The sequence below is a fragment of the Rhizobium aureum genome (assembly GCF_030182495.1).
Taxonomy (GTDB): Bacteria; Pseudomonadota; Alphaproteobacteria; order Rhizobiales; family Rhizobiaceae; genus Rhizobium; species Rhizobium tropici_C.
Genome location: NZ_JAQJCI010000024.1, coordinates 1 through 55,326 on the forward strand (window position 1 = coordinate 1; position 55,326 = coordinate 55,326).

Consider the following 55,326-nt stretch of genomic DNA (forward strand, 5'->3'; position numbering starts at 1 on the left):
GCGATCTACAAAAGACGCAAGGAGACGGTCGAGCGTTCCTTTGCCGATGCCAAGCAGCTGCACGGCCATCGCTACGCCCGCTTCCGAAGTCTCATCAAAGTCCGATGCCAGTGCCTGATGGCCGCCGCAGCCCAGAACATCAAGAAGATCGCGATGGCGCTCACAAAGACACCCAAACCGAGCCTCGCATGAATCACAGGAGCAGGACCGATCTCCCTTCAATGCCGCAACCCAGGAAACAAACACACCAGAAATACAAAACCCCGCCAAAATTTGACGGGGTTTGTCAGCAGTCTGAGCCGGGGTTTACGCCCCGGCTTTTTCCGTTTCATAGGCTGACTGTTTACACGGCGTCCTTCGGAAAATCGGTCGAGACAGCCAGTTCGCGCCAGTCGGCCAGTTCCCTGGCGACATAGTCATTCTTGGTCTCGATCGCGCCGACAGTATCCGAGCCGAAGGGCATGCGCAGCGGCAGATTGGCCGAATGAGCAAGCGTGATCACCGACTTTGCAAGCCGTGCGGGATCGCCTGGCTGGCCGTGGTTATGGCCGGCCGCGAAATCGCGCATCGCCCCCGCCGGTTTCGACGCCGGCATACGGTTCGGCGAACGCATCTCCGCCGATATGATCGCTGTCCCCATCGGTCCTCGCCAGCGGACGGCGATCGTCGGCTCGCCCGAGCATTTTCAGCGTTTTCCCAAACCGCTCACGCCTCACGATCTGAAAGATCACCCCTGCATCCGCTACCGTTTCGCGAGCGGCACATATTATCGCTGGGAGTTCGAGCGCGGGGGCATCGAGCTGGAGATCGAGGTGCAGGGGCCGCTGACGCTCGGCGATCTCGACATCATGCTGGACGCCGCCGTCAATGGCTCCGGTCTTGCCTTCCTGTTCGAGGATCACGCGCTGCCGGCTTTAGAGGATGGCCGGCTGATCCGCGTGCTGGAGGACTGGTGCCCCTATTATCCCGGCTTTTTCCTCTATTATCCGAGCCGCCGGCAGCTGCCGACGGCTTTGCGCGCCTTTATCGATTTTGTAAAGGCCGAGACTGCTCGCCAGAGCTGAGCCGAACAGCGTCAGACCTGCGGCTTCATCGCCGGAAAATCGGGGAAATGCTTCTCGAACTTGCGCGCCCAGTCCGTCAACCCCGCATGGTCTGCTTCCCATTGTCCTTCGAAGCGGAGCTGCAGATAGCCGACGAGGGAGGCAAGTGCGAAATGACCCGCATGCAGCTTCTTGCCGATCTTCGGCGGTTCTGCATCGAGATGGGTGAGGGCGCGGCTGACCTTCGTCCACTGCCGGTCGATCCAGGGCTGATGCTGCTTCTCGGGTTCGCGAAGACGACGCTCGTAGACGATCGACAGCAGGCACTCGTTGGTGCCGTCGATCAGCGCTTCCAGAACCTCGATCTCGGTGCGCTTGCCCTTCTTCGATGGATAGAGCCCACCCTCGCGCCGGTCGAAATAATGCATGATGGCGCGGCTGTCGAAAATCGCCTCGCCGTCGCCGGTCAGCAATGTCGGGATCTTGCCGAGCGGGTTGTTGTCGATCAGCAGCGTCGGACCGGCATTCGTGTCGACATGGATCTCCTCAAGCTTGATGCCCAGATGGCGTGCCGCCATGCGCACCTTGCTGGAGAAGGGGGAGGTGGGCGAGCAAAGAAGTCTCATGAAATCACCTGCGGGATGTGTATGTGATAAATCTCAATGTTCGCCACGCAGCCAGAAGGCGCGCTGCGAGGCGAAACGGTCCTGCGCCAGAATATCCTTCAAGGCCGGCAGCAGCGCATGCAACTCATCCTTCAGCGTGAAGGGCGGGTTGACGATGATGAGGCCGGAGCCGGTAAGCCCGGTGAAGCCGCGATCGCTTTTGACGATCAGCTCGGCGCAGAGCATCTTCGGAATTTCCAGCGCCTGCAGCGCCTCGTGAAATGGCTTGATCGGCGCATCCTTCTTGATCGGATACCAGAGGCAATAGGTGCCGCCCGGAAAGCGGCGCCAGGCTTTGGCCAGGCCGTCGATCAGCCGCTCATATTCGCCTTCCTCCTCGAAAGGCGGATCGACGAGCACGATGCCCCGCTTCTCCTTCGGCGGCAGATGCGCGCCGAGCGCCAGCCAGCCGTCCAGTTCGGTGATGCGTGCATGATGATCGCCCTCGAACAGGCGGTGCAGCCGCTGAAAATCGTCCGGGTGCAGTTCCATCGCCGAAAGCCGGTCCTGCGGGCGAAACAGCATCCGGGCGAGCTTCGGCGAGCCGGGATAGAGCCTCAGGCCGCCTTCAGGGTTTAGCTCACGGATAGCGACGAGATAGGGCTCCAGCAGATCGGCGACCTGCGGCACGAGTTCCGCCTCCAGCACCCTGCCGATGCCGTCACGCCATTCGCCGGTCTTCTGGGCTTCCTCGGACGACAGATCGTAAAGCCCGATGCCGGCATGGGTATCGAGAACGCGAAAGGCCTTGTCCTTGTTCTGCATGTAGCGGACGAGGCGCGCGAGAACAGCGTGTTTCAAGACATCGGCAAAATTGCCCGCGTGGTAGATGTGCCGATAGTTCATTGTCGGTGAAGTCCGCATGAATTGTTGAGATGGGCCGGATTGTCTCTAGTGGCCGGACATCGCTTGAAATATACAAACATCATGAACATTGCGACCCCCATCCAAGCCAAATCGCGCGTCGGCCACACGGCCTGTCCGCATGACTGTCCCTCCACCTGCGCGCTGGAGGTCGATCTGACGGAAGACGGCAGGATCGGCCGGGTTCGCGGCGCCAACGATCATTCCTATACCTCGGGCGTCATCTGCGCCAAGGTCGCGCGCTATGCCGAGCGGCTTTACCATCCCGATCGCCTGATGAAGCCGCTGTGCCGCGCCGGCGCAAAGGGCGAGGGGCGCTGGCAGGAAATTTCCTGGGAAGATGCACTCGACGAGATCGCCGAAGCTTTCATCAAGGCCGAAGCCAAGGACGGCAGCGAGGCGATCTGGCCCTATTTCTATGCCGGCACGATGGGCTGGGTGCAGCGCGATTCCATCGAGCGGCTGCGCCATGCCAAGCGCTATTCCGGCTTCTTCTCCTCGATCTGCACCAATCCGGCCTGGACGGGCTTCACCATGGCGACCGGCGTGCTGCGTGGTCCCGATCCACGCGAGATGGGCCGTACCGATTGCGTCGTCATCTGGGGCACGAATGCGGTTGCTACCCAGGTCAACGTCATGACCCATGCAGTGAAATCCCGCAAGGAACGCGGCGCCAAGATCGTCGTTATCGATATTTATGACAACCCGACGATGAAGCAGGCCGACATGGCCTTGATCGTCAAGCCGGGCACGGATGCGGCCCTTGCCTGCGCCGTCATGCACATCGCCTTCCGCGACGGTTATGCCGACCGCGAGTACATGGCCAAATATGCTGACGATCCCGCTGGCCTCGAAGAGCACCTGAAATCAAAGACCCCGGCATGGGCTGCCGCTATCACCGGCCTTTCGGTCGACGAGATCGAAGCCTTCGCCAAGCTCGTGGGGACGACGAAGAAGACCTATTTCCGCCTCGGCTACGGCTTTACCCGCCAGCGCAACGGCGCGATCGCCATGCATGCGGCAGCCTCGGTCGCGACGGTGCTCGGCTCCTGGCAATATGAGGGCGGCGGCGCCTTCCATTCGAACAGCGATATCTTCCGCATGGATGCGAGCGAACTGACCGGCCGCGCCATGAAGGATCAGGATATCCGCATGATCGATCAGTCGCAGATCGGCCGCGCCCTGACAGGCGATGCCGTCGCGCTTCGCCATCGCGGTCCGGTCACGGCCATGCTGATCCAGAACACCAATCCGGTGAATATCGCGCCGGAGCAGCGGCTGGTGAAGCGCGGCTTCGCCCGCTCCGATCTCTTCGTCGCCGTGCATGAGCAGTTCATGACCGATACGGCCGAGATGGCTGATATCGTCATCCCCGCCACCATGTTCGTTGAGCATGACGACATCTATCGTGCCGGCGGCCAGAACCACATCCTTCTCGGCCCGAAGCTTGTGGAGCCGCCGCCGACAGTGCGCAGCAATCTCTTCGTGATCGAGGAGCTGGCGAAGCGTCTCGGCGTTGCGGATCGCCCCGGCTTCGGTTTTTCGGCTCGCGAGATGATCGACCGTGTTCTGTCCAGAAGCGGCCTGCCGGATTACGATTATTTTCTCGAACACAAATGGTTCGATCGCCAGCCGGATTTCGAGGAGGCCCATTTCATCAAGGGCTTCGCCCATCCCGACGGGAAATTCCGTTTCCGCCCGGACTGGGTCAATCAACCGGCGCCGAACCGCCCGCCGGCCTCGATCGGGTTGCTCGGGCCGCATGTCGAGCTGCCGGAGTTTCCGGATCAGGTCGATGTCATCGAGGTGGCCGATCCCGAGCATCCGTTCCGGCTCGCGACCTCGCCATCGCGCAACTTCCTGAATTCGAGTTTCGCGGAAACGAAGACATCGCGGCAGAAGGAAAGCCGTCCTGAGGTGATGATCAATCCGGCCGATGCCGAAGCACTCGAGATCATCCATGGAGAGTTGGTCCGCATCGGCAATGGCCGAGGCGATATTCGCCTCCACGCCCGCGTGACAGCGGAAGTGAAGCCGGGCGTGCTGATCGCCGAGGGGCTGTGGCCGAACAAGGCTCATGTCGACGGCGAGGGCATCAACGTACTCACCGGCGCCGATCCCGTCGCGCCCTATGGCGGCGCGGCTGTCCACGACAACAAGGTATGGCTTCGCAAGGACGTGGCATGAGTAAACTCGAAAAGGCGAAAGCCGAGATCGTCAGCGAGGAGACGCTGGCGGATCAATGGACGCGGCTGAGCACATTTGAGATCGACTACACGGATTCGCGCGGCGAAAATCATCGGCTGAAGCGCGAGGTCTATCATCGCACGCCGGCCGCCTGCATTCTCCTCTATGATCCCAGCCATGAAACCGTGGTACTCGTCCGGCAATATCGTCTGCCGGCCCAGCTGGTCGGCGAGCCAGCCTGGATGATCGAAGTGCCAGCCGGTTTGCTCGACGGCGATGATCCGGAAGCGGCGATCCGACGCGAGGCCATGGAGGAGACGGGCTTTCGCGTGCGCGACATCCGCTTCCTCTTCAAATCGATGACGTCGCCCGGCTCCTCGACCGAGGTCATCCATTTCTTCGCCGCCGTGATCGACACGTCCGACCGTGTCGCCGATGGCGGCGGGCTTGCGGAAGAGCATGAGGATATCGAGGTCCTGGAGGTTCGCCTGTCCGATGCGATTGTCATGATCGAGAAGGGCGATATCTCCGACGCCAAGACGATCATGCTGCTGCAATGGGCGGTTTTGAATGTCGCGAGTCTGAAATAGCTTTTGCCTTGGGGAAGCTTTGTGAAACTCTGCTCCCCATTCATCACAATGTCACGAATCAAGCTTACCGGGGCGTGCTGGCCGGAAACATTCGAATGTTTCCGAGCCTCCTTCATTGACGCTGTTTCAGGAGAAAGCCGATGTGGCTCAGCAATTTCACGCTCGTTCTTCCCAATGAGGTCGTCGAGAAGGGTGCGGTGCGCATCGAGGACGGCGTGATTGCCGAAATCCGCTCGGATCCGGTGGAAAATCCGATCTTCGACGGCGGCGGCCGCTTGCTGATGCCGGGCTTCGTCGATCTGCACTGTGACATGGTGGAGCGCGAGATCGCACCGCGTCCGAATGCGATGATGCCGATCGATTTCGGCATTCACGAGCTGGACAAGAAGCTGGCGGCGGCCGGTGTCACCACCGCCTTCGCCGCGCTCTCCTTTGCGACCGAAAGCGTCTACGGCCACGTCCGTTCGCTCGAAACCACCTCGGCAGTGATCCGCGGCATCGGCAGCCTGCGCGACGAGCTCCTGATCGACCACCGTGTCCATGCACGCTACGAAATCACCAATCTCGACGCGGCGCCGACCCTGGAGCGGCTCCTGGAAGAAGGCTCCGTCGATATGGTTTCGCTCACCGACCATACACCGGGGCAGGGGCAGTATAACGACATCGAAAGCTACATCCGCAGCATGTCAGAGCGCCGCTCCATGTCGCGGGAGGCCGCCGAGGAAGTGGTCGCACAGCGCATCGCGCAGCGCGAGGATCCTGAGATCGAGCGCAAGCTCCATGAGGTGGTCGAACTCGCGCTGAAGCACAAGCTGTCGCTGGCCTCGCATGATGACGACAGTGCCGAGAAGGTGGCGGCGATGCACGATCTCGGCGTGACGATCAGCGAATTTCCGGTGACGGGACCGGCTGCGGAGGAAGCCCGCCGCCGCGGTCTCTGGACCCTGATGGGAGCGCCGAACGCGCTTCGCGGCCAGTCGATGTCCGGCAATCTCAGCGCCCTCGATGCGGCGCGCTCGGGCCTGCTCGGCATCATCGCGGCCGATTATCACCCGGCGGCCTTCGTGCCGGCGATCTTCAAGATCGCCGACATTGTTGCTGGCGGTCTGCCGGCGGCCGTTGCAACGGCAACCTCCAATGCTGCCCGTTCGGCCGGTCTGACGGATCGCGGCGAAATCGCCGTCGGCCAGCTTGCCGATCTGGTGGCCGTCGAGCCCGGCTCGGTTCACCGCATCCGCGCCACCTTCCGCGGCGGCCGCATCGTCTATAGCGACGGCACGCTGCACCCGTTGATGGCGATTGCGGCTTGAGGAGGATTGTGAGGGTGAGACATCTGGCTCCCCCTCATCCGGTCGCTATAAACGCCGATCCCGGCAAAAAGCACTTTGCTGGGAAGACTAGACTTCCGCTTCAAAGGAAGTCGCATAACCCCAAACGCGATGACTTTGCTGAAATGGGAGCACCTGAAGCGCTTCTCCCTTCTCCCCCTGGGGAGGAGGTGCCCGAAGGGCGGATGAAGGGGCGTTTAGCCACAGAATTCCCTATTTAACCTGCGTCCCCAAGCAGTGACAAAATCTGCCGTCCATCGACAGCAGGGTTTTTGCCAAGGCTCACGGCCTTGCCGTCTTCCATCCTGACCTTGCCTTCCGCCAGCAGCCGCAGCGATTGCGGATAAAGCTGATGCTCGACCGTCAGCACGCGGGCGGCGAGACTATCGGCGGTATCGTCGCTGAGCACGGGCACGGCCGCCTGGCCGATGACCGGGCCCTCATCCATGCCTTCGGTGACGAAATGCACGGTGCAGCCGGCAATGCGCATGCCGGCCTCGATGGCGCGCTGATGCGTATGCAGGCCGGGGAAAAGCGGCAGCAGAGAGGGATGGATGTTGATAATCCGGCCCTTGTAAGCCTGGATGAAGCGGCCGGAAAGCAGCCGCATATAGCCGGCAAGGCAGATGATATCGGGCGAGAGGGCGTCAAGCTGCGAAAGGATCGCCTCTTCATGGGCTTCCTTGCCGGCAAACTCCTTGCGCACGAAAGCGAATGTTGCAACGCCTTCAGCCGCAGCCCTTGCCAGCCCGCCGGCATCCGCCTTGTCGGAAATGACGCCAACGATCTCGGCCGGGTAGTCCGCTGCCTTCGTGGCCTTCAGAAGAGCCAGCATGTTGGAGCCGCCGCCCGAAATGAAGACGACGACGCGTTTACGCGGCGTGGTCATAGAGCGAGCGTGCCCTTATAGACGGTGCCGGGAGCGCCTTCTTCGCGCGCGACCATGCGGCCGAGCGTAACGACGGCTTCGCCTTCAGCCTCAAGCACGGCCTTCACGGCATCGACATTTTCCTGAGCGACGACCACGATCATGCCGATGCCGCAGTTGAAGGTGCGCAGCATTTCCTTCGCTTCGACGCCACCCGTCTTGGCCAGCCAGGAGAACACCGGCGGCGCCTTAACCGCAGCAAGATCGATTTCGGCAGCCAGATGCTTCGGCAGCACGCGCGGAATGTTCTCCGGAAAGCCGCCGCCGGTGATGTGGGCAAGCGCCTTGAGGGCATGGGTTTCGCGGATGGCTTTCAGCAGAGGCTTCACATAGATGCGCGTCGGCGTCAGCAGCGCTTCCCCCAGCGCCTTGCCTTCGGCGAATGGCGCCGGCGCATCCCAGCCGAGGCCGGAAAGCTCGACGATCTTGCGCACCAGCGAGAAGCCGTTGGAATGAACGCCTGACGAGGCGAGGCCGAGAATGATGTCGCCCTCGGCAATATCGCCCGAAGGTAGCAGTTGGCCGCGTTCGGCGGCGCCGACGGCAAAGCCCGCCAGATCGTAATCGCCGTGGGAATACATGCCCGGCATTTCCGCCGTCTCGCCGCCGATCAGCGCACAGCCTGCATCGCGGCAGCCGGCAGCAATGCCGCCGACGATCGCCGCACCCTGGTCCGGGTCGAGCTTGCCGGTGGCGAAGTAATCGAGGAAGAAGAGCGGCTCGGCGCCCTGGACGACCAGATCGTTCACGCACATGGCCACGAGGTCGATCCCGACGGTATCATGATAATTGGCGTCGATTGCGATCTTCAGCTTGGTGCCGACGCCGTCATTGGCGGCGACCAGCACCGGATCGGTGAAGCCCGCAGCCTTGAGGTCGAACAGGCCGCCGAAGCCGCCGATTTCGCCGTCCGCACCCGGCCGGCGCGTCGAACGGACGGCGGGCTTGATCTTTTCGACCAGCAGGTTGCCGGCGTCGATATCGACGCCCGCGTCGCTATAGGTCAGACCGTTTTTTCCAGACTGGCTCATGCTTCCGCCTCCGATGGCCGCCCGTCCATTATGACAGGGCTTTGATCGGCTCGCCATTGCATGATAGGGCCCTTTATGCAAGGCGCAAGCGCCGCAAACCCTGCGATTTTCCCCGCTTCCCATCGCCCAAGGCAGATTTCCGGCCGCAGACTTGACCATAATTGCGGCGTCATCCTATGTCCTAAGCACACGGCAAACGGGCGCGAGACAACGGGGAAGACGATGGAGCAAAAGGTCAGCGGGGCGAGCCTCAAGCGCCAAGTCACGTTCTGGGTGATCGTGCTCGTCGTCTTTATCGCTTTCATCTACATCTTCAGCACGATCCTGCTGCCGTTTATCGCTGGCATGGCGGTTGCCTATTTCCTCGATCCGGTCGCCGACCGGCTGGAGCGGATCGGCCTCAGCCGCCTGATGGCGACGGTGGTGATCCTCGTCTCCTTCGTGCTGATCTTCGCACTGGCGCTCACGATCTTCATTCCGATCATCATCAACCAGTTCAACGACTTCATCCAGCACATACCGTCCTATGTGCAGCAGGTGCAGCAGCTGATCGCCAAAGCGCAGACGATGGTGCTGCCGGACTGGATCCGCAACCAGCTCGGAGCCATCAAGGACAATTTCTCCAGCATCATGTCCGACGGGCTTAGCTTCATCGGCGGGCTGTTTGCGCAGATCTGGAGCTCCGGCAAGGCGCTGGTCAACATCATCTCGCTGATGGTCGTTACACCTGTTGTCGCCTTCTACATTCTGCTCGATTGGGATCGTATGATCGCCAAGGTGGACGACTGGACACCGCGCGATCACGTCGCCACCGTCCGCCAGATCGCTCGCGAGATCGATCAGGCGATCGCCGGCTTCATCCGGGGGCAGGGGTCGCTCTGCATCATCCTCGGCGTATATTATGGTGTCGGCCTGTCGCTGGTCGGCTTGAACTTCGGCCTGCTGATTGGCCTCTTCGCCGGCATGATCAGCTTCATCCCCTATGTCGGCTCGCTGGTTGGCCTTGTTCTGGCCGTCGGGGTTGCGCTCGTTCAATTCTGGCCCGATTATCTTTGGGTCGGTCTGACGCTCGCCGTCTTCTTCACCGGCCAATTCCTCGAAGGCAACATATTGCAGCCGAAGCTCGTCGGCGAAAGCGTCGGCCTGCACCCGGTCTGGCTGATGTTCGCCCTTTTTGCCTTTGGCGCTCTTTTCGGTTTCGTCGGCCTGTTGATCGCGGTTCCGGCGGCCGCCGCATGCGGCGTTCTTGTCCGCTTCGCCCTTTCGCGGTACCTTCAGAGCGATCTCTATTACGGACGCTCGGAAGCGGGCAAGGCGCGCAGAGCCAAGACCGGCAAGACCGAGAATAGCTAGACATGACCGACGCAAAGAACGCTGATCTAAGGCGCAAGGCCGCCGAGCAGCTGCCCTTGGCCTTTACGCATGATCCCGCAAACGGGCGCGACGATCTGCTCGTCGCCGATCCCTTGAGCGCGGCGGTGAAGATCGTCGATTCCTGGCCGCACTGGCCGTCGCCGGTCGTCATTCTGGCCGGTCCCGTCGGCTCCGGCAAATCGCATCTTGCCAGCATCTGGGCCGAACGGTGCGGGGCAGTCCACATTCATCCGGTGGCCGGTTCCGATGCCGCCGTCGCAGCGGCGAATGACCCCGTCATCTTCGAAGACGTGGATCGCCTCGGTTTTGACGATACCGAGCTCTTTCATGTCATCAACAGCGTCCGCGAAAACGGTACCAGTCTCCTGATGACGAGCCGGCTCTGGCCGATGTCATGGCCGGTGACGCTGCCCGACCTGCGCTCCCGCCTGAAGGCGACGACGGTGGTCGAGATCGGCGAGCCGGACGAGGAATTGCTGTCGCAGGTGATCGTCAAGCTCTTTGCCGACCGCCAGCTTTATATCGATGACAAACTCGTCCTTTATATCGTCAACCGCATGGAGCGCTCACTCAACGCGGCGCAGATGATCGTCGACAGGCTGGACCGGCTGGCACTTGGGCGGGGCACAAGGATCACGCGCCAGTTGGCCGCTGAGGTCTTGAATGAACTGGGCAATTCCGGTCAGCCGGATTGAGCTGACACCGACTGTCACAGTTCCGTCGTCAAACTGATATACGTGGCACAGGATTGGAAAGAGGGTAGGTGGAACATGGACTCGGCACTCACGGAACATCAGGACGCCAACCAGGAAAATCCAGAGGCCGCACCTTCGGTCAGCGAATTGATGACCAGCCCGGAGCGCTTCATCAACCGCGAATTCTCCTGGCTGCAGTTCAACCGCCGCGTCCTTGAAGAGACGCTGAACACCGCTCATCCGCTGCTGGAACGTGTCCGCTTTCTCTCCATCTCCGCCGCCAACCTCGATGAATTCTTCATGGTACGCGTCGCCGGCCTCGAAGGTCAGGTCCGCCAGAAGATCCTCGTGCGCACCCCGGACGGCAAGACGCCCGCCGAGCAGCTCGACGATATCCTGCGCGAGATCGACAATTTGCAGATGGAGCAGCAGGCCTCGCTTGCCGTCCTGCAGCAATATCTCGCCAAGGAAGATATTCTGATCGTCCGCCCCGCTGCCCTTTCCGATGCCGATCGCCAGTGGCTCCATACCGAATTCGAACAGGCGATCTTCCCGGTCCTGACGCCGCTCTCCATCGACCCAGCTCATCCTTTCCCGTTCATTCCGAACCTCGGCTTCTCGATCGCGCTGCAGCTGAAAAGCATGAACGGTCGCGAGCCGATGACGGCGCTGCTGCGCCTGCCGCCGGCGCTGGACCGCTTCGTGCGCCTGCCGGATGCCAGCAACGTCATCCGCTACATCACGCTCGAAGATGTGGTGAACATCTTCATCCACCGGCTCTATCCCGGCTATGAGGTGCAGGGCTCCGGTACCTTCCGCATCATCCGAGACAGCGATATCGAAGTCGAGGAAGAGGCCGAGGATCTGGTGCGCTTCTTCGAAACCGCGCTGAAGCGGCGGCGCCGCGGCTCGGTGATCCGCATCGAGACGGACTCCGAAATGCCGCTCGAGCTTCGCCAGTTCGTGGTGGAGTCGCTGAACGTTCCGGGAAACCGCATCGCGGTTCTGCCCGGCCTTCTCGCGCTCAACACGCTGTCGGAAATCTGCAAGGCCCCACGCGACGATCTGCGTTTCGAGCCCTATAATGCCCGATTTCCTGAGCGCGTCCGCGAACATGCCGGCGATTGCTTCGCCGCGATCCGCGAAAAGGACATGGTCGTCCACCACCCCTACGAGTCCTTCGACGTGGTGGTCCAGTTTCTTCTCCAGGCTGCTAGGGATCCTGACGTTCTGGCGATAAAGCAGACGCTTTACCGCACGTCGAACGATAGCCCTATCGTCCGCGCGCTGATCGATGCAGCCGATCTCGGCAAATCGGTTACGGCGCTGGTGGAACTGAAGGCCCGCTTCGACGAAGAAGCCAACATCCGCTGGGCGCGCGATCTGGAGCGCGCCGGCGTGCAGGTCGTCTTTGGCTTCATCGAGCTCAAGACGCATTCGAAGATGTCCATGGTCGTGCGCCGCGAAGATGGCAAGCTGCGCACCTACTGCCATCTCGGCACCGGCAACTACCATCCGGTCACTGCCAAGATCTATACCGATCTTTCCTACTTCACCTGCGATCCCACGATCGCTCATGATATGGCGAATATCTTCAACTTCATCACCGGTTATGGTGAGCCGGAGGAGGGCATGAAGATTGCGGTCTCGCCCTATACGCTGCGTCCGCGCATCCTCCAGCATATCGAGGGCGAGATCGAGCACGCCAGGAACGGCCGTCCGGCGGCGATCTGGATGAAGATGAATTCGCTCGTCGATCCCGATATCATCGACGCTCTGTATCGCGCCAGCAACGCCGGCGTCGATATCGAGCTTGTCGTGCGTGGGATTTGCTGCCTGCGTCCGCAGATTCCCGGCCTTTCCGAAAGGATTCGGGTCAAGTCCATCGTCGGTCGCTTCCTGGAGCACAGCCGCATCTTCTGCTTCGGCGATGGTCATGGCCTGCCGTCGGACAAGGCGCTGGTCTATATCGGCTCGGCCGACATGATGCCGAGAAACCTCGACCGCCGCGTCGAAACCCTCGTGCCGCTCACCAACAAGACCGTGCATGAACAGGTGCTTTCGCAGATCATGCTGGGCAATATCATTGACAATCAGCAGAGCTACGAGATATTGCCGGACGGGACTTCACGGCGCATGGAAGTGCGCCAGGGAAAAGAGCCATTTAATGCGCAGCAGTATTTCATGACCAACCCCAGCCTGTCGGGTCGTGGTGAAGCCTTGAAATCCAGTGCACCGAAACTCATCGCTGGACTGCTGTCGGGCCGCAACAAATAAAATGGACCTTCATGGTTGAGTCTGAAGCCCAGGGGCGCCTTCCGGGTATTGCCCCTGTCTCCGTTGTCGATATCGGGTCGAACTCGGTCCGTCTTGTCGTCTATGAAGGCCATTCGCGGTCTCCGACCATCCTTTTCAACGAGAAAGTGCTATGCGGCCTCGGCAAGGGCATAGCGCTCACCGGCAAGATGGATGAGGAAAGCGTGGCGCGGGCACTGGCCGCGCTGCATCGTTTCAAGGCGCTCTCCGATCAGGCACGCGCATCCACCATCTATGTGCTGGCGACAGCCGCAGCGCGTGAGGCCAGCAACGGTCCGCAGTTCATTCACCAGGCCGAAGCCATTCTTCAGCGCAAGGTGCGGGTGCTTTCGGGCGAAGAAGAAGCACGCTTCTCCGCGCTCGGGATTATCAGCGGCTTTTTCCACCCCGATGGCATTGCCGGCGACCTCGGCGGCGGCTCGCTGGAGCTGATCGACATCAAGGACCGGGAGATCGGCAAGGGCATCACGCTGCCGCTCGGCGGCCTGCGTCTGTCCGAATATTCCGGCGGCTCGATCGAAAAGGCGCGCAGCTTCGCGCGCAAGCATGTCAAGACGGCGAAGCTGTTGAGCAAGGGCGAGGGCCGCACTTTCTATGCAGTCGGCGGCACATGGCGAAGCGTAGCCAAGCTGCACATGGAAATCCGCAAATATCCGCTGCACATGATGCAGGGCTATGAAGTGCAGCTCGATGAAATGATCCGCTTCCTGGATCAGATCGTCGAATCGAAGGATTCGAAGGACCCGGCTCTGCAGGCGGTTTCCAAGCATCGCCGTTCGCTGCTGCCCTTCGGCGCGGTCGCGATGCGCGAAGTGCTGACGGCCATGAAGCCATCCGTTATCTCCTTTTCCGCACAGGGCGTCCGCGAGGGGTATCTCTACTCGCTGCTGACCGAAGCGGAGCGCAACAGCGATCCGCTGCTCACCGCAGCAGGCGAGCTTGCCATCCTGCGGGCGCGTTCGCCGGAACATGCCCGCGAGCTTGCCGATTGGACCGGGCGGATGATGCCCTTTTTCGGTATCACCGAGACCGAAGAAGAGAGCCGTTATCGCCAGGCAGCGTGCCTACTTGCCGACATCAGCTGGCGAGCCCATCCTGATTATCGCGGCCTGCAGGCGCTGAATATCATCGCCCACACCTCCTTTGTCGGCATCACCCATGCCGGCCGCGCTTTCATCGCGCTTGCCAACTACTACCGTTTCGAGGGCTTGAACGACGACGGAGCGACCGAGCCGCTCGCAACGATCGCAACCCCGCTCTACATCGAGCGGGCCAAGCTGCTCGGCGGCCTGCTGCGTGTCGTCTATCTCTTCTCGGCCTCGATGCCCGGCATCGTCCGCAATCTGTCGTTTCGCCGTTCGACAAACCCGGATGTGGATCTCGAATTCGTCGTTCCAGCCGAGTATCACGATTTTGCCGGCGAGAGGCTGGATGGGCGGCTGCAGCAGCTCGGCAAGCTCACCAATCGCCGCCTGGCCTTCCGCTTCGAATAGAGTTTTGAAGCCTCTCCCCGCAAAACAGGGAGAGGCCGTTTCGCCGCGACTTATTTCGCGTTCAGGAAATCACCCACTTCAAGAAGGCTGAACTCATTGTCGTCAGCCTTGTCGACGGCGCGTCCTGCCGAGAAGGGCAGGTTGTTGTCGTTACCGATGACGATATGCGTGACATCGACGCGGTCGACGTTCTCGATGGTGACGAAGGGCATGTCGTAGAAGCCTTCGCCACCACCCTGGCGGCGCTTGTAATCGGGATCTTCGATGCGCAGCAGGTCGATATAGCCGATCTTGCGGACGGACCTGCCGACATTGGCGTCGCTGAACTCGATCTTGTAGACGCGCTTCAGCTCGGCCGGGGCCTCGAAGCAATCCGGCTTCGGCTGCTTGGGATCGGCGCAGGCCTTGTCCTTCGTGCCGGCGCCGTTGTCGCGTTCGATGACGAGGGCCGTCGTTTCGTCGAGCATGTTGAAATCGCCGATCGAAACGCCCTTGTCCGCGAAAGGATAGAGCCAGCTGCGGCCGGTCCAGCTCTTCGAGGCGACGTCGAATTCGATGACACGGATAGCCGTCTTGCCGTCGACGCTCTCCATCTGGCCGTCATCCTTGTAGATTGCGCCTTCCAGCAGACCGTAGAGCTTGGAGCCGTCCTTCGACATGGCGAGACCCTCGAAGCCGCCGGAGCGCTTCAGGTTGAAGGCCGGCATCTTCTGCGTCGGATTGCCCGGTAGTTGGATCAGCGGATTGTCGGGAGACATGACCGGCTTGCCATCGAGCGTCGTTGCGAAGACGTCGGTCAGTTGGCCGTTCGTATCGAATTTCAGCAGGTAGGGACCGAATTCGTCGCCGATCCAGAAGCCATCGGCAACCGGCTGGATCGATTCGATGTCGAAGTCGGCACCGGTCAGGTACCGCTTGTCGGCGCCTTCCATGACGATCGGGAAGGGGGCCTTCTTGTTCGGGTCGGACAGGAACAGGTTCTTGACGACCTCGACCTTGCCGTTGTCCCAGTCGAATTTCAGCTGATGCAGGAAAAGCATCGCGTCGGAAGAATTCTGCTTGGAGCCGAAGCCGTTGTCGGAGAGCGTCCAGAAGGTGCCGTCGGGCATGGTCTTGATGCCGGAGAAGCCCTGGATCGGCTGGCCGGCGAAGGGCAGCTTCAGGTCGGTGACGCGGGCGCCATCCTTGCCCGGCACGGTGCCAAGTGCGTCCGTGCGCTTGCGATCCGGCGTCGTCAATTTGCCTGAGGTTTTCAGGAAATCGGCCGCATCGGCGGGGGCGGCAGTGATGGTGTTGGCCGGCAGGATGGCCTGGCCGACGAGCTTTGCCTTGAATTGCTGCTCGTCGGCCTGGGCCGAGGCGGCAAGCAGAATGAAGAGTGCCGTGGAGGCGGAAAGAATTCGGGTCATCATGTCACCTTGTTGGCGAGGAGTGGCGAAACAATCCCGCTTAACAGGCGAGCCATGTCGGCGAATTAACGCCCAGGTGAAGTTTTGGTGACTGTGGACAACCCGTGAGATGTGAAGCTCAGGCGTGCGCCGATCTCGAAATGCAGCCTGGCTTTGCACCGCCTACAATCTGCTGCGGATCGCCTTGAGAGCCTCCCGGCTCTGCCTATGAAGGGCGATGACGCCAAGGTGCTGATCGCGGCCGCGAACGGCATGTTCGCCAAGCTCTTCCTTGATGATCTCTTCGGGAAGCTCCATCCGTCTGGCAAGATCGCTGGAAATGAGCACCTGGCGCTCCAGCGTTTTGCAGAGAGACTCCAGCCTTGCGGTCGTGTTCACCGTGTCGCCGAAATAGGCGATCTTGTGATGGTCGACGCCGATTTCCGCCGTTACGACGCTGCCGCCATGCAGAGCGGCTCGCAAACGCGGCACGCGGCCGTAGGATTTCAGCCAAGTCTCGGCGTTCTTTTCGATATCGTCGAGGATATTGAAGACGCAGCGCACGCAATTGGCATTCTTGACGCCCCGTTGAAGCGGCCAAGTGATGATGGCGGCATCGCCGATATAGTCGTCGATCGCGCCCTTGTGCCGCCGCACCGGCTCAGCCATGGCGCCGAACACCGCGCCGAGGAATGCCTGCGTTTTCAGGTCGCCATGTTCCTCGGCAAAAGCCGTCGAGCCGACGAGATCAATGAAGAGGAAGACACGCTCCTCCTGCACCGGATTGCGGTAGCGGCCGGTCAACAGGCTGGAGAAGACGTCGCGCCCGAGCAACTCCCGCACGCGGCCGATGAAAATGACGATGGCGGTCACGACGACGGCGTAGAGATAGACATCAATCTTCAGCAGCGTGAGGTCTTTCCAGGAGCCATCGACCAGTCCGAGCAGCTTCATGATACTGCCCGCCATGGCATAGCCGGCGCTCATCAGCAGGAAATCGACGACGAGGGCCGAAAGGATGAAGGCCGGTGTCGGCAGCCGATGCATCCAGTCGTTCAGCCGCGGCAGGATCATGCGGCGTTCGAAGACCAGCAGCGGCATGCCGCAGAACAGTGCGAAGACCGCGCCGATGTACATCGGTGCCTGCGGAAAGAATAGCTTGCCATAGATGACGCCCGTCGAAGCGACGAACAGCGACGTCAGGATCCAGTTGCGCATCGAATGGAAGATGTCCATTCACTTTTCCGCCGAGAAACGACGCCTGTCATCGACGCGGGATTGCGCCGGCGAACTGGAACGTCATCGAAGATAACGATTACACAAGACGTTCATTCCACGAGATTTGCGGCGCAATCGTGATGGCGGCCGCTATCTCGATGCGCGAATCATACGCAATCGCAAGGCGCCGGGAAAGGAGAATGTCGCGGCTAGAGGGCGACCGTCTCGATCCGCTTGCCGACGAAGCGCAGGGCCACTTGCCCCTGTATCAGCTGCAAAGCCGTCTCGCCGAAAAGATCGCGACGCCAGCCGGTTAGGGCCGCGACATCGGCCTTCTCGCCCTCGGCGGCGATCTTGTCGAGATCGTCGCTGTTGGCGATTACTTTCGGCGCGACGCCATGCTTTTCCGCAATCAGCTTCAGCAACACCTTCAGCAATTCGGAAGCGGCAGCCGTGCCTTCTGGCGCCTGCTGATGGCGCGGCGGATGCGGCATCTCCGATTTCGGCAACGCCAGCGCCGCATTGATCGCCTCGAGCACGGCCGTGCCGGCGGCCGAGCGCTCCCAACCCTTGGGGATCGTACGCAGACGCGCCAGCGCTTCGGTATCCTTCGGCTGCTGCTGCGCAATCTCATAGATCGCATCATCCTTCAGCACGCGGGCGCGCGGGACGTTGCGGGCGCGGGCCTCGCGTTCGCGCCAGGCGGCCACGAATTTAAGGACGGCCAGTTCCTGCGGCTTGCGCAGCCGCATCTTCAGCCGTTGCCAGGCATCGTCCGGATGCAGGTCGTAGGTCTCGCGCGCTTCGAGGATTGCCATCTCCTCCTGCAGCCAGGAGGCGCGCCCTTCGCGCTGCAATTGCTCCTTGAGCGAGAGATAGACGTCACGCAGATGCGTCACGTCGGCGAGTGCATAGTCGAGCTGCTTTTCCGAGAGCGGGCGCCGGCTCCAGTCGGTAAAGCGCGAGGACTTGTCGATATGGACGTTTTTGATGCGGCTGACGAGCTGATCGTAGGAAACCGAATCGCCGAAGCCGCAGACCATCGCCGCGACCTGCGTATCGAAGATCGGGTGCGGAATGAGGTTGCCGCGATGGAAAATGATTTCGATATCCTGGCGCGCAGCATGAAACACCTTCAAGACCGATGGGTTGGCCATCAGTTCGAAGAAGGGTGCCAGATCCAGCCCCTTGACCAGCGGATCCACCAGCACTTCGGTCGTAGGGCTTGCCATCTGTATCAAACACAGCTCCGGCCAGAAGGTCGTTTCTCGCAGGAATTCCGTATCGATGGTAATGAATTCCGACTTGGCCAGCTCTTGGCAGGCCGCCTCCAATTGGGCGGTAGTTTCGATCATATCAACACATTCAATGGTAAAATACTTCCTTAACTTCCTTCTCCTTTCAGCCGGATATGTCAATACTTTCGCGGGCAAAGCCTTTGCCGCATTTCGCTTTTGACGGAAATTAATGGAAGCGGATGGCGCTTCGGTGGAAACCGCTGGGGCCAGCGCTGTTTGCCGCTGCTTATGCCACACGCACGTAACTGGTCATGCCCGTCTTCTGATGCTCGATGATATGGCAATGCAGCAGCCAATCGCCGGGATTGTCGGCAACGAAGGCGAGCTGAACCTTTTCATCCGGCTGGATCAGATAGGTGTCCGACACGAATGGCTGTACCTGCCGCGTCGAGGAGGAGATAACCGTGAAGCTCATTCCGTGCAGATGGATCGGATGGCTGTGCGGAGTGACGTTTTCCATGTCGATGACATAGCTCTTGCCGAGCTTGAGTTCGGCAAGCGGCGCTGTGGGGTCCGGGGTATCGCCCGGCCACGGCACCTTGTTGATGGCCCAGAAGCTGTAGCCGAGCGAACCGCAGATGCTGTTGTCGGCGGTGTTTTCCGCCGTGGCGCTGAGAATGAGCGGGATATGTGTTGCCGCGCCAAGATCGGCCTTCTGCACGGGATTGTCTTCCAGCGGCGCCAGATCGCGGAGATCGCGCTTCAGAGAGCTGCCGACTGCCCGCAGCGTTGCCAGCACCTTGGGATCGGTGCCCTTGATATCCTCGAGCCTGACGAGCGCACCTTCGCTGTCGGGCATGCGCACGGCGAGCTCCAGCCGCTGCCCCGGTCCGAGCTGCAGAAGATCGAGCGGAAAGCGCTGCGGCACGGGATTACCGTCGATCGCGATCACGGTCGCCTCCGCGCCGTCCATGCGGAAGGAATAGATACGTGTGACGTCAGTGATCGCAATGCGCAGGCGCACAAGCCCGCCGGAAGGGGCATCATATTGCGGCTGCTGCTGCCAGTTCGCGGTCCGGACCGTTCCATAGGTGCCGGATTTGGCCGCATCACGCGGCCGAAACTGGGCGATGAACTGGCCGTCTCCCCCCAGGCGCCAGTCGCGCAGATTGAGCACCACTTCCGAATCGAAGGCGGGATCCTTGGGGTTTTCGACGACGATGACGCCGGTCATGCCATGGCCCATCTGTTCCAGCGTATTGCAATGCGGGTGATACCAGAATGTGCCGGCATCCGGCGGCGTAAAGGTGTAGTCGAAATGATCGCCGGTATAAATATAAGGCTGGGTGAGGAACGGCACGCCGTCCATATTGTTGGGAAGCCGGATGCCATGCCAGTGAATGGTGGTCGGATCGTCTATGCCGTTGATGAGCCGCGCGGCGAAGGGTTCGCCTTTCTTCATGCGCACGACCGGCGGCGTGCCGGCATCGCCATAGGTCAACACGTTCTTGGTCTTGCCGCCATCGGTGAGATTGGCTTCGATCCTGGCTGTCTTCAGCGTGAGCGGCTCGGCTGCGGCCGCCTTGCCCATAAGCCTTCCGGCGATGCCGAAACCAACGCCATAGGCTCCGGCAACGGCTGAAGCTTTCAGGAGATTGCGGCGGGTGAGGATCGGCATGTCATGCTCCGGGGCGACGATATAAGGATGCCTGTTTAAAGTTGACCTCGCTGTTCAGCAATAGCATCGAGGTAGCCAAACCGCCGCAGCGGCCACTTGCGGATGCTGTTTTGGGTAGCGACTGAAAACAGCTTTAAGCTGACTTCCGGCGTTCGAGCCTTGACAAATCGGGCGCACCATGCGCTTTTCCGCCCGATTTTCTCGTCGGCGGGCGAGGGGTCTGCGTGTCCTTTCGCCGCCGCCCGCCAAGTCCAGGATATAATATTATGCATCGCTATCGCAGCCACACATGCGCCGCCCTGCGCAAGTCCGACGTCGGTTCGACCGTCCGCATTGCCGGCTGGGTTCATCGCGTCCGAGATCATGGCGGCGTGCTGTTCATCGACCTGCGCGATCACTACGGCATCACCCAGGTCGTTGCCGACCCTGATTCCCCGGCCTTCAAGCTCGCCGAAACCGTTCGCGGCGAATGGGTCATCCGCATCGACGGTCTGGTGAAGGCGCGCACTGAAGACACGATCAACAAGAACATGCCGACCGGCGAGATCGAGCTTTACGCCCAGGAGATCGAAGTGCTCTCCGCCGCCAAGGAGCTGCCGCTGCCTGTTTTCGGCGAGCCGGACTATCCGGAAGACGTGCGCCTGAAGTATCGCTTCCTCGACCTTCGCCGCGAGACGTTGCACAAGAACATCGTCAAGCGCACGCAGATCATCTCCTCCATGCGCCGCCACATGGGAGAAGTCGGCTTTACCGAATATACGACCCCGATCCTGACGGCATCGTCGCCGGAAGGCGCACGCGACTTCCTCGTGCCGAGCCGCATCCACCCCGGCACCTTCTACGCGCTGCCCCAGGCGCCGCAGCAGTACAAGCAGCTGCTGATGGTTGCCGGCTTCGACCGCTATTTCCAAATCGCACCCTGCTTCCGCGATGAAGACCCGCGTGCCGACCGTCTGCCGGGTGAATTCTACCAGCTCGACCTCGAGATGAGCTTCGTCACGCAGGAAGACGTCTGGAACACCATGGGCCCGCTGATGACCCAGGTGTTCGAAGAATTTGCCGAAGGCAAGCCGGTCACCAAGGAATGGCCGCGCATTCCCTATGACGAAGCCATCCGCAAGTACGGCTCCGACAAGCCTGACCTGCGCAACCCGATCGTCATGGAAGCGGTAACCGAGCATTTCGCCGGCTCCGGCTTCAAGGTCTTCGCAAACATGATCGCCTCCAACCCCAAGGTCGAAGTCTGGGCCATCCCGGCCAAGACCGGCGGCTCGCGTGCTTTCTGCGACCGCATGAACGCCTGGGCGCAGAGCCAGGGCCAGCCGGGCCTCGGCTACATCTTCTGGCGCAAGGAAGGCGAGAAGCTCGAAGGTGCCGGCCCGCTCGCCAAGAACATCGGCGAAGAGCGCACGGATGCGATCCGCACCCAGCTCGGTCTTGATGACGGCGACGCCTGCTTCTTCGTTGCTGGTGATCCCGCCAAGTTCTACAAGTTTGCTGGTGAGGCACGCACCAGGGCCGGTGAGGAGCTGAACCTGGTCGACCGCGACCGTTTCGAACTTTGCTGGATCGTCGACTTCCCATTCTTCGAATGGAGCGAGGAAGAAAAGAAGGTCGATTTCGCCCACAACCCGTTCTCGATGCCGCAGGGCGGCCTTGAGGCACTGCAGACCCAGGATCCCCTTACGATCAAGGCGTTCCAGTACGACGCCGTCTGCAACGGCTTCGAAATCGCATCCGGCTCGATCCGTAACCAGTCGCCGGAGACGATGGTCGCCGCCTTCGAAAAGGTCGGTCTCAGCCAGGCCGACGTCGAAGAGCGCTTCGGCGGTCTCTACCGCGCCTTCCAGTATGGTGCGCCTCCGCACGGTGGCGCTGCCTTCGGTATCGACCGCATTGTCATGCTGCTGGTCGGAGCCAAGAACCTGCGCGAGATCTCGCTCTTCCCGATGAACCAGCAGGCGCAGGATCTGCTCATGGGCGCTCCTTCGGCCGCCACGCCGACGCAGCTGCGCGAATTGGCGATCCGCCCGGTACCGCCGGTGAAGAAGGACTAAGTCCTCCAAGGTTTGACAAAATGCAAAACCCGGCGACCGAAATCGCCGGGTTTTTGTTTGCCTGCTGGCATCAGCTAGATCGCGGCATAGACCGCTTTCGCCAGATCCATGGTGAACTGACCCCACATGCCTTCGAGCGTCGTGTTGGTGAGCGCCACGACAGTCAACCTTTCCTTGGGGTCGACGAACCAGCTGTGCCCATAGACGCCACCCCATTTGATCGTGCCAGCCGAGAAGGGGACTTGAGCGACCACGGGATCGAGGACGACGGACCAGCCGTAGCCGAAACCGAAGCCGGCCTGCTGCGCCTGCATATGCCCGCCCGCCTGATCGGTCATCATGGTCTTCACCGTATCGGCCGACAACAGCGGAGCTCCGCCCTTTCTGATCGTTTCCAGAATTGCAAGGATGTCGCTTGCCGTTCCGGCCATACCGGCGCCGCCGGAGTGGTAGGAAGTGGGATCGAATATCCTATCGGGTGCAAAGCGGATCGTGCCGTCGAAGATCGGAACGAGCGCCTCGTCTCCCATGCGTTGCGGTTCGGGGTTGCCATCCACATAGGCGGCAGCCAGTCGGTTGCGGTCGCGGACGGAAAAGGCCGTGTCGGAGAGACCGAGCGGCTTCATGACTAGCTCCGTAGCCGCATCGCCGAGAGAAACGCCGGTTTCCTTCTCGATGACGCCGCCAAGGACATCCATCGCCAGCGAATAATGCCAGCCATCGCCGGGAGCGAAGGCAAGGGGGGCGCCGGCGATACGCTTGAGATTGTCGTCCAGCGATCGTCCCGGTATGTCTAGGCCGTCGGATACACCGGCACGATGATACGGGCCGTCCTGTTGCTCCGCAAATGTGTAGATCAGCCCGGAGGTGTGCGTAAGAAGATGCTGGATACGGATCACGGCTTCACCGCCATCCGGCAGCCTTGGCCGGAAATCCGGCAGCCATTTGGTGATCGGATCGTCGAGCCCGATGCGGCCCTGTTCGACAAGCCGCATGGCCGTGATGGCGACGATCGGCTTGGTGACGGAGGCGAGGCGGAAGATGGCATCTTCCCGCATGGCCACCTTGTTTTCCCGATCCGCCAGACCGGCCGCGCGGGCGTAGACCAGTTCTCCATCGCGGGCGATGAGGACCACCACTCCGACCAGCCTCTTGTCCGACAAGGCGGAATCAACTGCGATGTCGACGCCTTCTGTAAGGCTGCCGCCGCTCGCAAGCGCGGAATTTTCCAGGGGAAGACTCATGGAGCAAAACCTTCTATAATCACAATGACCATTCCTGAATAAACCAGATCGGGAAATAATTCTAGAGTGACCATTGTGAAAAATAAGGAAGAGATGGAAAATTCTTCACCACGCAAGCGTGGGCGTCCGCCCGCTTTCGATCGGGAAACGGTTCTCGCCGCCGCGCGGGATACTTTCTGGAAGCATGGCTATGACGGTTCCTCCATTGCCGATCTGACGGCGGCCATGGGCATCACGCCGCAAAGCCTCTACGCGGCCTTCGGTTCGAAGGCCGAGCTCTATCGCGAGACGCTCGATCAATACCGGCGCATGCCCCGGCCGGAGCCCGGCAACCCCTTTCAGGACAAACTGGATACGGTGACCGCCTTCGAGCGCTTTCTGACGAATTCCGCCAAGATCTTCACTGCGCCGGAACATCCGAAAGGCTGCATGATATCGACGGCGGTCCTGAACTGCGCCGAGGAGAACGAGCCGATCGCCCATCATGTCGCATCGATGCGCCTGCAGACGCTGGATATCTTCGCCGCACGGATCGAGCGTGGTATTGCGGAAGGTGATATGCGGCCGGATGTCGATGCTCGCTCGCTCGCTCGCTTTCTCGGCGCGATCGTGCAGGGCATGTCCGTCCAGGCGCGCGACGGTGCGACGACGGAGGAACTGCTTGCCTTGTCGTCCCATGCGCTCAGCGAACTGAAGACGTATCAGCCGAGGCAGGAAACTTAACTCGCAAAGAAAAACCCGGCGACCGAAATCGCCGGGTTTCTGAATAGCATCGCAAGCGAACGGCTGCTCAGTCGTTCGAGGAAACCTTGAGACCGATCACCTGCGGGATCGTCGTCGGTGCGCCCATGGCGGCGCCGATGATCATCGGCACCGGCACCGGCTTGCCGGGGGCGGCGGTGACGGTCAGGCTTTTCGGATTGTCGAGATAGGCGTTGACGGCGGACGAAACAGCGTTCTGCAGTTCCGGAATGTTGAGCTGCGCCATCATGATCGGCGTCATCGCCTTCAGCGTATCGGCGAGCTGCTTGCCGGTGACGCCCTGCTGCTTGCCGGCGAAATCGAGCGCGCGCGCGGTGATCGAAGCATCGTCGAAACGGATCTGGGCGCTGTTGAAGGTCAGCTGCTGGAGGAGGCCCAGCATGGCAAGGCCGGCCGACTGTTGCGCTTCCTGCTGGTTCGGATTGGAGCGAACCGTTTTGAGCGCTTCCTGCAGCGACTTGGCAAAAGCAGGCGTATAGCCGGAAATGCTGAAGGCGAGGTTCAGCTTGCCGATATCCTTGAAGTCGAAGGAATATTCGCTGATGTCGATCGTGCCGGGACCGATCTCCCAGCTGCCCTTCATCGCGATCGTCCCATCGATCTGCTGCAGCTTGAGCGCTTCGATCGCTTCCTTGGACTTCTGGTCATCGACCTTGCTGAGATCGGCTTTGATGCCATTGATCTTTGCGTCGAAGTCGAGGCCCGACTTGTCGTCTCGCTTGTTCATCGTTGCGTCGGCGTCCTCGATCGAGAACACTTCTGCGCCGTCTTTGCTGACGGAGATTTCACCGGCATGGGCGCTCTTGTAATAGAGCAGCGAGCCGAGATCGCCCTTGGTGGCATCAGCCGGGATTTCGACGCCGCTCAGCTTGAGATCGCTGGCGGAAACGGCTGTGCCATCCTTTTTGAAATCGACATCCGCGAAGTCGATTTCGTCGATCGTGTAGCCACCATTGCTTTCTTCGACGCCATCCAGGGTGATGTCGCCAAGCGGGATGGCCTCGCCCATGTCGGCCGTCTTGAAGCTTGCCCCCTTCAGCGTCACGGTGCTGCCGTCGATATCGATACCCCCAGCTGCAATCGAAGCGCCCTGCTGGCCGTAGATGTCGTTGATCTTCTTCAGCAAGTCGTTGCCGTCGAGGGCAAAAGCCGAGCTTGCGAAAGACAGGATGGCAGCGCTGCAGAGCATCAGCCGCGTGGTCCGATAGAAAGTCATTATGGCGTTTCCTCGTTGAGCCGGTGGTATCGGCGGGGGTGTACAGATTGCGCGTGTACTGCGCCGACTTATATTGATCTTTCTTTGAAAATCCAATGACAATGAATGTAGCGTCCCAGTGCAGCAAAAATGCATCGGTGGCCATCTCGCAGAATGGCCGAAATGCCTTCATCCACAGGTGCTTTCCGCTGATTTCTTGCCGGGAATCGCCATCTCCGATAGTCAAGGACCATGGGAAAAAATCTGACACCGCCGCCCGGTGACGGCGACGACAACATCGTTCCGGTCGACCTGAAGGCCGCGCTCGAAGAGCGCTATCTGGCCTATGCTCTGTCGACCATTACGCAACGCGCGCTTCCCGACGTCCGCGACGGGCTGAAGCCGGTGCATCGCCGCATCGTCTATGCGATGAGCGAGATGGGGCTCCGCCCGAACTCAGCCTTCCGCAAATGCGCGAAGATCGTCGGCGAGGTGATGGGTAACTATCACCCGCATGGCGACCAGTCGATCTATGACGCGCTGGCGCGTCTCGCTCAGGATTTCTCGCAGCGCTACACGCTGGTCAACGGCCAGGGCAATTTCGGCAATATCGACGGCGATAGCCCGGCCGCGATGCGTTATACCGAATCCAAGATGACGGCGGTTTCCGAACTGCTGCTCGAAGGGATCGATCAGGACGCGGTCGATTTCCGCGATACCTACGACGAGTCGAATTCCGAGCCGGTCGTCCTGCCGGGCGCGTTCCCCAATCTGCTCGCTAACGGTTCCTCGGGCATTGCCGTCGGCATGGCAACATCAATCCCGCCGCATAACGTCCACGAGATCTGCGACGCGGCGCTGCATCTGATCAAGGATCGCGATGCGACGGTCGAGAAGCTGGTGGAACTGTATATTCCAGGCCCGGATTTCCCGACCGGCGGCATCATCATCGATGATCGCCAGAGCATTATCGAAAGCTACAAGACCGGTCGCGGCGGCTTTCGTGTCCGCTCCAAATGGGAGATCGAGGATCTCGGTCGCGGCGGCTACCAGATCGTTATCACGGAGATTCCGTTCCAGGTGCAGAAGTCACGGCTGATCGAAAAGATCGCCGAACTGCTACTGGCGCGCAAGCTGCCGCTGCTCGAGGATGTCCGCGACGAGTCCGCCGAGGATATCCGTGTCGTTCTCGTGCCGAAGAGCCGTACGGTCGACGCGACCATCCTAATGGAATCGATGTTCAAGCTGACTGAGCTGGAAAGTCGTTTCCCTCTCAACATGAACGTCCTGTCCATGGGACGTATCCCCAGGGTCATGGCCCTGAACGAGGTGCTGAGGGAATGGCTGGATCATCGCCGCGAAGTCCTGCTGCGCCGTTCGCGCTTCCGTCTGGCGGCAATTGAAAAGCGCCTCGAAATCCTCGGCGGCTTGCTCGTCGCCTATCTCAACATCGATGAGGTCATCGCCATCATCCGTGAGGAGGATGAGCCGAAGCCCGTGATGATGGAGCGCTTCGGCCTCACGGATAATCAGGTCGAGGCGATCCTCAATATGCGGCTGCGCTCCTTGCGCAAGCTGGAAGAGTTCGAGATTCGCAAGGAATTCGACGGCCTGACCAAGGAGAAGGCCGACATCGAGGCATTGCTGGATTCGGAAGAAAAGCAGTGGCAGACGGTTTCCTGGGAAATCGGCGAGGTGAAGAAGAAATTCGCCAAGGCGACCGATATTGGCCGCCGCCGTACCCAGTTTGCCGAGGCGCCGGAGGCCGACGATGCCGCCATTCAGCAGGCGATGATCGAGAAGGAGCCGATCACCGTCGTTGTCTCGGAAAAAGGCTGGATCCGTGCCCTCAAGGGTCATATTTCCGATACCTCGTCGCTGACTTTCAAGGAGGGCGACGGACTGAAGGTTGCCTTCCCGGCGCAGACGACGGACAAGATTCTGATCGTTACGACCGGCGGCAAGGCCTATACGCTCGGTGGCGACAAGCTGCCCGGCGGCCGTGGCCACGGCGAGCCGCTGCGCATCATGATCGACATGGAAAACGATCAGGACGTGCTGACCGCCTTCGTCCACGATCCCCAGCGCAAACAGATGATCTCATCGACTGCGGGCAACGGCTTCATCGTTGCCGAGGCGGAACTGGTCGCCAATACCCGCAAGGGCAAGCAGATCATGAATGTCTCCTATCCCGACGAGACCAAGCTTCTCGTCCCGATATCCGGCGATCACGTTGCCGTGGTTGGCGAGAACCGCAAGATGCTTATCTTCCCGCTTTCGCAGGTGCCGGAAATGTCACGCGGCAAGGGCGTGCGCCTTCAGAAATACAAGGATGGCGGCGTCGCCGATATCAGGTGCTTCGCGATTGCCGATGGCCTGACCTGGGAAGACAGTGCCGGCCGCACCTTCACCAAAAACAAGGACGAATTGGTGGAATGGTTGGGCGACCGCGCCGGCGCCGGCCGTGCCGTCCCAAAGGGCTTCCCCAGAAGTGGCCGGTTTTCTGGGTGAGAATCGATGGACCTAGGTCCGAGCAATCGGCCCGTTGGGTCGATTGCAGCGACGAACGCCCTGAGCCCTAGCGAAGGGCCGGGGTGACTGATACGGCAGCCCGTCACCCGGCGAGCGGAATACAGAAGTCTTTGAAGAAGTGCGTGGCGCCGATTTCATCGATTTCTCCGGCTGCGACACCTAGTACGAATGCAACGATCATCCCATCGTCTGCCTCGATCAAATAGCCATTGATGTAGAGAAATGTGAACGCCGCCAGGTAACCAGTTCTTTTGTTCCCGTCGGAAAAAGGATGGTTCCGCACCAGGCCATAAAGATAGGCGGCGGCCAGAGCGAATACGTCATTTTCGCCATATGCAGCCTTGTGGAGCGGACGGGCCAACGCCGCTTCCAAAGCATTTTCATCCTTCAAACTGGGCAAGCCACCATGCTCGGCGAGTTGTTCCTCGTGCATGATCTCGATGGCTTCGCGGGAGAGCCATTTGTATTCGGTCATTTTGCAAGTTCACGCAGAGCGGCACGATATTTCTGCATGCCAAGCCGCGCAGCCCGCAGTTGTTCGGCGAGATCGGCGCGCTCCGGAACCAACTCGATGTTGCCGTTTATTTCGCGTATTTCCAATGCATCGCCATTCTTCAAGCCGAGTCTGTGAAGGATTTCCTTCGGAATAATCACACCTTCGGAATTGCCGATCTTGCGGATGGTAACGTTCATGGGTTCAGCTCCAATGTAATAACCTGGTTATAACATCGGGCGGCTGTTGTTTCAATGCGCAAGACCCTGTGCCGCTAACGCCGCTCTCGCCTTGACCCGCGCCTGCCAGAGCGAATGAGCAGCAAGCGCCAGGATCAGGATGGCGCCGCCGGCGAGTGTCATGTTCGTCGGCGCCTCAAGGAAGATCAGCCAGACCCAGATCGGCGCGAGGATCGTTTCCAGCAGATAGAACATGGCTACTTCCGGCGCGGAGAGAAAACGCGTGCCTGTCGCAAGGCACCAGAAGGAAAGCGGCATCAGCACGGCACCGTCGAAGAGGATCCAGCCGGGATGTTCGACGGAAAAACCGGAGGGCGCAATGTGATAGAGCCCGACGGCAGCCGGGATGACGGCGGCCAGCAAGGAAGCGAAGCCCATATCCCGGCCGGAGGCACGGCTGATAGTGATGGCGCAGGCGATGGAAAACGATGCGAGCACCGAAAGTGCATCGCCAAGCATATGCCCACCCTCCATGCCGTCACCAACGATGAGCCCGACCCCGAGGATCATGACCGCCATGGTCATGAAGGTGGAAAGGGCGGGGCGCTCTTTGAGGAAGATCCAGGAGAGAAGCGCGGTGAACATCGGGTTCAGCGCGATGATGAACACCACATTCGCCGCCGTCGTGTAATAGACGGCAAGGAGAAAAGCGATGGTCGTCAGCCCGTAGAAGAAGCCGACGGGAAGTCCGAGCCAGCCTGGCAGCACGCCCCGCAGCGACCCCTTAACACGGCGGATAACGAAAAGTGCGGCAAGCGCCACGACGATGGTCGCAAGGCTGCGCGCTGACAGCACCGACCAGACCTCACCGCTGGAAAGCCGAATCAGCGGTATATCCATCGATAACACGAGCCCGCCAAGCGTCGCCAGCAGCAGGCCCTTTTGATGATCCGAAAGACGGGGAAACATTCAGCGCAGGTTATCTTTATCGCCGTCGGCTGCGGGATCGAAACGCTCCCAGCCGCGCGGGGTCAGATGCTCCTGGGGCTGAAAGCGCGTCTTATAGTCCATCTTGCGCGAGCCTTTGACCCAATAGCCGAGGTAAATATGCGGCAAGCCGAGCGCCTTCGTCCGCTTGATATGATCGAGGATCATGAAGGTGCCGAGCGATCGTGCGTCGAGGTCGGGATTGAAGTAGGAATAGACCATCGACAGCCCGTCGCTCATGACGTCGGTGAGAGCCGCCGCCAGCAATTCGCCTTTCGGGCGCTGTTCCAGCCCCGAGCCTTCCTCGCGGCGGCGATATTCGATGATGCGCGTATTCACGTGCGTATCCTCGACCATGATCGCATAGTCGAGCACCGTCATGTCGGACATGCCGCCGTGCTGGTGCCGATAGTCGAGATAGCGGCGGAAGAGCGAATATTGCTCGCTCGAAGGCTGCGCGGGAAATTCGGTGGCGATGACGTCGCTATTGGCGGCCAGAATGCGCCGCATCGAGCGGGTGGGCTCGAATTCCTGGGCAAGGATGCGGACCGACACGCAGGCGCGGCAGGCCTCGCAGGCAGGCCGATAGGCGATGTTCTGCGAGCGCCGGAAGCCGCCCTGGGTGAGGATATCGTTCATCTCGGCCGCGCGCGGGCCGACGAGATGCGTGAAGACCTTGCGCTCCATCTCGTTCGGCAGGTACGGGCAGGAGGCCGGTGCCGTCAGATAAAACTGCGGAGAAGGCGTCGACTGCGTGTTCATCTGCCGTTGATTGCCCTTTCGTTCGGCACCTGTTTTTTACAAGCATGGCTCAAGTTTAGAAAACGTCAACTACGTCCTTCGCTAAAGATCGAAGTTTCCTAATTCATGATGCACTCGGATCCCACCTCGCGGGTGGTTTTACCCCGCGAGGGATCGTCTATTTGACATCGCGACGTGCGTGTTTCAGGCCGTGCGGGCGATGACCGTGCCGAGCAGCAGGTCGTGCACCAGCCGACTGCGATCGGTAAACAGGCCTACCAGCAGGATCAGCGGCGTCAAGACGGAGTTCAGGATCCAGAACAGTGCCAGATGGACGATCGCCGTCAGGAAATCCATTCGGCGTCCGTCGACGCGGACCATGGTAAGGCCCATGGCGCGCATGCCGAGCGAAGCCTGGTAGGGGCCGCCGAGCGTCCAGCCGAAATACAAACCGGCTACGATGACGAAGAGGGCGGGGTAGAGGATGAAGCCAAGCCCCAGCGTCAGGATCGAAACGAAAAACAGCACGACGGCAGCCGGAATGCAGAGCAGCGCGACGATGATGTAATCGACGATGAATGCAAAGATGCGCCGGCTCAGCACGCCACTATAGGCGCGCCAGTCATCCGGTGCTGCATAGAGCGGGCTGGGGTTCAGGCTCATTGCTTTCCTCCTTGGGGAAACATTTGCCGAACATATGGTATCAGGTCCGGCAAATACAATAAGCGAATGGTACGGCGCTATTTTCGCGCGAGATGCTTGGCGACATCCACGGCGAAATAGGTGAGGATACCGTCGCAGCCGGCGCGCTTGAAGGCGAGCAGGGTTTCGAGCATCACTCTCTCGCCGTCGATCCAGCCGTTGGCGGCGGCTGCCTTGATCATCGCGTATTCGCCGGAGACCTGATAGGCGAAGGTCGGAAGACCGAACGCCTCCTTCAGCCGCCAGCAGATATCGAGATAGGGCAGGCCGGGCTTGACCATCAGCATGTCGGCGCCTTCCTCGACATCGAGCGCGGCATCGCGCACCGCCTCGGTGCCGTTGGCCGGATCGATGTAATAGGTCTTTTTATCGCCCTTCAGCAGGCCGCCGGTCGAAATCGCCTCGCGGTAAGGGCCATAGAAGGCAGAGCTGAATTTCGTCGCATAGCTCATGATGCCGACGCTCTGGTGGCCTGCGGCATCGAGCGCCTGGCGGATCGCGCCGATGCGGCCGTCCATCATTTCCGAAGGCGCGATGATGTCTGCTCCGGCATCCGCTTGGTAGACCGCGGCACGCGCCACCTGTTCGACCGTCTCGTCATTGACGATCTCGTTGCCGCGCAGGATGCCGTCATGCCCGTGGCTGGTGAAGGGGTCGAGCGCTACGTCGGTTATGACGCCGATGCCAGGCACGGCCTTTTTGATGGCGGCAGTGGCAAGATTGATAAGATTGTTCTTCTCGAGGCTGTTGGAGCCGGTCTCGTCGCGCAGCTCCATTTCGATGTTCGGGAATGTGGCGAGCGCGGGAATGCCGAGATCGGCCGCTTCCTTGGCCGCTTCCACGGCCTTGTCCACCGTCATGCGGTTGACGCCGGGCATGGCCGGGATCGGCTCGGCGATGCCGGTGCCCGGGATCACGAAGATCGGCCAGATCAGATCGTCGACCGTCAGCCGGTTCTCCTGCACCAGGCGGCGCGTCCAGTCGGCCTTGCGGTTGCGTCGCATGCGGCGATGCCCGGTGATCTCGTCAACGAGATGCGTCTTGTTCTCCATGATGCCGCCATCCTTCTTCGTCTATTTATGGCACTCTGTATAGGCCGCGTACCTATCACGCTGTCCCCAGGATTCAAAACCAGGCGAAAGGCCGCAGCCATTATATTCTGGCGAGGCCGATGCCTCCTACGTATTGTTCGCGCATGGAACCTGATTCTTCGACCGTACCCAAGAATACGCTGACGGGCATCCTGTTCGTGCTGTTCCTGCGGCTGATCGCGATCGCCTGTTTCTGGCTCGGCCTGCAATACTGGGCGATGCTGGTCGGCTATTCGCTGGACGGTCATGCCCGCTTCGATCTGCTGGCCCTGCCGTGGAAGGTCGCAGGTGCCGGTCTTGCCGTCGTCTTTCCCGTTGCCGCGCTCGGATTGTGGCTCACCGTCTCCTGGGGGCCGGTCATGTGGGTGCTGGCCGCAGGCGGGCAGGGGCTGATGTACGGCGTCTGGCCGGAGATATTCGGATCCAATCCGCTGATCATGATCTTGCATGCCTGTGTCGCGGTGATTTATTGCGCTTTCCGCGTCCTGTTGTGGCAGGAGAAACGCCGGCGTCGTCGCCAGCAGGTAATGGTTGATTTACCCTGAGACAGCAACACTTCCTGGTAAGATGCTGTTAAGCCTGCAGTTTAAGTAGAATTTTATGTGTATTCGATAGGGTCTCACTCAAGGCGGGAAGAAAACGACACCGCCAAACAAAACAGAGTGAGGCCAAGTCATGATGAACACGAAAATCAAGCCGCAGGCAGTTGCAAACGCTCGGGATCAGCAGGTTGACGACATCCGGGCTCTTTACATGGAATCCCTTCACCTAGTCGAGCGTCTGCACCGCCGCCTGCTTGATGTTATCAAGGACGAGTTCGACCGTCAGGGTCGCGACGACGTCAACGCCGTCCAGGCGCTGCTCCTTTTCAATATCGGCAATTCCGAGCTGACGGCCGGTGAACTGCGCTCGCGCGGTTTCTACCTCGGCTCCAACGTCTCCTACAACGTCAAGAAGCTGGTCGACCTCGGCTTCATCAACCATCAGCGCTCGCGCATCGACCGTCGCTCGGTCCGCATCAGCCTGACGGAAACCGGCCAGGAGATCGCCGAAACCGTTGCCAAGCTCTATGAGCGCCACATCGGCTCTATCGACAAGGTCGGCGGCATCGGCACCGACGAATTCACCCAGATGAACAAGCTCCTGCAGCGCCTCGACCGCTTCTGGAACGATAGCATCGCTTACCGCATGTAAGTAGCGGTACCGATCGATCATAAGACCTTCCAGTAAATACAAGCTGGACACGTTCCCTGCGTGTCCGGCTTGCCCTGCGTGTCCGGCTGCCCGTGTCCGGCTTGAATGCGTTGTGGCGCTATAATTGTGCGGTTTTTGCCACGTCCGCTCCTTGCCTTGTGTCATATCCAATCCGCAGGACGCATGCGCCATTGACGCCGGTTCAAGACACGCTATGAACCACGCGCAGCTGTGGTATTTTAGCAATTGCAACATGGCTTTTATTTCCGCGTCGCGCGGCAAGGCAAGTTCCATGCCGAACGACACGAATTGGCCATATTGCTATGACAGCGGAAACGGACGGCAAGCAGCGCTTTCGAAATCGATCTTATGGCCCAAAGGTCTTCGCTTCGCAATATTGTGATAGTTCGTGGCGAAGTTTTTGGTGGTGCTTTAAGGGCGCTGATTGATACTGAGCGGCGTTACTTGGCGCGAGCTTGCGCTATTTACTGCTTCCTCTCTTGGCTGCGCATGATTTGGATCGCAGCGTTGAACGGTTAGGACATGTCGAAGAAAAACGGAATGGAACCCTTTTCGCGCCGCTCTTTCCTGCGGTCGGCTGCAACTCTTGGCGCTGCCGCATTGGCCGCTCCGGCCCTTGCACAAAACGCAACTCCGCTTGAGGCGTTGATCAACGACCGCTCGCGTGGCAATTGGGACGACCAATTCGACGCGAAGGCTGCGGCGCGCACCGCCGCCGCCGTCCAGTCGAATGCGCCAATCCTTGGGCCAGATTCCGTATCGAATATTCAGCAGGCGATCGCGCAATATCAGAGCATTGCCGCCAACGGCGGATGGCCGCAGATCAATCCGACAAGCCAGCAGCCGCTGCAGCTCGGTGTGACCGATCCGGCCGTACAGTCGCTGCGCCAGCATTTGATGATCACAGGCGACCTGCCGCGTGAGGCTGGTATGTCCTCTGCCTTCGACTCCTATGTCGACGGCGCGGTCAAGCGTTTCCAGGCCCGTCACGGCCTGCCGGCGGATGGCGTCCTGGGTGATTTCACGCTGAAGGCGATGAACATCCCCGCCAATGTCCGCCTGCAGCAGTTGAACACCAATCTTGTTCGTCTCCAGACGTTCCCGTCCGATCTCGGCCGTCGTCACGTCATGGTCAACATTCCGGCGACACGTGTCGAAGCCGTCGAGGATGGTCAGGTCGCGCTGCGCCACCAGGCGATCGTCGGTCGGGAATCGCGGCCGACGCATATCATCAATTCAAAGATCTACGAGGTCATCCTCAACCCGTACTGGACGGCGCCGCGTTCCATCGTCATCAAGGACATCGTGCCCTTGATGCGCAAGGACCCGACCTACCTGACGAAGAACAACATTCGCCTTATCGACGGCAAGGGCCAGGAAGTAGCACCCGAGACGATCGACTGGAATTCGGACAAGGCGCCGGACCTGATGTTCCGTCAGGATCCGGGCAAGACGAATGCCATGGCGTCCACGAAGATCAACTTCCATAATCCCAACAACGAATACATGCACGACACGCCTGAGCAGGGCCTGTTCAACAAGCTGATGCGTTTCGACAGCTCGGGCTGCGTGCGCGTTCAGAACGTGCGCGACCTCGCGACCTGGCTGCTCGCCGTAACCCCGGGCTGGCCGCGTCAGCACATCGAGCAGGTCATCTCCAGCCGCGTCAACACGCCGATCACCTTGGCGTCGGAAGTACCGGTCTATTTCGTCTACATCTCCGCCTGGAGCGCCCGCGACGGCATCGTCCAGTTCCGCGACGATATCTATAATCTCGACGGCAACTCCCAGTTGGCGCTCAATACGACTGAGGGCATGGAGCAGCCGGTTCAATAATCGGCGTTGTTCGAACCCCATCGACATGGAAGCCGCATCGCAGGGTGCGGCTTTTTCGTTCGCCGGCGTCGCTCATCGTAGTTTGCCCAGCAAATGTCGCTGATCGTATTGCTCTCCGGCGACCCTGACGCTAATACCGTCTGCATTGCCGTTCCGGCCCGTTCAGGAGCTTTCACGATGACCAATGCGTCCACCGAACCCTTCTTCAATCGCTCGCTTGCCGATACCGATCCGGAAATCTTTGGTGCGATCGGCAAGGAGCTTGGTCGTCAGCGTCACGAAATCGAACTGATCGCCTCGGAAAACATCGTCTCGCGCGCCGTTCTGGAAGCGCAGGGTTCGATCATGACCAACAAGTACGCCGAAGGTTATCCTGGCAAGCGCTATTATGGCGGCTGCCAGTTCGTCGATATCGCCGAAGAGCTTGCCATCGAGCGTGCCAAGAAGCTGTTCGGCGTCAACTTTGCCAACGTCCAGCCGAATTCCGGTTCGCAGATGAACCAGGCCGTCTTCCTTGCGCTCCTGCAGCCGGGCGACACCTTCATGGGCCTGGACCTCAATTCGGGCGGCCACCTGACGCATGGTTCGCCGGTCAACATGTCCGGCAAGTGGTTCAACGTCGTGTCCTACGGCGTTCGCGAAGGCGACAACCTGCTCGATATGGACGAAGTGCAGCGCAAGGCCGAAGAGCACAAGCCGAAGCTCATCATCGCCGGCGGCACCGCCTATTCCCGAATCTGGGACTGGAAGCGCTTCCGCGAGATCGCCGACAGCGTCGGTGCCTATCTGATGGTCGACATGGCCCACATCGCCGGTCTCGTTGCCGGCGGCCAGCATCCGTCGCCGTTCCCGCATTGCCATGTCGCCACCACGACCACGCATAAGTCGCTTCGCGGCCCGCGCGGCGGCATGATCCTTACCAACGACGAGGATCTGGCCAAGAAGTTCAACTCGGCCGTCTTCCCCGGCCTTCAAGGTGGTCCGCTGATGCACGTCATCGCCGCCAAGGCCGTTGCCCTCGGCGAAGCGCTGCAGCCTGATTTCAAGGACTATGCGGCTCAGATCGTCAAGAACGCCAAGGCGCTTGCCGAAACGCTGATCTCCGGCGGCGTCGACGTCGTCTCCGGCGGCACTGACAACCACCTGATGCTGGTCGACCTGCGCAAGAAGAATGCCACCGGCAAGCGTGCGGAAGCCGCACTTGGCCGCGCCTATGTCACCTGCAACAAGAACGGCATTCCGTTCGACCCCGAAAAGCCTTTTGTCACCTCCGGTGTGCGCCTCGGCACGCCGGCCGGTACGACGCGCGGCTTCAAGGAAGCCGAGTTCCGGGAAATCGGCAATCTGATCATCGAAGTGCTCGATGGCCTGAAGGTCGCCAATTCCGACGAAGGCAATGCCGCCGTCGAGGCTGCCGTGCGCGAGAAAGTGGTCAAGCTCACTGACCGCTTCCCGATGTACGGCTACATGGGCTAAGGAGAGCGCATGCGCTGCCCTTACTGCGGCTCAGAAGACACCCAGGTCAAGGACTCGCGCCCGGCGGAGGACAATACGTCCATCCGCCGTCGGCGCATTTGTCCGGATTGTGGCGGCCGCTTCACCACCTTCGAGCGCGTTCAGCTGCGCGAATTGATGGTCATCAAGAAGACGGGCCGCAAGGTGCCGTTCGATCGCGACAAGCTGGTGCGCTCCTTCGAGATCGCACTGCGCAAGCGTCCGGTCGATAGGGACAGGATCGAGCGCGCGGTGTCCGGCATCGTCCGTCGCCTTGAAAGCTCCGGCGAGACCGAAATCAGCTCCGAGCAGATCGGTTTGCAGGTGCTGGAGGCGCTGAAGAGCCTCGATGACGTCGCCTTCGTGCGCTATGCCTCCGTCTATCGCGATTTTTCGCATGCGGAAGATTTCGAGCACGTGATCGAAGAGATCAACGCGAAGATCGCCCGCGATCCGCTGGATCCCTGACCATGGCGCCGCGGCCCGAGGACGAGCGTTTCATGGCCGCGGCCATCCGCCTGTCGCGCAGGCATCTTGGGCTGACCTCGACCAATCCGTCCGTCGGCTGCGTCATCGTCAAGGATGGCGTCGTTTTGGGCAGCGCCGTAACAGCGCTGGGCGGTCGCCCGCATGCCGAGCCTCAGGCCCTGGCCGAGGCGGGCGAGGCGGCGCGAGGCGCCACCGCCTATGTGTCGCTCGAGCCCTGTTCCCACTATGGCAAGACGCCGCCCTGCGCCGAGGCGCTGATTGCCTATGGGGTGGCGCGTGTCGTCATCAGCGTCACCGATCCCGATCAGCGCGTTTCCGGGCGCGGCATCAACATGCTGCGCGAAGCCGGCATCGAAGTCGATGCCGGCATTCTGGAAACGGAGGGCAGGCGGTCTCTTGCCGGCTATCTCATGCGCCAGACGAGAAACCGCCCCTATGTGACTCTCAAGCTTGCCATTTCCGCCGATGGCATGATTGGCAAGACGGGCAAAGGGCAGGTGCGCATCACCGGCGACATTTCGCGGGCGCAGGTGCAGATGCTGCGGGCCGAAAGCGACGCCATTCTCGTCGGTATCGGCACCGCGATCTCAGACGATCCGGAATTGACCTGCCGGCTTCCCGGCCTGGAATACCGTTCACCTTTGCGCATCGTCATCGACGATGATCTTCAGCTGCCGCTTGGCAGCAAGCTGGTAAGGACGGCACGGCAATATCCGGTTATCGCCGTTGCCGCCAATCCGCCGTCCTTCGACGACAATACCGACAGTGCCTTTTTGGCTCGCCGCGCAGCCCTCGATGCCGCCGGCGTCGAAGTGTTGCAGTCAAATTTGAGCGAACCGGGAGAGTTGCTGGAAGCCTTGGGCACGCGTGGCATCTCTTCCTTGCTGGTGGAAGGCGGCGCCAAGACGGCGCGGCGTTTCCTCGCCGCTGACCTGGTCGACCGCATCCTACTCTTCCAGGGGCCTTCCGATATCGGCGAGGGTGGTATTGAATCGCCCGTCGTCAAATCCAATATCCCGGCAAGTTTCATGCATATCGGCGAAAGCCGCTTCGGCGATGACCGCTGCGACGAATTTGAAAGAGGTTTTTGATGTTTACCGGAATTGTCACCGATGTCGGCACGGTCGAATCCATTTCTCCCTTGAAGGAGGGCATCAAGCTGCGCGTTGCCACCAATTACGATCCGGCGACGATCGATATGGGCGCGTCTATCTCGCATGCCGGCGTCTGCCTGACGGTCACCGGCCTGCCGGAAGAGGGCAGCAACGGACGCTGGTTCGAGGTCGAGGCATGGGAAGAAGCCCTGCGCCTGACGACGATCGGCACGTGGGAGACCGGTTCCAGGGTCAACCTCGAACGCTCCCTCAAGATCGGAGATGAACTCGGCGGCCACATCGTATCAGGCCATATCGACGGCAAGGCGGAAATCCTCTCGGTCACGGCCGAAGGTGATGCGACCCGCTTCCGCCTGCGCGCGCCGGAACATCTCGCAAGATTCGTGGCGCCCAAAGGTTCGGTCGCGCTCGATGGCACCTCGCTGACCGTCAATGCCGTCGATGGGACTGATTTCGATGTGCTCCTGATCCGCCATTCGCTTGAGGTCACGACCTGGGGCGAGCGCAAGGCCGGTGACTTCGTCAATTTCGAAGTCGACACCATGGCCCGCTACGCCGCCCGGCTGGCGGAATTCCCGGTCGTCAGCGAAGCTTAGATTTCATAGGCTTGCTGTGGGGAAGCGTCGATCGGCGCCTCGCCAGCTTATGCGAGCGCTTTTTCCATCAGGAAGTTCGACAATGTCTGGCCGCGCTTTTCGACCCGCTGCGCGGCCACGACGCCGAAACCCTTGCGTTCGAAGAAGGGGCGGGCGGTCAAGCTCGCTTCGGTGAAAATCTGTTGAAGGCCCTGTTTGCGCGCAGCTCTTTCGACCGCTGCAAGCAGTAGGCTGGCCACGCCCTTTCCCTGATAATCGGGCGAAACGAACATCATGTCGAGGCAACCATCCGATTTCAGATCGGTAAAGCCGATGGGCGTGGAGCCATCCAACGCAAGCCAGGTCGGCCGGCTGGCGCGATATTGCGCCCAGATCTCGGCATCGTCGACCTTCGCCCAGGCGGCGATCTCAGCCGGGCTGTAGTCCTTCGACGCGACCTTGCGAATGGCCCTCAGGAAAATGTCGATCGTGGCTTGGGCATCACCCGGTCCGTAAGGTCTGACCGAAAACCTATCCCCCGAAACCGGCATGACACTCACCCGCAACGCCGCCTAGCGCTCGAATATGGCATTGCATCTGTCCTTGAACGTTACTTCGCCGATGCGCCGGAAACCGATCTTTTCGGCAACCCGCAGCGACGGTACGTTCTCCAGGTCCACGATGCAGGTCATGCGCCGGTCTGCGAACTGGCTGTCCGCCCAGGCTATCGCTGCGTTCATGGCTTCTGTCGCATAGCCCTTGCCCTGCATTGGCGGCGTAATGCCCCAGCCGGCCTCCAGCGTGCCTTCCGTCATCGGCGTCATGTCACGGTGCAGATCGAGAAAACCGACTTCGCCTATCAGCTTGCCGCTTTGGCGTTCTTCGACGGCAAAGAAGCCGAAGCCGAGATGATGCCATAGGCCGGCATAGCGCAGGAGGCGGGCCCAGACCTGTTCACGTGTCGGCATTTCGCCGCCGATAAAGCGAACGATCTCCTCGTGTTTCCAGAGGTCGAGGAATTCTTCGAAATCATCGACTCTGTGTCCGCGTAGCAGCAGGCGATCGGTCGTCAGTGTCGGAATATGGGTCATGGAGATATGGAGCTTTGCTGAACTCTGTCCCTTGGTGATGCTTAGTCGTTCGAGGCGCCGGGCTCGCCGTCCCAGTAGTCGAGGTTGCCGGCGGCGGCGCGGCCGATCGTACGGAACGTCGCCTTGCCGTCATTATTGGTCTTCGCCAGGAACTTGCCGGAATCGGGATATTCGACGATTTCGGTTCGTGCCTTGGTGGAAATGGCGAGATAGATGAGCACGCCGGGGCCGGTATTGATCAGCTGATGCGCCGTTTCCGAGCCGCCGGCGGGGGCGCCCAATACGTCGCCCTTGCTGATTGCGATACGCTGCTCGCCGAAGCGATATTCGCCTTCGCCGTCGAGGATGACGAAGAGTTCCTCCTCGACATGATGGTTGTGAAACGGACAGCCGGATTTGCCGGGCGGGACTTCGCTATAGCTGATCCCGAGATTCTTCAGGCCGAGCAACGCTCCGAAGGAGATATCGCTGCCGGCAAAGAAGCTGCCCTGTTGCCAATGCTCCAGCTCGAGCGCGCCGACATTGACGGCGGGTGCGGATTTCTTTGTCATGAACCTCCCCTTTGCAGGCTTTGAATTATTATCGAAGCGGTTGCGTTGGCGAAAGCCACAATTTTCGCGTTGCGCCGGTGATTTCCAAATAGGGCCGGAATTGGCGCCAGCCATTAAAAACACTTGCCAAGCGAGGCCCGCCGTGGTTTGACCCGGCCTGACAAGGTGCCGCGCCCTCTCAATCCGCAGGTGATGTATGACCAGCTCTTCCAATGCCCATATCCTTATCGTCGAAGCCCGCTTCTATGACGATATGGCCGATGCACTGCTCGACGGTGCCAAGGCTGCTCTCGACGAGGCTGGCGCGACCTATGATATCGTCACCGTTCCCGGTGCGCTGGAGATCCCGGCTGCGATCGCCATGGCGCTCGACGGCGGCGACAATGGCGGCGTCGTCTATGACGGCTATGTCGCCCTGGGCATGGTCATCCGCGGCGAAACCTATCATTTCGATATCGTCGCCAATGAATCCTCGCGAGCGCTGATGGATCTGGCCGTCAGCGAATCCCTCGCGATCGGCAATGGTATCCTCACCGTCGAGAACGATGAGCAGGCATGGGCGCGTGCGCGCCGTTCGGACAAGGACAAGGGCGGTTTCGCTGCCCGTGCGGCGCTGACCATGATCGCGCTGAAAGAGAAGTTGGGTGCATAATTCATGAGCAATCAGGATAACGAGCGACCGGCAAAGCCCGCCAACCAGCGAGGCGCTGCGCGCCTTGCGGCGGTGCAGGCGCTCTATCAGATGGATATCGGCGGAACCGGCGTTCTGGAGGTGGTGGCTGAATACGAGGCCCATCGTCTCGGGCAGGAACTGGACGGAGAGACCTATCTGAAGGCTGATGCCTCCTGGTTCCGTTCCATCGTGTCGGGTGTCGTGCGCGATCAAACCAAGCTCGATCCCCTGATCGGGTCGGCCCTTCAGGACGACTGGGCGTTGTCACGTCTCGACAGCACCGTACGCGCCATCCTGCGCGCCGGCACATTCGAGCTCCTCGACCGTAAGGACGTGCCTGTTCCGGTCATCGTCACCGAATATGTCGAGATCGCTCACGCCTTTTTTGAAGAGGACGAGCCCAAGCTCGTCAATGCGGTGCTCGACCGAATCGCCAAGCAGGTTCGCGGCGAAGCCAAGAAATAAGGTTCGCCGAGCGCGCAAATCGTAACGCAGGCCACTTTCGTTTCCTTCGTTCGCGCCTGATTTCACCTTCGAATATTCTTTTGAACCTCCTGCGGGTATTTTACCCGCGGGCGGTCTTGACGCGACGTTATCCCGACAGCAATCTCGCAACTGCACATTGCTCTTCCCCTGGAGGAGGGGGCTGAGCGTTGTTGCAGGCGGCCGGGGGCGGAGTGAACCGCCGGCTTTTTTGGAGGGAAAAAGCGAAATGTCGATTCTTTTAGGAGTGATCGCATGCGGACTGCTCTCGGTGATCTACGCCGTATGGGCAACCCGATCGGTGCTGTCAGCCGATCAGGGCAACGCCCGCATGCAGGAGATTGCCGGGTATATTCGTGAAGGAGCGCAAGCCTATCTGGCGCGCCAATATAGAACCATCGCCATCGTCGGGATCATCGTTTTCATCGCGGCATGGCTCCTTTTGTCGTCCGAAGCCGCTTTCGGCTTCCTGATCGGCGCAATCCTCTCAGGCGCCGCAGGCTTCATCGGCATGCATGTCTCCGTACGCGCCAATGTCCGCACCGCGCAGGCCTCATCGCAGAGCCTGTCGGCTGGCCTTGATATTGCCTTTAAGTCGGGCGCCATTACCGGCATGCTGGTCGCGGGCCTCGCCTTGCTTGGCGTCTCCATCTACTTCTACGTCCTGACCGGCATTCTCGGCCATGAAGCCGGCTCGCGCGATGTCATCGACGCGCTGGTGGCGCTCGGCTTCGGCGCGTCGCTGATTTCGATTTTCGCCCGTCTCGGCGGCGGCATCTTCACCAAGGGCGCCGACGTCGGCGGCGACCTCGTCGGCAAGGTCGAAGCCGGTATTCCGGAGGATGATCCGCGCAACCCCGCCACCATTGCCGACAATGTCGGCGACAATGTCGGCGATTGCGCCGGCATGGCGGCCGACCTGTTCGAGACCTATGCAGTCTCGGTCGTCGCCACCATGGTTCTCGCTGCGATCTTCTTCGCCGGGTCGCCGCTCCTCGGTTCCGCGATGATATATCCGCTGGCGATCTGCGGCACCTGCATCATCACCTCGATCATCGGCACCTTCTTCGTGAAGCTCGGTGCCAATGGTTCCATCATGGGCGCCCTCTACAAGGGCCTCATCGCCACCGGCGTCCTGTCGATCATCGGCCTGGCGATCGCTACCTCGCTGACCGTCGGCTGGGGCTCGGTCGGCACAGTCGGTGGCTTCGAAGTCACCGGCGCGAAGCTCTTCACCTGCGGCATCGTCGGCCTGATCGTCACGGCGCTGATCGTCGTCATCACTGAATATTATACCGGCACGAACAAGCGGCCGGTCAATTCCATCGCCCAGGCTTCGGTCACCGGTCACGGCACCAACGTCATCCAGGGGCTTGCCGTCTCACTGGAATCGACGGCACTGCCGGCAATCGTCATCGTCGGCGGCATCATCGCCACTTATCAGCTTGGCGGCCTGTTCGGCACCGGGATCGCGGTAACCGCCATGCTCGGCCTCGCCGGCATGATCGTCGCACTCGATGCCTTCGGCCCCGTCACCGACAATGCCGGCGGCATTGCGGAAATGTCGCATCTTCCGCCGGAGGTGCGCAAATCCACCGATGCTCTGGATGCGGTCGGCAATACCACCAAGGCCGTCACCAAGGGCTATGCCATCGGTTCGGCCGGTCTCGGCGCCTTGGTGCTGTTCGCGGCCTACTCGAACGACCTGCAATATTTTGCGGCGCACGGCGACAAGTTCCCGTATTTCGCCAATGTGGGCACGATCTCGTTCGAGCTCTCGAACCCTTACGTCGTCGCCGGCCTGCTGTTCGGTGGCCTCATTCCCTATCTCTTCGGCGGCATCGCCATGACGGCCGTTGGCCGCGCCGCCGGCTCGATCGTGGAGGAGGTGCGCCGGCAGTTCCGCGAGAAGCCGGGCATCATGCAGGGCACGGAACGCCCGGATTACGGCCGCGCCGTCGATCTGCTGACCAAGGCCGCCATTCGGGAAATGATCATCCCGTCACTGCTGCCGGTGTTGGCGCCGGTCGTCGTCTATTTCGGCGTCCTGCTGCTCTCCGGCTCCAAAGCTTCGGCTTTCGCAGCCCTTGGCGCATCGTTGCTCGGCGTGATCATCAATGGCCTCTTCGTCGCCATTTCGATGACGTCTGGCGGCGGTGCATGGGACAACGCCAAGAAGAGCTTCGAGGACGGCTTCGTCGACAAGGACGGCACGCGCCATATGAAGGGCTCGGAAGCCCACAAGGCGTCGGTCACGGGCGACACCGTCGGCGATCCCTACAAGGACACGGCGGGCCCGGCCGTCAATCCGGCGATCAAGATCACCAATATCGTGGCTCTGCTTCTGCTCGCCATTCTTGCGGGTTAAGCCCGGAGAAGATCAAAGAAAGCAAACCGAACGTATAACGAAAACCCGCGAGACAGGCCTGTCTCGCGGGTTTTCTTTGGAACGCTTCCCGGCTTATTGGCCCGGGTTGAGGTTGTTGAGGAAGTTTCTCGCCCCGTTGACGCCGTTGCCGCTGCCTTGCAGGATCTGCTGCAGGAAGGTGATGTCGCGGCCGCCGGTCGGCGTCGTACGGCTGATCATGTCGAAGACCTTGCCGTCCTTCAGCGTATAGTTGGCTTCCTGCTTTACGACGCCGTCCTTGTCGAAATAGATCGCCAGAATATTCTGGTCGACCAGCTTCGGCTTCATGAAGGCAACGGCGCGGGTGCGCTTCTGCGAGATATAATAGAAGACCTCGCCGTCGAAGGTCGCGGTGGTCGACGGCGTGCCGAGCGAGAGCAGAACCTGCTCGCGGCTGGAGCCGACCGGCGCAAGCGCGAGCGACTGCGGATCGAAGATGTAACCGTTGTTCATGACCTCACTGGTCTTGCAACCTGAAAGTCCCAAGGTCGCAATCACCAGGGCGATGGCGGCACCGCTGCTGAAAGTAATGTCAGACTTGAAATACCGTCTGGTCAACGACATCTCATCTCCCCTAATGAATCAATCCGATGGCCGGACGGCCGGTATGACCTTGCTGTGCACATCATTGTGGCCTTTCCGCGATTGGAAAAGGCACAAAGACGTTGTTCGGCACTCTTCATCACCGATCATGCACAACGTGACGACGGTAAGGGCAGGAGCCTCGAAGCGGGCACAAACGGCATTGCAATTCGCGCCTGCTTCGGTAAACCAGCTTTTGCGTGGATGCAACACGGCCAAGCAAAAACGGCGCGCTCTGAAGGAGCCAATTCCGGGATTCTCATGATTTTTGGGCTCTTCCGCAAAAGAAATCACAATCAGATCATCGTCGTCAGGCAGTATGAGGTCCTGACAACCATGGCGCGGCAGCCGGTTTTCTATACCGACTATGACGTGCCGGATACGGTGATGGGGCGCTTCGAATTGCTGTCCGTGATGATGATCCTGTTTTTCCGCCGCACGCGGTCGTCGACAACCAGCGGCCAGGAACTCGCACAGGAAATTGTGGATGCGTTTTTCGAAGATATCGATTATTCGATCCGCGAACTTGGGATTGGCGACAACAGCGTGCCGAAACGCATGAAGAAGCTGGCCGGCATGTTCTATGGGCGGCTTGAAAGCTATGCGGCTGCCATGGATGGCAATGATCGCGCGGCGCTTGCCACGGCGCTACAGCGCAACATCTATCCCAAAGGGGAGCAGGCGGCGGCTTCCATGACCGCGTTGGCTGGCTGGATGCTGACGGCGGAAGCGCATCTGGCGGCGGTAACCGAAGATCAGATCGCCACGGGATCCGCGACGCTGCCGCAACCGCCCAAACTCGACCGACAGCCCGGTTAGGAGAAGAAAAATGAAAAGACATGATTCCGACGAAACGCCATTTTCCTATCCGGTGAAGGTCGGCCACATTTCCGCCAACCCGGTGGACGTGCATATCGAAGCGGATGATCGCGAACTGGCCGGGCTTGCCGCCCTTTGGGATGTGCTTTCGGTGGGCAAGCTCGACGCCGATCTCAAGATCTCGCGCTGGAAGCGCGATGGCGTTCGCATCAAGGGTAATGTCAGGGCGAAAATCGTTCAGGCCTGCGTGGTGACGCTGGAGCCGGTCGAATCCGAGATCGACGAGGATTTCGAGCATATTTTTGTGCCCGAGGACTCAAAGCTGGCACGTGCACCCTCCATGGATGCGGGCGAAATGGTGCTTGATCCCGACGGTCCGGACCTTCCGGAGACCTTTACGGGTGATACGATCGACGCCGGCGCGGTGGTTGCGGAATTCGCGGCTCTTGCCATCGATCCCTATCCACGCAAGCCTGGAGTCGAGTTCGATGCGCACATTGAAGACACGGACGAAGATGACAAGAAACCTTCGCCATTCGCCGTTCTGAAAGACTGGAAAAAGGAATAGACCTCCTTGGCAATTGAGCACAATTCAGTTGTAACCGGGGGAGAAAACGGTATTTTGACGCCAAATTCGCCAGGCTGGCGGAGAAAAAGGACTAGGGACGCGTGATCAGAATTTCTCTTGACCTAATGGGTGGCGACTTTGGCCCAGAGGTTGTTGTTCCCGGCGCGGCCAAGGCGCTGGATAGGCATCCCGATATCACTTTTATCATGTACGGACAGAAGGATCGCTGCGAAGCGGTCCTCGCCAAATATCCGAAGCTTCGGGAAAAATCCGTCCTTCACGAGTGCGATGTCGCCATCAGCATGGATGAGAAGCCGAGCCAGGCCTTGCGTCGAGGCCGTTACGTTTCCAGCATGTGGCGTTCGATCGAAGCCGTGAAGGTGGGCGAGGCCGATGTCGTCGTATCCGCCGGCAACACCGGTGCGCTGATGGCGATGGCAAAGTTCTGTTTGCGCACCATGGCCAATATCGAGCGTCCGGCGATCGCCGCGATCTGGCCGACGCTGCGCGGCGAAAGCATCGTGCTCGATGTGGGCGCCACCATTGGCGCCGATGCACAGCAGCTGCTTGATTTCGCCCTGATGGGTGGCGCCATGGCGCGCGCGCTCTTTGAGATCGAGCGCCCCACCGTCGGCCTGCTGAATGTCGGCGTCGAGGAAATCAAGGGCCAGGAAGACGTCAAGGATGCCGGCCGCCTGATCCGCGAAGCCAATCTCGAATCACTCGAATATTCGGGCTTCGTCGAGGGTGACGATATCGGCAAGGGCACCGTCGACGTCGTCGTCACGGAAGGTTTTTCCGGCAATATCGCGCTGAAGGCGGCGGAAGGCACGGCAAAGCAGATCGCCGCCTATTTGCGCGCGGCCATGTCGCGCACGCTGTTGGCGCGTATCGGCTATGTCTTTGCCAAGGGCGCTTTCGACCTGCTGAGGGAAAAGCTCGATCCGAGCAAGGTCAATGGCGGTGTGTTCCTGGGTCTCAACGGCATCGTCATCAAAAGCCACGGCGGCGCGAATGCCGAAGCCTTCGCGGCCGCCATCGATGTCGGCTACGACATGGCCAAGAACGGTCTCACGCAGAAAATCGAAAACGACTTGAAGAAATATCATGCCAAACGGCTGCCCCCGATCGGGCCGGAAGCGGCATGAGCGACGGGGTACACGCAGAATGATCCGTTCAATAGTCCGCGGTTTCGGGGCGGCGCTCCCCCAACGCGTCATGACCAATGCCGAGATGGAGCAGATCGTCGACACGAGCGACGACTGGATTGTCCAGCGCTCGGGCATCCGCCAGCGCCATGTTGCCGGTGAAGGCGAAACGACGGCATCCCTGGGCGAGCAGGCGGCTCGCGCCGCCCTCGCCAATGCCGGTTTGACGCCGGATGATCTCGATCTGATCATCGTCGCGACCTCGACGCCGGACAATACCTTTCCGGCAACGGCGGTGAATATCCAGAACCGGCTCGGCATGCATCATGGCTTCGCTTTCGACGTACAGGCCGTTTGCACCGGCTTCGTTTATGCGGTGACGACGGCTGACGCCTATATTCGTGGCGGCCTTGCCAAGCGCGTCCTCGTCATCGGGGCCGAGACCTTTTCCCGCATCCTCAACTGGACGGACCGCACGACCTGCGTTCTCTTCGGAGACGGCGCCGGCGCGCTGATCCTGGAAGCAGGCGAGGGAAGCGGCGCCACGACAGATCGCGGCGTGCTCACGGCAAGCCTGCGCTCCGATGGCGCGCACAAGGACAAGCTCTATGTCGATGGCGGTCCTTCCACGACAGGCACGGTCGGTGTACTGCACATGGCGGGCCGTGAAGTGTTCAAGCACGCCGTCGGCATGATCACCGATGTCATTCAGGCTGCCTTCGATGCGACGGGCACCACCCCTGATGATCTGGATTGGTTGGTGCCGCATCAGGCCAATCGCCGCATCATCGATGGCTCGGCCAAGAAGCTGGGAATTGCTCCCGAGAAAGTTGTGGTCACCGTCGATCTTCATGGCAATACGTCGGCGGCATCGATCCCTCTTGCGCTTGCCGTTGCGGCCGGTGACGGTCGAATCAAGAAAGGCGATCTGGTGATGCTGGAGGCCATGGGCGGCGGCTTCACCTGGGGAGCGGTGCTGCTGCGTTGGTAGCGCCGTATCTCTAAAAGCCGTTCCGAACAAGAGCTTGACCGTGCGGCACAAGGGCAATAGTCTCGCAAGGCTTGAAGAAGATTACGCATTGATATGGGCGGGGAGCTATGACGGGCAAGACAGTGACGCGCGCAGACTTGGCGGAGTCGGTATTCCGGAAAGTCGGTCTCTCCCGAACGGAGTCGGCTGAGCTCGTCGAGACTGTGATCGATGAAATTTGCAACGCCATCGTGCGTGGTGAAACCGTGAAACTCTCCTCGTTCGCGACGTTTCAGGTGCGCGACAAGAATGAGCGTATCGGACGCAATCCGAAGACCGGTGAGGAAGTGCCGATCTCGCCGCGGCGGGTCATGACCTTCAAGGCATCGAATGTCCTCAAGACGCGCATCCTGAAAGCGCATGCAAGCCGCAAGGCGAAGACCAAGCCGGCAAATCCTGCCTCCTGATCCGTCCCGGAGATTCCATATCGATATCGGCCGCATGCCTTGTTCTGCGGCCTTTTTGATGCGCTGTTGCCTGCCGTTCGGCGTTTGCCTGTGCAGCGGCTGAAGAGATGACTTGAATTTCCGCCGCCAAACCGTTGAAATATGGTGAGTCGCATCGCAGGAGGGTAGGGATCCCATACCTCCTCTTGCGTGATCCGGCCCGATGGCGCCGCTCGCGCCCTGTAGGAGTAAGATGATGGACAAGAGCCCGGATGCATTTCGCACGATCAGCGAAGTCGCGGAAGACCTTGATCTGCCGCAGCATGTCCTACGGTTCTGGGAAACCCGGTTTCCGCAGATCAAGCCGATGAAGCGCGGTGGCGGCAGGCGCTATTATCGCCCCGAGGACGTCGACCTGCTGAATGGCATCCGCCATCTGCTCTATGATCACGGCTATACGATCAAGGGTGTTCAGAAGCTTCTGAAGACCAACGGCAACAAGTTTGTCATTGCGGTCGGCCATGGCGATCTTGCCAGCGTCGAAGCGCTTGCCGCCGCACAGGAACCTGCCACCGTCGAGCCCCGCGTCAGCTCCGGCAATGCCGAGGAAGATCAGATCGTCGGCCGCGCCAAAGCGCCGATTAGCCGCCGTTTCTTCAATTTCGTGAGCGGCGACGATGGCGTACCGGATGTTTCCATCGGCAAATCCAGCGTCGGCAAGGAAGATCGCGCTTTGCTGCAGGAAACGCTCTACGATCTTTTGGAATGCAAACGTCTGCTCGATCAGGTGCGATGACAGCAACCGGCCGGGATTGCTGATCATGTAAAATGCTTTTTGTTCCAGTGAGGCGCAACGGCAGCCAAGTGTCGTCATGACCTTACCGTCTCTGGTCATACAACGATGGTAACTTCATTAGCCGCACAAATGAGCGTGATAATTTTGTCACGCGCGCCACCCTTCTGCGTCACGGAAATTAGTTCGTAAGCCTTATTAACTTGCCGTGGTAGTGCCGCAGGTCCAGTTTGACGGGGAAGCTTCCTTGCTTCGCCCTGTGTGAGGGGAACAGCCAGTCAGGCCATGGAGGGGCACGTTGTTGTCTGCCGGGAGACTCCATCCCTGATGGATAGTCGAATGGAGACACCATGAACATCAAGAGCCTTCTTCTTGGCTCCGCCGCTGCTATCGCCGCAGCGAGCGCCGCCCATGCCGCTGACGCTATTGTCGCCGCCGAACCCGAACCGCTTGAATATGTCCGTATCTGCGATGCGTACGGAACAGGCTATTTCTATATTCCCGGCACCGAAACCTGCCTGAAGATTGGCGGAAAGGTTCGTACGGAAGGCGAGTGGTATGATGCTTACAATCCGCGCAGCAAGGTCGGAACGCTCTGGCACGAGCGCGTGGAACTCAATGTCGATACCGCAACCGACACCGAATACGGTCCGCTGAAGACCAACACCATCTTCCGCTGGGAGTGGAACGATGGCGGTGCAACCTCCTCCAAGCTCCTGTTTGCCAATATCAGCCTTGCCGGCTTCACGGTTGGCAAGCTCGACTCGCAGTTCAACCTCTATGCCGGTTATGCCGGCGATGTCATCAACGACGATGCGATCTATGACGGTCCATACGAACTCAACCAGCTGACCTACAATTACGACGCAGGCAATGGCTTCACGGCTGTGATCTCGCTGGAGGACAGCTACTCCACCTCCGATGGCGAGGCATCTTATGGCGCAGGATGGTGGACGGACGACAAGTCCAATCATTATGCTCCCGACGTCGTTGCCGGCGCTGGCTACAAGGCCGGCAACTGGGGCTTCAAGATTGTCGGCGGCTATGACTCGATCGTCGAAGAGGGGGCGATCAAGGCTCGCATCGACGCCAAGTTCGGCGGTGTGGAAGCCTTCCTGATGGGTGGCTGGAACACCGATGGCGACAAGCTCAACAAATATGCTGGCACCAACCAGGACATTTCCGCGTGCACGACCTCGAGCGGCGCTGTCAACACCGCCAAGTGCGGCTGGGGGGACTGGGCTCTCTGGGGCGGTGTCGCCGTGCCGATCAATGACAAGCTGAAGTGGAACTTGCAGCTTGCCTACACCGAATCCAAGATATTCGAAGCGACCACCAACCTCAAGATCTATCCGGTCAAGAATTTCCTGGTCGAGCCTGAAGTGACCTACATGCACTACGACTTCATCAAGGACGACACGGTTGCCGGCATTCTCCGCTTCGAGCGGAATTTCTAATCCGAGATTAAGTGATCTCGACCGCCGGCGTATATGGGCGGGTTGAATGCGGAAGGCCCTGTTCTCTAACGGGGCCTTCTTCTTTCTCAGCTTTATCCTATTGAGTTGTTAAGCAAAATACTATTCTTACGCGTAGTTTCAGGCATTTTCGACTGTTATCTGTGGCTATTTGCCCGACTCTTGCTTGCTAAAGCTTACCGTTGGCTGTATCCCGCTTCCTCGGGACTATATCTTAAATTGCCGGAGGGAATATGCGCATACGTGCCACCGTGGCCGCGAGTCTCGTCGCCATTACCACCATTCTGTCGAGCTGTCAGACGCCGCAGGAATCTGCGATGAATGCCGAAATGACCTGTCAATCGCAGGGGCTCCGCCCCGGCACGCAGCGTTACAATCGCTGCGTTGGCGCGACCTATCAGGCAAACCGCGTCCAGGCGCAGCAGGCTGAAAATCAGGCTGCCGGACTTGCCGCTGCCGGGATCATCGGCGGCGTTCTCGTCGGCGCTGCCGTCAGCGATCATCACCATCGCGGCTACTACGGCCGGCCTTATTACCGCCGCTGCTATCGCTGCTGGTAAGCGTCACCGTCGCCAGCCATCCGCATGCTTCCTCCGTCGGCTCACACCGGCGGAGTTTTCGTTGATGAGCAACCACAGCAATTCCAGAAAAAGCGCACAGCTGTTTTCCGTCCGGGTTTGCGTAAAGCAAAGAACTGTTCTGGCTGTCAGAATGGCGGGCTCGTCACTTGACGGTTGACGAGCTTCAGGCTCCGGTCGGGTTGGATGATATAGGTTTCAATGACATCCTCGCCCCACTGGTTGGTGAAGCGATGCTGAAATTGCGAGCCGGGAGGCGATTTCGTCAACTTCATATGCGGTTGGCCGCCATAGGTGATGCTGCCGGGAATGGGCTGCAGCGGTTCGGCTGTCGTGCAGGCTGCAAGCAACGATGCGCACAGCATAAGCATTATAACGGGTTTCATGGCCTTAACTTTCCGCTCGCTTCGTATCCCCGGAAAACCGTCACGCAATAAAGACGGAGGGGCATCTATGAGTGTGGCTCCAAGTCACTATATACAAATAATCACGGCATGCCCGGCAGCAAGGTTTTCACGCAGAAGTGCATGATGCTGTCGCCGGATTTCGAAGGAGTTGCATATGTTTACGATCCCCAGGTCGATAGCTGCCGCGGGCTTTGGCCTTTTGCTGGCAGCCTGTGTTGCCATGCCGGCGGGTGCCATCACCATGCCAGCCCTATCCGTGCCAGCACCTGTCCAGTCGGACATTGTCCAGGTGCATGATCATGGCCACGGCCATAGGCATCACCACAACCGGTGGGGCAGCGGCCATAGGCTGCATGGTAACGACAGTTATTATGACGATAATTCGGACAGCGGCGTGCTCTTCAAGTCCTTCGTGACCGGCACGCTCTTCAGCGGGCAGCGCGCTCAAGGTTACTATGATGACGATCATGCCCGCGCCTGCGCCAGCCGCTATCGCTCCTACCGCGCCTCGGACAATACCTATCAGCCGAGCTATGGGCCAAGGCGGGAGTGCCGCTGAGCGCGCAACTTTTTCTGAGCAGGCCGCTACTTTTCGCTTGCGTCGGGAAACTCGAAACTCTAAACGAAACAAGCCGTTTCGGCAGGTCGGGGCGTAGCGCAGCCCGGTAGCGCACTTGACTGGGGGTCAAGGGGTCGCTGGTTCGAGTCCAGTCGCCCCGACCATTTATCTCCTTGAACTCCCAATCGAATTTTCAGAAAAATCAGCCGCACCAGGACGGTGCTTGGCCGGTCCAGCGGCGCGCAAGGCCTTCGGAGACCATCTGGTCGCCGATCGAGCGGCCGGCGCGCATCGCGATACGCAGCTTGCCGCCATTGCGGTCATCGGGGCGGCTGCTGCCGGAAAGCACGAAGGTCCCGTCATTGAGAATGGCCTGGAGGCGCAGTTTCGCGGTCATTGCCTTCTGCCTCTCGCCAGGGCAGCGCGCGGCATCCGCATCCGGTACGTCGATATCGGCCAGCTGAATCCTGACGCCATTCTGCCAGAAGGTATTGCCGTCGACTACGCAATTCGTTCCGGAACCGGGGCCGCAAATCACGAAACGGCCACCGGCCTGGGGGCGCAGGCTAGGGACGGGCCGTTCGATCGGTGTCCTGCTGACCGGCAATGCCACGGGAATGGCGGCGGGTGGTACGGGCAGGGCCGATGCCGCGGCGCGCGGCTCGGGAACGATCGCGGCCGTCCTTATTTGTGGTTTGGCTTCCGGCACCGGCGCTTCCCGGGCCATATGCGGTATGCCGGCGACTGCACCGGCATGGGCAAGCATCGTCGGCATTTCCTTGCGATGCTGATAGGCATAGATGCCGGCGACGGTTGCCAGGCCGACCATGCCCCATAGCCACATCGAATTGCCCGCCTTGGACTGCGGTTTGCGCCGCGTGCGTCGTTTCGCTTTCGCCATGGTATCATCCCTCGATTGCGAGGGGATTATCGCCACCATTTCTTACCGATCCGTTGGCTTGGACCGGATTTGCACACTCGGATCGGAGAGGCTACTTCGCGACTGCCGCCGCTGGCTTGAGTTTCACCGACATTGTCACCTGTCCGCTGACGGAAAGTCTAGTGCCGCGGTTGTCGGGATTGTTGACCGAACTATTGCTCGACATGGCGCTGATCTCGCAGGCATCGGCGATGGTTTCGAGCAGGGTCGTGCAGCTGCTCGCCGCGATCTTGTAGAAGGATTTCAAGGCCTTCTCCTGCTGTTCCTCGTTATCGCCGTCCGTCACCGGATAGGAGATCGATATTCCGGATTGTACGGAAATATATCCCTCCGGAGGCTGGCGGGGATTGCGCAAGGGAAGGTTCTGGAAATTCTGTGCGAGGGTCGGCTGCGTCGTGGTGAAAAGCACCATGCCCACGAAAGTCGGGATCAAAAATCTGTTCATCGTCTTGCCTCTGTTTTCCCGCTTATCGCAAATGCGGATAAAGGCTTGGTGATCTGGTCACTTAAAATTGTAGTCCTGATGGGAATCGCCGCTGTACCTGCGAATCAGACGGGCGTGAGTGCCGAAAATGCTTCCTTGCCAAGCCTGCGTGCAAAGCGCATAGTCTGGTTCCATCGTCGGATATGATGCGGGTGACGGCGAGGTTCAGCGTGCTTCTACCCGAAAGATGACGAGATGCACGAATGTTGGAAACTCCTATTCATCCGCGGGATTTGCCCCTGTTTTCAGACGATCTGGATCGCTTGGAGAAGGTGTTGGACACCGTTTGCAAGGATCGTGGCATGAACTCCCGCAGTCCGGAAGCTGAGCGTCTTGGGGCGTTGATCATCCAGCTTTACCGCCAGGGCGTGAAGGACGACGCAAAACTTCTCGCGCTTGCCAGGGCTTATTTCTGACGCAACTGCGTTTTTTTATGGCCAGCGATCTAATCGATTTAGGCTGATTTCACATAGCAGCAATGATGCTTTGTGCCTGTTCGAAGCCGCCCTGCCTCCCTATATTTGCTGCGTTGCACAAAGAGATTCGATTTCTTGATGTCACTGATTCTGGAGAGAAACAGTGCGCGCCAGACGCAGCCGATGAAAAACGATCGCCGTTGGCGTGGATGGAAAGGTCAATGATGAATTTTAAAGTTCCGAGCCGGCTTCGCCGCTTGCTCGTTGATTCCGTAGAGCTGCCGCAGCTCAAATTTCCGATGACGCGGCCGCTGTCGCAGCCATCGCGCCGTCGTGTTTCCGCGCGGCTTGCGCCGCAGCGTCTGACGGAGGTTTTGTGGTTCGGCCGCAACCCCGGCGATCTGCGCATGTTCGAATATGTGCCGCCGGGCGTCAAAGGCCCGATGCCGCTCGTCGTTGTCCTGCACGGCTGTCACCAGAATGCCGAGGATTTCGATCGAGCCAGCGGCTGGACTGCGCTCGCTCGCGCGCACGGCTTTGCCGTGCTCTATGCCGAGCAGAAGATGTCGAACAATCCCAATCTCTGTTTCAACTGGTTTCGTCCAAGCATGGTCACGCGCGACCGCGGCGAACTCGGCTCCATCCGCGAAATGATCGATTTCAGCCGCCGGGTCCACGATATCGATGACGGCAGGATTTTCGTCATGGGCCTCTCGGCAGGCGGCGCCCTGTCGGCTGCGTTGCTGGCAACCTATCCGGAGCTGTTTGCAGCGGGCGCCATCATCGGCGGCCTGCCTTTCGGTGCCGCCCGCGATGCCATGTCGGCGCTTGACGTCATGAGGCGGGGCTCGACCAAGACGGGTGAAAAATGGGGCGAGCTCGTTCGCGAAGTCTCGCCCGAAGCTGCGCGCTATCCGGCGGTCTCCATATGGCATGGCGATGAGGATGAGGTCGTGTCCTTCGCCAATGCGGAGGCGTCCGTGGCGCAATGGCTGGCTGCGCATGAGCGTCCGCGCACCAAAGGCCGGCTGCGTCTCTTCGAAGGCGGCGAGCGGCGCGAATGGCGCGACGACTACGGCAACATGATCCTGGAGCTCGTAACGCTGCACGATTTCGGGCATGGCCTGCCCGTCGGGTCTGCTGTCGAGGGCTGGGAGCCGGCCAACGATACCGAACGCTTCATCCTGCCCGCA

The 55,326-nt window shown here is 60.2% G+C and carries 55 protein-coding genes, 1 tRNA gene and 2 pseudogenes (1 of these 58 only partly in view); 34 read left to right on the forward strand and 24 right to left on the reverse strand.

From position 1 onward, the window contains the following. A partial coding sequence (locus PH552_RS30585; RefSeq protein ID WP_285166529.1) for a transposase occupies nt 1-192 on the forward strand: 192 nt, incomplete at its 5' end. Between the two features lie 151 nt (nt 193-343). Here PH552_RS30585 and PH552_RS30590 read toward each other — a convergent pair. Further along, nucleotides 344-580, reverse strand: a pseudogene (locus PH552_RS30590) (short-chain dehydrogenase/reductase); the annotation flags it as partial. On the opposite strand from PH552_RS30590, the pseudogene PH552_RS30595 reads away from it, so the two are divergent. Further along, nucleotides 576-1,064: pseudogene (locus PH552_RS30595) on the forward strand (LysR substrate-binding domain-containing protein); the annotation flags it as partial. The pseudogenes PH552_RS30590 and PH552_RS30595 overlap by 5 nt on opposite strands. 11 nt (nt 1,065-1,075) lie before the next feature. On the opposite strand, the gene PH552_RS30600 reads toward PH552_RS30595, so the two are convergent. Both PH552_RS30600 and PH552_RS30605 read right to left on the reverse strand, forming a co-directional pair. Continuing rightward, nucleotides 1,076-1,669: a glutathione S-transferase gene (locus tag PH552_RS30600; RefSeq protein ID WP_113250667.1), complete on the reverse strand. Its 594-nt coding sequence runs from the start codon at nt 1,667-1,669 to the stop codon at nt 1,076-1,078. Between the two features lie 33 nt (nt 1,670-1,702). Then, on the reverse strand, nt 1,703-2,554 hold the full coding sequence (locus PH552_RS30605; RefSeq protein WP_113250666.1) for a 23S rRNA (adenine(2030)-N(6))-methyltransferase RlmJ: 852 nt from the start codon (nt 2,552-2,554) through the stop codon (nt 1,703-1,705). A gap of 81 nt (nt 2,555-2,635) precedes the next feature. On the opposite strand from PH552_RS30605, the gene PH552_RS30610 reads away from it, so the two are divergent. From PH552_RS30610 to PH552_RS30620, 3 genes are all read left to right on the forward strand, one after another. After that, nucleotides 2,636-4,759, forward strand: coding sequence for a molybdopterin-containing oxidoreductase family protein (locus PH552_RS30610; RefSeq protein ID WP_246698543.1), 2,124 nt, complete (start codon nt 2,636-2,638; stop codon nt 4,757-4,759). Beyond that, entirely contained in the window at nt 4,756-5,349 is a 594-nt protein-coding gene (locus tag PH552_RS30615) for an NUDIX domain-containing protein (protein ID WP_113250664.1), read from the forward strand. The genes PH552_RS30610 and PH552_RS30615 overlap by 4 nt, the downstream gene beginning before the upstream one ends. Before the next feature lie 140 nt (nt 5,350-5,489). Beyond that, nucleotides 5,490-6,659, forward strand: coding sequence for an alpha-D-ribose 1-methylphosphonate 5-triphosphate diphosphatase (locus PH552_RS30620; protein WP_113250663.1), 1,170 nt, complete (start codon nt 5,490-5,492; stop codon nt 6,657-6,659). Nucleotides 6,660-6,894: 235 nt separating this feature from the next. Here the strand turns inward: PH552_RS30620 and purN are convergent, their stop codons facing one another. Together purN and purM are read right to left on the reverse strand one after the other, a co-directional pair. Then, nucleotides 6,895-7,566 (reverse strand): phosphoribosylglycinamide formyltransferase, encoded by a 672-nt coding sequence (purN, locus tag PH552_RS30625; RefSeq protein ID WP_112344124.1) that lies wholly within the window; start codon nt 7,564-7,566, stop codon nt 6,895-6,897. Next, nucleotides 7,563-8,636, reverse strand: coding sequence for a phosphoribosylformylglycinamidine cyclo-ligase (gene purM / locus PH552_RS30630; RefSeq protein WP_113250662.1), 1,074 nt, complete (start codon nt 8,634-8,636; stop codon nt 7,563-7,565). The genes purN and purM overlap by 4 nt, the downstream gene beginning before the upstream one ends. A gap of 222 nt (nt 8,637-8,858) precedes the next feature. On the opposite strand from purM, the gene PH552_RS30635 reads away from it, so the two are divergent. From PH552_RS30635 to ppx, 4 genes are all read left to right on the forward strand, one after another. Further along, entirely contained in the window at nt 8,859-9,989 is a 1,131-nt protein-coding gene (locus PH552_RS30635; RefSeq protein WP_113250661.1) for an AI-2E family transporter, read from the forward strand. A gap of 2 nt (nt 9,990-9,991) precedes the next feature. Further along, nucleotides 9,992-10,705, forward strand: a complete 714-nt coding sequence (hdaA, locus tag PH552_RS30640; RefSeq protein WP_113250660.1) for a DnaA regulatory inactivator HdaA — start codon at nt 9,992-9,994, stop codon at nt 10,703-10,705. Between the two features lie 75 nt (nt 10,706-10,780). Then, entirely contained in the window at nt 10,781-12,982 is a 2,202-nt protein-coding gene (locus PH552_RS30645; protein ID WP_113250659.1) for an RNA degradosome polyphosphate kinase, read from the forward strand. Nucleotides 12,983-12,993: 11 nt separating this feature from the next. Then, a complete protein-coding gene (ppx, locus tag PH552_RS30650; protein ID WP_113250658.1) occupies nt 12,994-14,514 on the forward strand; it encodes an exopolyphosphatase in 1,521 nt (506 codons plus the stop codon). Nucleotides 14,515-14,564: 50 nt separating this feature from the next. On the opposite strand, the gene PH552_RS30655 is transcribed toward ppx, so the two are convergent. From PH552_RS30655 to PH552_RS30670, 4 genes are all read right to left on the reverse strand, one after another. Further along, nucleotides 14,565-15,923, reverse strand: a complete 1,359-nt coding sequence (locus PH552_RS30655) for an esterase-like activity of phytase family protein (RefSeq protein ID WP_113250760.1) — start codon at nt 15,921-15,923, stop codon at nt 14,565-14,567. A gap of 162 nt (nt 15,924-16,085) precedes the next feature. Further along, entirely contained in the window at nt 16,086-17,138 is a 1,053-nt protein-coding gene (locus tag PH552_RS30660) for an adenylate/guanylate cyclase domain-containing protein (RefSeq protein WP_113250657.1), read from the reverse strand. A 191-nt stretch (nt 17,139-17,329) separates the two neighbouring features. After that, nucleotides 17,330-18,475 carry a ribonuclease D gene (gene rnd / locus PH552_RS30665; RefSeq protein ID WP_112344131.1) on the reverse strand — a complete coding sequence of 382 codons (1,146 nt, stop codon included), beginning with the start codon at nt 18,473-18,475 and terminating at the stop codon, nt 17,330-17,332. Nucleotides 18,476-18,644: 169 nt separating this feature from the next. Beyond that, nucleotides 18,645-20,036 (reverse strand): multicopper oxidase family protein, encoded by a 1,392-nt coding sequence (locus tag PH552_RS30670; protein ID WP_113250656.1) that lies wholly within the window; start codon nt 20,034-20,036, stop codon nt 18,645-18,647. 266 nt (nt 20,037-20,302) lie between these two features. Here PH552_RS30670 and aspS point away from each other — a divergent pair, with 266 nt between their 5' ends. After that, a complete protein-coding gene (gene aspS, locus PH552_RS30675; RefSeq protein WP_112344133.1) occupies nt 20,303-22,093 on the forward strand; it encodes an aspartate--tRNA ligase in 1,791 nt (596 codons plus the stop codon). Nucleotides 22,094-22,167: 74 nt separating this feature from the next. Here aspS and PH552_RS30680 read toward each other — a convergent pair whose 3' ends face one another. Then, a complete protein-coding gene (locus tag PH552_RS30680) occupies nt 22,168-23,337 on the reverse strand; it encodes a serine hydrolase domain-containing protein (protein WP_113250655.1) in 1,170 nt (389 codons plus the stop codon). Between the two features lie 66 nt (nt 23,338-23,403). On the opposite strand from PH552_RS30680, the gene PH552_RS30685 reads away from it, so the two are divergent. Beyond that, nucleotides 23,404-24,060, forward strand: a complete 657-nt coding sequence (locus PH552_RS30685) for a TetR/AcrR family transcriptional regulator (RefSeq protein WP_181592411.1) — start codon at nt 23,404-23,406, stop codon at nt 24,058-24,060. Between the two features lie 67 nt (nt 24,061-24,127). Here the strand turns inward: PH552_RS30685 and PH552_RS30690 are convergent, their stop codons facing one another. After that, nucleotides 24,128-25,315: a hypothetical protein gene (locus PH552_RS30690; protein WP_113250654.1), complete on the reverse strand. Its 1,188-nt coding sequence runs from the start codon at nt 25,313-25,315 to the stop codon at nt 24,128-24,130. A gap of 231 nt (nt 25,316-25,546) precedes the next feature. Here PH552_RS30690 and parC point away from each other — a divergent pair, with 231 nt between their 5' ends. Beyond that, a complete protein-coding gene (gene parC, locus PH552_RS30695) occupies nt 25,547-27,805 on the forward strand; it encodes a DNA topoisomerase IV subunit A (RefSeq protein ID WP_113250653.1) in 2,259 nt (752 codons plus the stop codon). Nucleotides 27,806-27,908: 103 nt separating this feature from the next. On the opposite strand, the gene PH552_RS30700 is transcribed toward parC, so the two are convergent. From PH552_RS30700 to hemB, 6 genes are all read right to left on the reverse strand, one after another. Then, nucleotides 27,909-28,301: a type II toxin-antitoxin system death-on-curing family toxin gene (locus tag PH552_RS30700; protein ID WP_113250652.1), complete on the reverse strand. Its 393-nt coding sequence runs from the start codon at nt 28,299-28,301 to the stop codon at nt 27,909-27,911. Next, nucleotides 28,298-28,519 (reverse strand): AbrB/MazE/SpoVT family DNA-binding domain-containing protein, encoded by a 222-nt coding sequence (locus PH552_RS30705; protein ID WP_112344138.1) that lies wholly within the window; start codon nt 28,517-28,519, stop codon nt 28,298-28,300. Before PH552_RS30705 ends, PH552_RS30700 begins: the two co-directional genes overlap by 4 nt. Before the next feature lie 51 nt (nt 28,520-28,570). Next, nucleotides 28,571-29,467, reverse strand: coding sequence for a DMT family transporter (locus PH552_RS30710; protein ID WP_113250651.1), 897 nt, complete (start codon nt 29,465-29,467; stop codon nt 28,571-28,573). Further along, nucleotides 29,468-30,247, reverse strand: a complete 780-nt coding sequence (locus PH552_RS30715) for an arginyltransferase (protein ID WP_112344140.1) — start codon at nt 30,245-30,247, stop codon at nt 29,468-29,470. Between the two features lie 183 nt (nt 30,248-30,430). Then, entirely contained in the window at nt 30,431-30,889 is a 459-nt protein-coding gene (locus tag PH552_RS30720) for an RDD family protein (RefSeq protein WP_112344141.1), read from the reverse strand. A gap of 77 nt (nt 30,890-30,966) precedes the next feature. Then, nucleotides 30,967-31,980, reverse strand: coding sequence for a porphobilinogen synthase (hemB, locus tag PH552_RS30725; protein ID WP_112344142.1), 1,014 nt, complete (start codon nt 31,978-31,980; stop codon nt 30,967-30,969). Nucleotides 31,981-32,123: 143 nt separating this feature from the next. On the opposite strand from hemB, the gene PH552_RS30730 reads away from it, so the two are divergent. From PH552_RS30730 to PH552_RS30760, 7 genes are all read left to right on the forward strand, one after another. Further along, nucleotides 32,124-32,564, forward strand: a complete 441-nt coding sequence (locus PH552_RS30730; protein WP_113250650.1) for a DUF6163 family protein — start codon at nt 32,124-32,126, stop codon at nt 32,562-32,564. 133 nt (nt 32,565-32,697) lie between these two features. After that, nucleotides 32,698-33,213, forward strand: coding sequence for a transcriptional regulator LdtR (ldtR, locus tag PH552_RS30735; protein WP_112344267.1), 516 nt, complete (start codon nt 32,698-32,700; stop codon nt 33,211-33,213). Between the two features lie 543 nt (nt 33,214-33,756). Continuing rightward, nucleotides 33,757-35,070: a L,D-transpeptidase family protein gene (locus PH552_RS30740; protein WP_183763166.1), complete on the forward strand. Its 1,314-nt coding sequence runs from the start codon at nt 33,757-33,759 to the stop codon at nt 35,068-35,070. A gap of 177 nt (nt 35,071-35,247) precedes the next feature. Continuing rightward, a complete protein-coding gene (gene glyA, locus PH552_RS30745) occupies nt 35,248-36,546 on the forward strand; it encodes a serine hydroxymethyltransferase (RefSeq protein ID WP_069616242.1) in 1,299 nt (432 codons plus the stop codon). A 9-nt stretch (nt 36,547-36,555) separates the two neighbouring features. Beyond that, nucleotides 36,556-37,032 (forward strand): transcriptional regulator NrdR, encoded by a 477-nt coding sequence (gene nrdR / locus PH552_RS30750; RefSeq protein ID WP_112344147.1) that lies wholly within the window; start codon nt 36,556-36,558, stop codon nt 37,030-37,032. Nucleotides 37,033-37,034: 2 nt separating this feature from the next. Beyond that, nucleotides 37,035-38,144 (forward strand): bifunctional diaminohydroxyphosphoribosylaminopyrimidine deaminase/5-amino-6-(5-phosphoribosylamino)uracil reductase RibD, encoded by a 1,110-nt coding sequence (gene ribD, locus PH552_RS30755; RefSeq protein ID WP_113250649.1) that lies wholly within the window; start codon nt 37,035-37,037, stop codon nt 38,142-38,144. Beyond that, entirely contained in the window at nt 38,144-38,764 is a 621-nt protein-coding gene (locus tag PH552_RS30760; RefSeq protein ID WP_113250648.1) for a riboflavin synthase, read from the forward strand. Before ribD ends, PH552_RS30760 begins: the two co-directional genes overlap by 1 nt. A gap of 47 nt (nt 38,765-38,811) precedes the next feature. Here the strand turns inward: PH552_RS30760 and PH552_RS30765 are convergent, their stop codons facing one another. The 3 genes from PH552_RS30765 to PH552_RS30775 are packed head-to-tail and all read right to left on the reverse strand — an operon-like array spanning nt 38,812 to nt 40,385. After that, nucleotides 38,812-39,294: a GNAT family N-acetyltransferase gene (locus PH552_RS30765; RefSeq protein ID WP_113250647.1), complete on the reverse strand. Its 483-nt coding sequence runs from the start codon at nt 39,292-39,294 to the stop codon at nt 38,812-38,814. A gap of 21 nt (nt 39,295-39,315) precedes the next feature. After that, complete coding sequence (locus PH552_RS30770) at nt 39,316-39,834, reverse strand: GNAT family N-acetyltransferase (RefSeq protein ID WP_112344150.1); 519 nt, start codon at nt 39,832-39,834, stop codon at nt 39,316-39,318. A 41-nt stretch (nt 39,835-39,875) separates the two neighbouring features. Then, the gene (locus PH552_RS30775; RefSeq protein WP_113250646.1) at nt 39,876-40,385 is read right to left on the reverse strand and encodes a cupin domain-containing protein; all 510 of its coding nucleotides are present in this window, start codon (nt 40,383-40,385) and stop codon (nt 39,876-39,878) included. A 196-nt stretch (nt 40,386-40,581) separates the two neighbouring features. Here PH552_RS30775 and ribH point away from each other — a divergent pair, with 196 nt between their 5' ends. The 3 genes from ribH to PH552_RS30790 all read left to right on the forward strand — a co-directional run bounded on the left by ribH (nt 40,582) and on the right by PH552_RS30790 (nt 43,909). Continuing rightward, nucleotides 40,582-41,037, forward strand: a complete 456-nt coding sequence (ribH, locus tag PH552_RS30780; protein ID WP_112344152.1) for a 6,7-dimethyl-8-ribityllumazine synthase — start codon at nt 40,582-40,584, stop codon at nt 41,035-41,037. 3 nt (nt 41,038-41,040) lie between these two features. After that, the gene (gene nusB / locus PH552_RS30785) at nt 41,041-41,523 is read left to right on the forward strand and encodes a transcription antitermination factor NusB (protein WP_112344153.1); all 483 of its coding nucleotides are present in this window, start codon (nt 41,041-41,043) and stop codon (nt 41,521-41,523) included. A gap of 247 nt (nt 41,524-41,770) precedes the next feature. Continuing rightward, nucleotides 41,771-43,909, forward strand: a complete 2,139-nt coding sequence (locus PH552_RS30790; RefSeq protein WP_112344154.1) for a sodium-translocating pyrophosphatase — start codon at nt 41,771-41,773, stop codon at nt 43,907-43,909. Nucleotides 43,910-44,002: 93 nt separating this feature from the next. On the opposite strand, the gene PH552_RS30795 is transcribed toward PH552_RS30790, so the two are convergent. Beyond that, nucleotides 44,003-44,512, reverse strand: coding sequence for an outer membrane protein assembly factor BamE (locus PH552_RS30795; protein ID WP_112344155.1), 510 nt, complete (start codon nt 44,510-44,512; stop codon nt 44,003-44,005). 222 nt (nt 44,513-44,734) lie between these two features. On the opposite strand from PH552_RS30795, the gene PH552_RS30800 reads away from it, so the two are divergent. The 8 genes from PH552_RS30800 to PH552_RS30835 all read left to right on the forward strand — a co-directional run bounded on the left by PH552_RS30800 (nt 44,735) and on the right by PH552_RS30835 (nt 51,309). Then, nucleotides 44,735-45,349, forward strand: coding sequence for a ubiquinol-cytochrome C chaperone family protein (locus tag PH552_RS30800; RefSeq protein ID WP_181592412.1), 615 nt, complete (start codon nt 44,735-44,737; stop codon nt 45,347-45,349). A 10-nt stretch (nt 45,350-45,359) separates the two neighbouring features. Beyond that, entirely contained in the window at nt 45,360-45,917 is a 558-nt protein-coding gene (locus tag PH552_RS30805; protein ID WP_112344157.1) for a YceD family protein, read from the forward strand. A 101-nt stretch (nt 45,918-46,018) separates the two neighbouring features. Continuing rightward, the gene (plsX, locus tag PH552_RS30810) at nt 46,019-47,065 is read left to right on the forward strand and encodes a phosphate acyltransferase PlsX (protein WP_112344158.1); all 1,047 of its coding nucleotides are present in this window, start codon (nt 46,019-46,021) and stop codon (nt 47,063-47,065) included. Between the two features lie 19 nt (nt 47,066-47,084). After that, nucleotides 47,085-48,056: a beta-ketoacyl-ACP synthase III gene (locus PH552_RS30815; protein WP_113250645.1), complete on the forward strand. Its 972-nt coding sequence runs from the start codon at nt 47,085-47,087 to the stop codon at nt 48,054-48,056. A gap of 107 nt (nt 48,057-48,163) precedes the next feature. Then, nucleotides 48,164-48,502 carry an integration host factor subunit alpha gene (locus PH552_RS30820; RefSeq protein WP_112344160.1) on the forward strand — a complete coding sequence of 113 codons (339 nt, stop codon included), beginning with the start codon at nt 48,164-48,166 and terminating at the stop codon, nt 48,500-48,502. 235 nt (nt 48,503-48,737) lie between these two features. Beyond that, on the forward strand, nt 48,738-49,277 hold the full coding sequence (locus tag PH552_RS30825) for a MerR family transcriptional regulator (protein ID WP_112344161.1): 540 nt from the start codon (nt 48,738-48,740) through the stop codon (nt 49,275-49,277). 347 nt (nt 49,278-49,624) lie between these two features. Further along, nucleotides 49,625-50,731, forward strand: a complete 1,107-nt coding sequence (locus PH552_RS30830; protein ID WP_113250644.1) for a porin — start codon at nt 49,625-49,627, stop codon at nt 50,729-50,731. Nucleotides 50,732-50,982: 251 nt separating this feature from the next. Continuing rightward, nucleotides 50,983-51,309 carry a hypothetical protein gene (locus PH552_RS30835; protein ID WP_112344163.1) on the forward strand — a complete coding sequence of 109 codons (327 nt, stop codon included), beginning with the start codon at nt 50,983-50,985 and terminating at the stop codon, nt 51,307-51,309. A 146-nt stretch (nt 51,310-51,455) separates the two neighbouring features. Here the strand turns inward: PH552_RS30835 and PH552_RS30840 are convergent, their stop codons facing one another. Continuing rightward, the gene (locus PH552_RS30840; RefSeq protein WP_183763172.1) at nt 51,456-51,713 is read right to left on the reverse strand and encodes a hypothetical protein; all 258 of its coding nucleotides are present in this window, start codon (nt 51,711-51,713) and stop codon (nt 51,456-51,458) included. A gap of 175 nt (nt 51,714-51,888) precedes the next feature. Here PH552_RS30840 and PH552_RS30845 point away from each other — a divergent pair, with 175 nt between their 5' ends. Both PH552_RS30845 and PH552_RS30850 read left to right on the forward strand, forming a co-directional pair. Continuing rightward, the gene (locus PH552_RS30845) at nt 51,889-52,293 is read left to right on the forward strand and encodes a BA14K family protein (protein ID WP_113250643.1); all 405 of its coding nucleotides are present in this window, start codon (nt 51,889-51,891) and stop codon (nt 52,291-52,293) included. Between the two features lie 87 nt (nt 52,294-52,380). Beyond that, a tRNA-Pro gene (locus PH552_RS30850) sits at nt 52,381-52,457 on the forward strand. 38 nt (nt 52,458-52,495) lie between these two features. On the opposite strand, the gene PH552_RS30855 is transcribed toward PH552_RS30850, so the two are convergent. Both PH552_RS30855 and PH552_RS30860 read right to left on the reverse strand, forming a co-directional pair. Next, a complete protein-coding gene (locus tag PH552_RS30855; RefSeq protein WP_113250642.1) occupies nt 52,496-53,194 on the reverse strand; it encodes a thermonuclease family protein in 699 nt (232 codons plus the stop codon). 91 nt (nt 53,195-53,285) lie between these two features. Further along, complete coding sequence (locus PH552_RS30860; protein ID WP_113250641.1) at nt 53,286-53,678, reverse strand: hypothetical protein; 393 nt, start codon at nt 53,676-53,678, stop codon at nt 53,286-53,288. A 242-nt stretch (nt 53,679-53,920) separates the two neighbouring features. On the opposite strand from PH552_RS30860, the gene PH552_RS30865 reads away from it, so the two are divergent. Beyond that, a complete protein-coding gene (locus tag PH552_RS30865; RefSeq protein WP_112344167.1) occupies nt 53,921-54,133 on the forward strand; it encodes a hypothetical protein in 213 nt (70 codons plus the stop codon). Nucleotides 54,134-54,354: 221 nt separating this feature from the next. Continuing rightward, nucleotides 54,355-55,326 carry the 5' portion of an extracellular catalytic domain type 1 short-chain-length polyhydroxyalkanoate depolymerase gene (locus PH552_RS30870; RefSeq protein WP_246698542.1) on the forward strand. Its footprint extends 51 nt past the window's final position, so the window shows 972 of its 1,023 coding nt (coding positions 1-972); the start codon lies at nt 54,355-54,357; its stop codon lies beyond the right edge, outside the window.

What these genes read in the sequence shown, in the direction of transcription:
- PH552_RS30600 (WP_113250667.1), bottom strand. Translation starts at nt 1,669, where the DNA reads ATGAGACTTCTTTGCTCGCCCACCTCCCCCTTCTCCAGCAAGGTGCGC.
- PH552_RS30605 (WP_113250666.1), bottom strand. Translation starts at nt 2,554, where the DNA reads ATGAACTATCGGCACATCTACCACGCGGGCAATTTTGCCGATGTCTTG.
- PH552_RS30610 (WP_246698543.1), top strand. Translation starts at nt 2,636, where the DNA reads ATGAACATTGCGACCCCCATCCAAGCCAAATCGCGCGTCGGCCACACG.
- PH552_RS30615 (WP_113250664.1), top strand. Translation starts at nt 4,756, where the DNA reads ATGAGTAAACTCGAAAAGGCGAAAGCCGAGATCGTCAGCGAGGAGACG.
- PH552_RS30620 (WP_113250663.1), top strand. Translation starts at nt 5,490, where the DNA reads ATGTGGCTCAGCAATTTCACGCTCGTTCTTCCCAATGAGGTCGTCGAG.
- purN (WP_112344124.1), bottom strand. Translation starts at nt 7,566, where the DNA reads ATGACCACGCCGCGTAAACGCGTCGTCGTCTTCATTTCGGGCGGCGGC.
- purM (WP_113250662.1), bottom strand. Translation starts at nt 8,636, where the DNA reads ATGAGCCAGTCTGGAAAAAACGGTCTGACCTATAGCGACGCGGGCGTC.
- PH552_RS30635 (WP_113250661.1), top strand. Translation starts at nt 8,859, where the DNA reads ATGGAGCAAAAGGTCAGCGGGGCGAGCCTCAAGCGCCAAGTCACGTTC.
- hdaA (WP_113250660.1), top strand. Translation starts at nt 9,992, where the DNA reads ATGACCGACGCAAAGAACGCTGATCTAAGGCGCAAGGCCGCCGAGCAG.
- PH552_RS30645 (WP_113250659.1), top strand. Translation starts at nt 10,781, where the DNA reads ATGGACTCGGCACTCACGGAACATCAGGACGCCAACCAGGAAAATCCA.
- ppx (WP_113250658.1), top strand. Translation starts at nt 12,994, where the DNA reads ATGGTTGAGTCTGAAGCCCAGGGGCGCCTTCCGGGTATTGCCCCTGTC.
- PH552_RS30655 (WP_113250760.1), bottom strand. Translation starts at nt 15,923, where the DNA reads ATGACCCGAATTCTTTCCGCCTCCACGGCACTCTTCATTCTGCTTGCC.
- PH552_RS30660 (WP_113250657.1), bottom strand. Translation starts at nt 17,138, where the DNA reads ATGGACATCTTCCATTCGATGCGCAACTGGATCCTGACGTCGCTGTTC.
- rnd (WP_112344131.1), bottom strand. Translation starts at nt 18,475, where the DNA reads ATGATCGAAACTACCGCCCAATTGGAGGCGGCCTGCCAAGAGCTGGCC.
- PH552_RS30670 (WP_113250656.1), bottom strand. Translation starts at nt 20,036, where the DNA reads ATGCCGATCCTCACCCGCCGCAATCTCCTGAAAGCTTCAGCCGTTGCC.
- aspS (WP_112344133.1), top strand. Translation starts at nt 20,303, where the DNA reads ATGCATCGCTATCGCAGCCACACATGCGCCGCCCTGCGCAAGTCCGAC.
- PH552_RS30680 (WP_113250655.1), bottom strand. Translation starts at nt 23,337, where the DNA reads ATGAGTCTTCCCCTGGAAAATTCCGCGCTTGCGAGCGGCGGCAGCCTT.
- PH552_RS30690 (WP_113250654.1), bottom strand. Translation starts at nt 25,315, where the DNA reads ATGACTTTCTATCGGACCACGCGGCTGATGCTCTGCAGCGCTGCCATC.
- parC (WP_113250653.1), top strand. Translation starts at nt 25,547, where the DNA reads ATGGGAAAAAATCTGACACCGCCGCCCGGTGACGGCGACGACAACATC.
- PH552_RS30700 (WP_113250652.1), bottom strand. Translation starts at nt 28,301, where the DNA reads ATGACCGAATACAAATGGCTCTCCCGCGAAGCCATCGAGATCATGCAC.
- PH552_RS30705 (WP_112344138.1), bottom strand. Translation starts at nt 28,519, where the DNA reads ATGAACGTTACCATCCGCAAGATCGGCAATTCCGAAGGTGTGATTATT.
- PH552_RS30710 (WP_113250651.1), bottom strand. Translation starts at nt 29,467, where the DNA reads ATGTTTCCCCGTCTTTCGGATCATCAAAAGGGCCTGCTGCTGGCGACG.
- PH552_RS30715 (WP_112344140.1), bottom strand. Translation starts at nt 30,247, where the DNA reads ATGAACACGCAGTCGACGCCTTCTCCGCAGTTTTATCTGACGGCACCG.
- PH552_RS30720 (WP_112344141.1), bottom strand. Translation starts at nt 30,889, where the DNA reads ATGAGCCTGAACCCCAGCCCGCTCTATGCAGCACCGGATGACTGGCGC.
- hemB (WP_112344142.1), bottom strand. Translation starts at nt 31,980, where the DNA reads ATGGAGAACAAGACGCATCTCGTTGACGAGATCACCGGGCATCGCCGC.
- PH552_RS30730 (WP_113250650.1), top strand. Translation starts at nt 32,124, where the DNA reads ATGGAACCTGATTCTTCGACCGTACCCAAGAATACGCTGACGGGCATC.
- ldtR (WP_112344267.1), top strand. Translation starts at nt 32,698, where the DNA reads ATGAACACGAAAATCAAGCCGCAGGCAGTTGCAAACGCTCGGGATCAG.
- PH552_RS30740 (WP_183763166.1), top strand. Translation starts at nt 33,757, where the DNA reads ATGTCGAAGAAAAACGGAATGGAACCCTTTTCGCGCCGCTCTTTCCTG.
- glyA (WP_069616242.1), top strand. Translation starts at nt 35,248, where the DNA reads ATGACCAATGCGTCCACCGAACCCTTCTTCAATCGCTCGCTTGCCGAT.
- nrdR (WP_112344147.1), top strand. Translation starts at nt 36,556, where the DNA reads ATGCGCTGCCCTTACTGCGGCTCAGAAGACACCCAGGTCAAGGACTCG.
- ribD (WP_113250649.1), top strand. Translation starts at nt 37,035, where the DNA reads ATGGCGCCGCGGCCCGAGGACGAGCGTTTCATGGCCGCGGCCATCCGC.
- PH552_RS30760 (WP_113250648.1), top strand. Translation starts at nt 38,144, where the DNA reads ATGTTTACCGGAATTGTCACCGATGTCGGCACGGTCGAATCCATTTCT.
- PH552_RS30765 (WP_113250647.1), bottom strand. Translation starts at nt 39,294, where the DNA reads ATGCCGGTTTCGGGGGATAGGTTTTCGGTCAGACCTTACGGACCGGGT.
- PH552_RS30770 (WP_112344150.1), bottom strand. Translation starts at nt 39,834, where the DNA reads ATGACCCATATTCCGACACTGACGACCGATCGCCTGCTGCTACGCGGA.
- PH552_RS30775 (WP_113250646.1), bottom strand. Translation starts at nt 40,385, where the DNA reads ATGACAAAGAAATCCGCACCCGCCGTCAATGTCGGCGCGCTCGAGCTG.
- ribH (WP_112344152.1), top strand. Translation starts at nt 40,582, where the DNA reads ATGACCAGCTCTTCCAATGCCCATATCCTTATCGTCGAAGCCCGCTTC.
- nusB (WP_112344153.1), top strand. Translation starts at nt 41,041, where the DNA reads ATGAGCAATCAGGATAACGAGCGACCGGCAAAGCCCGCCAACCAGCGA.
- PH552_RS30790 (WP_112344154.1), top strand. Translation starts at nt 41,771, where the DNA reads ATGTCGATTCTTTTAGGAGTGATCGCATGCGGACTGCTCTCGGTGATC.
- PH552_RS30795 (WP_112344155.1), bottom strand. Translation starts at nt 44,512, where the DNA reads ATGTCGTTGACCAGACGGTATTTCAAGTCTGACATTACTTTCAGCAGC.
- PH552_RS30800 (WP_181592412.1), top strand. Translation starts at nt 44,735, where the DNA reads ATGCAACACGGCCAAGCAAAAACGGCGCGCTCTGAAGGAGCCAATTCC.
- PH552_RS30805 (WP_112344157.1), top strand. Translation starts at nt 45,360, where the DNA reads ATGAAAAGACATGATTCCGACGAAACGCCATTTTCCTATCCGGTGAAG.
- PH552_RS30815 (WP_113250645.1), top strand. Translation starts at nt 47,085, where the DNA reads ATGATCCGTTCAATAGTCCGCGGTTTCGGGGCGGCGCTCCCCCAACGC.
- PH552_RS30820 (WP_112344160.1), top strand. Translation starts at nt 48,164, where the DNA reads ATGACGGGCAAGACAGTGACGCGCGCAGACTTGGCGGAGTCGGTATTC.
- PH552_RS30825 (WP_112344161.1), top strand. Translation starts at nt 48,738, where the DNA reads ATGGACAAGAGCCCGGATGCATTTCGCACGATCAGCGAAGTCGCGGAA.
- PH552_RS30830 (WP_113250644.1), top strand. Translation starts at nt 49,625, where the DNA reads ATGAACATCAAGAGCCTTCTTCTTGGCTCCGCCGCTGCTATCGCCGCA.
- PH552_RS30835 (WP_112344163.1), top strand. Translation starts at nt 50,983, where the DNA reads ATGCGCATACGTGCCACCGTGGCCGCGAGTCTCGTCGCCATTACCACC.
- PH552_RS30840 (WP_183763172.1), bottom strand. Translation starts at nt 51,713, where the DNA reads ATGAAACCCGTTATAATGCTTATGCTGTGCGCATCGTTGCTTGCAGCC.
- PH552_RS30845 (WP_113250643.1), top strand. Translation starts at nt 51,889, where the DNA reads ATGTTTACGATCCCCAGGTCGATAGCTGCCGCGGGCTTTGGCCTTTTG.
- PH552_RS30855 (WP_113250642.1), bottom strand. Translation starts at nt 53,194, where the DNA reads ATGGCGAAAGCGAAACGACGCACGCGGCGCAAACCGCAGTCCAAGGCG.
- PH552_RS30860 (WP_113250641.1), bottom strand. Translation starts at nt 53,678, where the DNA reads ATGAACAGATTTTTGATCCCGACTTTCGTGGGCATGGTGCTTTTCACC.
- PH552_RS30865 (WP_112344167.1), top strand. Translation starts at nt 53,921, where the DNA reads ATGTTGGAAACTCCTATTCATCCGCGGGATTTGCCCCTGTTTTCAGAC.